This is a genomic window from Laribacter hongkongensis DSM 14985, assembly GCF_000423285.1.
Lineage (GTDB): Bacteria > Pseudomonadota > Gammaproteobacteria > Burkholderiales > Aquaspirillaceae > Laribacter > Laribacter hongkongensis.
This window is the reverse complement of sequence record NZ_AUHR01000006.1, coordinates 56,256-113,049: the sequence shown is the minus strand read 5'-3', so window position 1 is coordinate 113,049 and position 56,794 is coordinate 56,256. Positions and strand designations below refer to the sequence as shown.

The following is a 56,794-nucleotide window of genomic DNA, read 5'->3' as shown; positions in this document are numbered from 1 at the left end:
CCTGGGCAATGCCGTAGGTCTGGCCATCTGCACCCTTGAGCTGGGTCATCAGCAGCGTGCCGCCGCGCAGGCTCTTGGCGTCTCCCAGTGCGCTGACCACAACGTCGATCTGCTGGCCGGGTGAGGCAAAAGGCGGCAAGACCGCCGTGACCATTACCGCAGCCGCGTTCTTCGGATCGAGCTTCTGGTCCGGCGGCACCATGATGCCCATCTGGTTGAGCATGTTGATCATCGACTGGCGCATGAACGGCGACGAGTTGGCTTTGTCGCCGGTGCCGTCAAGCCCCACGACCAGACCGTAACCCACCAGCTGGTTGACGCGCACGCCACCGATATTGGCCAGGTCAGCAAGGCGTTCGGCCAAGACCGGCGCAGACAGTCCTCCGCAGAGCAGGGACAGGGCAAGAATGGCGGGACGCAATACGGTCATGGTCAGAACGGTGAAATGGTCATGAAGAAGCGGGTCAGCCAGCCGGGCTGGGCAAAGCGGTTGTTGTTGCCTTCGCCCTGCTGTTCGATGCGGGCGTCCGCGAGCCGGGTTGAAGAGACGTAATACCCTTGCTGAAGACCCTTGTCACGCGAATACGGCTTGATGTCGCGCGGATTGACGATGCCGGAGAGGCGGATGTATTCCAGCTCGCCATTGATGCGGACCTGCTTTTCACCACTGACCATCAGGTTGCCGTTGGGCAGGACGTCAATGACCGTTGTGGTCAGGGTGGCGAGGAAGCTGGACGAGGCTGCTGCCTTGCCGCTGCCGGAGGCCGAGGCACTGGCACTGGCTGTCCCAGTGAAGGGGCCGAGGTCCTTGTTGGTAAACGGCAGGTTGATGCCGGGCAGGCCGATGTCGGCCTTGGCATTCTTGCTGCCGTTGGTAGATTCTTGGGCGCTGGTGGTGGTTTTTTCCTCGATCACGACGGTCAGGGTGTCGCCGATCATGCGAGGCAGGGCCTCTTCGTACAGTGGCCGTACGCCGGCCGTCTGGAAGATGGCGCCGTTGCTCGGGCGGGACATGGCCTGCGGCTGCGGGCGGGCCGTCAGCGGCTGCTGCACGATGCTGGTGGGAGGCACCATGCTGCATGCGGCCAGCAGCAGGCTGGCCATGGCGACACAAAGACTGGACAGGATGCGCATCAGGTAACCATGAAAAGCTGCGCGGACAACTCCCGGTCAAGGAGAGTCATCCGCCTGGATGGGAAGATTACAGCTGCGACAGGCGGGCCAGCATGTCATCGCTGGTCTTGATGCCGCGCGAGTTGAGTTCGTAGGCACGCTGGGCCTGGATCATCTCGACCAGCTCTTCGGTCACGTTGACGTTCGAGGCCTCCAGAAAGGTTTGCTGGATGGCACCGGTGCCGTCATTGGTGGGGTTGGCGACGGTTGGCGCACCACTGGCTGCGGTTTCGAGGTACAGGTTGCCACCGATCGGTTCCAGCCCCTGCGGATTGATGAAATCAGCCAGCTGCATCTGGCCAATCTGTTGCGGCTGGGTTTGTCCGGGTAGTACGACGGACACGATGCCGTCCTTGGAGACGGAAATGCTTTTGGCGCCCTGCGGCACGGTGATCTGCGGATCAACCAGAAAACCCTGGCTGGTTACCAGCTGGCCCTGGTCGTCCAGCTTGAACGTGCCGTCGCGGGTATAGCCGATCGTGCCGTCAGGCATCTGGATGGTGAAAAAACCGCGGCCGTTGATGGCCATGTCCAGCGCATTGTTGGTCTGTTGCAGGTTGCCGGGCGAAAACTGCCGGTCAACGGCCACCGGAGCGGCGCCGGTGCCCACCAGCAAGCCGGTGGGCAGCATGGTGTTCTGTGAACTTTGCGCACCCGGCTGGCGGATGGTCTGGTACATCAGGTCTTCAAAGACCGCACGGCCTTTCTTGAAGCCGGTGGTGTTGACGTTGGCGAGGTTGTTGGTGATCACGTCCAGCCGGAACTGGCTGGAGTCCATGCCGGTTTTGGAGATGTAAAGCGAGCGGAGCATGGCAATGGGCCTCTCGAAGTCCGGGCATCAGACCCCGGTGGAATTAACTGGTGATGGACAGCAGCTGGTCTGCCCTTCGCGCGTTCTGGTCAGCATTCTGCATCAATTTGACGTTGAATTCGAACTGCCGGCCATGACTGATCATCTGGGTCAGGGCGTCGACCGGGTTGACGTTGCTGCCTTCCAGCATGCCGGTAGCCACCCGCACGCCGTCGTCTGCTTCGGCGATTTGCCCGTCGCGGCGCCGGAAGAGGCCGTCCTCACCCTTGAAGAGGTCGCGCGGTTCGCCGCCTACCAGCTTGATGCGGTCCACGACCTGGACGGTGCGCGGAATCTGGTCGGTCTGGACTGCCGACACTGTTCCGTCTTCGCCGATCATGACCTGGCTATTGGGCGGCACGGTGATCGGGCCGCCTTCTCCGACGATGACGCGGCCGTCACGGGTGCGCATGATGCCGTTTTCATCCAGCACAAAGCCGCCGGCACGGGTGTAGGCTTCGTTGCCCTGCGGATCCTGGACGGCAAACCAGCCCCGGCCCCGGACGGCGAAGTCCTGGTCGTTGCCGGTGGTGATCATCGGTCCTTGGCTTTCGTCGTGACCGGTGGTGTGGTCGACCGAATACGCCCGAGTGGGCGTACCGTCGCCGACCACAGGCAACGCGCGAAAGGCATTCAGTTCGGCCTTGAATCCCGGCGTATGCGCATTGGCAAGATTGTTGGCCGTGGTCTGCTGTTGCAGTTCCACGTGCTTGGCGCCATTCATGGCGATGTAGAGCATCTTGTCCATGCTGGCCTACCGGTTAGCGCATCTGCATCAGCGACTGCAGGACCTGGTCATGCACCTTGATGGTCTGGGCATTGGCCTGGTAGTAGCGCTGGGCAGTGATCATGTTGACGAGTTCACCGGTCAGGTCGACGTTGGAGTCTTCCAGTGCCTGCGACTGGATCAGGCCGACGTTGGTGCTGCCCGGGTCGTTCAGGGTCGGGTTGCCCGAATTGTAGGTTTCCATCCAGCGGTTGTTGCCGATGGGTTGCAGACCCTGCTGGTTGGCGAAGTTGGCCAGTACCACCTGGCCGATGACCTTGGTCTGGCCGTTGGAATAGCGGGCCGAGACGATGCCGGTCTTGTCGATCTGCAGGTTGCTGACGACTGCCGAAGCATAACCGGGCTGTACCAGTTCATTGACGGCAAAGCTGGTGCCGAACTGGGTCGAACCGGAGAAATCGAATTTCAGTGCCAGCGGAGCACCGCCACCGGCAGGGGTGTAAGTAGCGGCAGCAATCGGACCGCCATTGGTCAGCTTGCCATCCGGTCCGAAAGCCAGGCCGGTACCGAGAGCAGTGTAGGGCGATGCGGCCGTGGCCCCGGTGCCCAGGTCAACGACCGAGCCATCGGTGTGCTTGGCCGTGGCGTAGACATCCCACTGTCCGTCCGCGGTTTTCTTGAAGTAGACCGCCACCTGGATCGGGTTGCCCAGGCTGTCGTAGGCCGTCAGCGCGGTTTTGGAGTTGTAGGTGGCCGGGTCGGACGGATTGAAAGCGATGCTCACCGCCGCGATGGTGCCGGCGGTAGTGGTCGGATTGGCTGCGTTGGGCGTGTATTGCTGCACGGCACCGGCTGCATCAAGCCAGCCCAGTTTCTTGTCATAGAAAGTGGCTGTGGCTCCACCGACCGGAGTGCCGTCCGCATTAAAAAGCTGACCCATTTGGGTGGCGCCGGATGGGCCGGTAATGACATAGCGGCCATCCGGTAACTTGACCTTGGTCGAGGCATTGAAGTCAGCTGTAGCCGGCGGTACCGGCAGGGTGGTGACGCCGGTCAGGCTGGCACCTTCGGTCAGGGCGCTGTATTCGACCGGATTGTTGCGCGAATCCAGGTTGATGTTGAAGCGCATGGACTCGCCGCCATAGTCGGACGGGCGTGGCTCCAGCAGGCTGTTGTCGATCTTGAGCGGGCCGAGGTTGCCGTTCTGGACCGATGGCGGAGTCGTCCGGTCGTCCACCTGCCAGCCCATCAACTTGTCGCCGTTGTTGTTGATGAAGCCTTCGCGGTCGATCTGGAACTGGCCGTTGCGGGTGTAGGAGATACCGTTGGCGTTCTGCATGACGAAGAAGCCGTTACCGGAAATCGCCAGATCAAGCTGGTTGCCCGTGGTGGTGATGTTGCCTTGGCCGAACTGCTGGGCGATCAGCGTGGTGTTGACGCCGATGCCGTTCTGGGTGGCGGCCACGCCGTAGAAGTTGGCGGCGAACATGTCGGCAAACTCGGCGCGCGACCCCTTGAAACCGACCGTGGACGAGTTGGCGACGTTGTTGCCGATGGCGTCGAGCTGCTTGCTGGCGGCGTTGATGCCGGAAAGACCGTGTTGGAATGCCATGTTGGTTGCCTGTATGTCTGGTGTGCGGGTGCCGTGTGCTTACAGCAGTTCGCGGATGTCGGACGGCGAAATCTTCTGGCCGGTGGAGAGGATCAGCTTCGGGCTGCCGTTTTCCCAGGTCAGTGCGTCGATGCGGGCAAAACCCAGTGGTTTTGCCGTGACGGTATTGCCGCCCTTTTTGGCTTCGACGCTGAACGAATACATGCCTTCGGGCAGGGGCTCACCGTCGCTGCCCTTGCCGTCCCAGGAGAAGTGGCTGATACCGGGCTGCTGGGCACCCATGGTGACGCTGTCCATCAGTTCGCCGTCGCTGTTGTAGACCTTGATCGTAACTTCGTCGGCGCCGTCAGGCAGGCTGATGCCGCCCTGGGCGATCGGAACCTTGATCTTGTTGCCGTCAGCGTCGACCTCGGTGCCGTCGGCATAGGTCAGCAGCATGTGGCTGCCTTCGATCAGCGACACATGGCCGATCATGCCGGCAGCAGCAAATGCCTGGCTGGCGGCATACGCCTCGGTCAGGGCGCTGACGCTGGAGTTGAGCTTTTCGATGCCCTGGACACTGGAAATCTGCGCCATCTGGCTCGTCATCTGGTAGTTGTCGAGCGGGTTGAGCGGATCCTGTGTCTGCAGCTGGGTGATCAGGAGCTTGAGGAAGCGGTCCTGGATTTCGTCTGCTTCGGATTTGGTCTTGGTGTTGGTTCCGTTGATGCCGGCAAACGGATCATCGGTAGAGGAAGTCGGATTGACTGCTGTGGTCATGATTCAGGTCCTGCGGTTAGCTCTGGCCGATCGACAGCGTCTTTTGCAAGAGCTGCTTGGTGGTGTTCATCATTTCGACGTTGGTCTGGTAGGCCCGCGAGGCAGAGATCATGTCGGTCATTTCTTCGACCGGATTGATGTTCGGCATGGTGACATAGCCGTTGGCATCAGCCAGCGGGTGGGCCGGGTTGTAGTTCATGCGTGGCGGCGACTGGTCTTCGACGATGGCCGTGACAGCTACCTTGGCCACCTTGGGTTCGGCCGGGCTGACCGGAATCGGGGTGAAGACGATGCGGCGCGCCTTGTAGGGTTCGCCGTTGCTGGCGACAGCGCTGTCGACGTTGGCAATGTTGCTGGCGACCACGTTCAGGCGCTTGGACTGTGCGGTCAGGGCACTGCCGGCGATGTCGAGGACACGGTTGAGTGACATGGTTATTGTCCCTTGATGGCGTCAGACAGGCCGCTGATGCGCCGGTTGAGGAAGGTCAGCGTCGACTGGTAACGCAAGGAATTGTCCATGAAGGCCGAACGCTCCACATCCATGTCGACGGTATTGCCGTCGATGGAGGGCTGGACTGCCTGGCGATACTCCACCTCCACCCCGTCCGTGCCTTGCTGCGTCTGCTTGCCTGCCAGATGGCGGTTGTCGGTCTGGGACAGGGCAAGGCTGGAACGGCTGTCGCCGGCCAGGGCCGATTTCATGGCCTTGGCAAAGTCGAAATCGACGGCCTTGTAGTTGGGCGTATCGGCGTTGGCGATGTTCGAGGCGATGACCTCGTTGCGGCGCGCGTGCAGGCCCAGCGCCTTTTCCTGAAAGTTGAAGTGTCGAGCAATCTTGTCGAGCATGCGCATCCCCGCTTGATATGACCTGTGGCGGCTCATTCTAGCAGGTTCCATGCCAACATCCCCTGATCAGGAAAAGCGCCGCAAATACCGGAAAACACATGGAATTCTAAACCTGCATACAAATTATGCCTATCGTATTTGCGGTGGCATCCATTGTTCCGGCAACAATTGCCGCCGGGACGGCAGCCATGCCGGGAACGGTGTCCCGCTAGTGCTCGCCCTCGACATCGGCGAGGCTCAGCAGCCCGGAAGCATCGTTGTACGAGAAGATTTCGGCGTAGCGACCCCAGTCGATCACCGTATCAAGCGTGGTGTCGGCTTCATCCTGGCTCAACTGGTCCTCCAGCTCCTGCACGAAGCGCTCGCGTGGGGCGCGCTGGCCGGGACGGGTGTGCAGTACCTGCAAAATGCGGGCTGCCAGCGGAACATGCTGGGTCAGATGAATGGCAAACAGCTCCTTGCGGGCCTGCGAATCGGCATCGGCAAAACGCAGCCCCTGGGCTGTCAGCATGATGTCGCCGGTCTTGAGCTGGACCAGCCCCAGCTGCTCCAGCACGTCGGCCACCAGAAACAGCTGGTCGGTCGGCATCAGCAACTGGGCTGCCAGGTCAGGCAGGTCGGCGCGACCGGCATACGGCGGATTGGCCAGTGCCTCGACCAGGCCGGTCATCAGGCTGATCGGCACCGCCGGCAGATGGCTGTCGAGCCGCCACGGTGCCCGTGGCGAACCGCTCAGGGCCTGCGGGTGTGTCATCAGTGCGTAAATGTCGTCCACCATGCGCCGGAACACCGGGTCAAGCCGCTCGCGCCGGTGCGGCAGCGGCACGCTGATTTCCGCCACGATCCGCCCCGGATGCGACGACAGCACCAGGATGCGGTCGCACAGGAACACCGCCTCCTCGATGTTGTGGGTCACGATCAGCATCGAGCGGATGGGCAGCTGGCCCGAGTTCCACAGCTCGATCAGGTCGGTGCGCAGGGTTTCCGCCGTCAGCACGTCCAGTGCCGAAAACGGCTCGTCCATCAGCAACAGGGCCGGGTTCACCACCAGCGCCCGGGCAAAGCCGACCCGCTGGCGCATGCCGCCCGACATTTCGCGCGGATAGGCATTTTCAAACCCGTCCAGCCCGATCAGGTCGATGGCCGCGCGCGCCCGCTCGCGCCGTTCGGCTGCAGGCACGCCCTGGGCTTCCAGCCCGGCTTCGACGTTTTCCTGCACGGTCAGCCAAGGAAACAGGGCAAAACTCTGGAACACCATGGCCACCCCGTCGGCCGGACCGGCCAGCGGCTGTCCGCGGTAGAGCACGCTGCCACTGCTGGGCGGAATCAGCCCGGCAATCATGCGCAGCAGTGTCGACTTGCCCGAGCCGGAGCGCCCCAGCAGGCCGACAATCTCGCCTTCGTGCAGGTTCAGCGATACGCCGTCGAGGATTTCCCGGGCTTCGCCGGCACGGGCAAAGCGGCGGCTGACGTCTCTCAGTTCCATGATCAGCGGGTGTTCGCCATGCTTTTCCATCATCATCCTTTCAGGCCAGACTCAGGCGACGCTCGGCCAGTTCCTGCAACGGCCGCCACAGCAGGCGGTTGAACAGGACCACGTAGACCGCCATGACCAGAATGCCCAGCAGCACCTGCGGGTGCTGGCCGCTGGCGGTGTGCTCGGCGATGTACGACCCCAGTCCCCTGGCCACCAGCACGTCATTGCCCCAGCTGACGTATTCGCCGACGATGCTGGCGTTCCAGGCGCCCCCCGAAGCCGTCAGTGCCCCGGTCAGGAAATAGGGAAAAATGCCCGGCAGCATCACCTTGCGCCACCACAGCCCGCCACGGATCTGCAGGTTGCTGGCCACCTCGCGGTACTCGGCCGGAAACGCCTGTGCACCGGCCACGACATTGAAAAGGATGTACCACTGGGTGCCGAAGATCAGCAGCGGACTGAGCCAGACATTCGGGTCCAGCCGGAAATGGATGATCAGTACCACGCAGGCCGGAAACAGCAGGTTGGCCGGAAACGCCGCCAGAAACTGGGCCATGGCCTGCACCCGGCCTGCCAGCTGCGGCCGCAGGCCGATCCACACCCCCACCGGTACCCAGACCAGTGACGCCAGCACGATCAGCACCGCTACCCGCAGCAGGGTCAGGGCTCCGAGGCCGAACACGGCGAGGACATCATGAAAATCCACTGCCTGCGCCAGGTAGTGCCAGACCGACCACAACGCCCACAGTGCCAGTGCGGTCAGTCCGGCCAGCCACAGGCGGTCCGGCCAGCCCGGCTTACTGGCCGGCGCTTCTGCCTGCCAGCGCAGCCGGGGCCCGAGTGGCAGCTGCGCCACATGGGACAGCAGCCGCCCGGCCGGGCGGACCAGCAGCGTCTGGATCAGTCGCGCCCGCTCGCCCAGCGTCAGCAGCCATGAGCCCGACCCGGTCACGCCGGCCGTAACCTGCAGGTTGAATTTTTCGCTCCAGGCGACCAGTGGCCGGAACAAGACCTGGTCGTACAGGATGATGACCACCAGCATGGTCAGCACCACCCAGCCGACCGCGCCCAGGTTGCGCGCATCGATGGCCACGGCGAGATACGAACCGATGCCCGGCAGCATGACCTGTTGCTGGCCGACCACCAGCGCCTCGGAGGCCACCACGAAAAACCAGCTGCCGGACATGCTCATCATCATGTTCCACACGAGGCCCGGCATGGCGTAGGGCAGGTCGAGCTTCCAGAAACGCTGCCAGGCCGTCAGGCGCAGGCTGGCCGCGACTTCAACAAGGTCGCGCGGCAGCGTGGTCAGCGACTGGTAGAGGCTGAAGGCCATGTTCCAGGCCTGGCTGGTGAAAATGGCAAAAATGGCCGCGCATTCCGCACCCATCATCCGGCCGGGAAACAGCGCCAGGAAAAACGTCACGGTGAACGACAGGTAGCCCAGCACCGGGATGGATTGCAGGATGTCCAGCGCCGGAATCATGAGCTTGCCGGCGCGGGCCGAGCGTGCGGCCAGCGTGGCGTACCCGAGGGTGAACAGGAAGGACACCGCCAGCGCTGCAAGCATCCGCAGCGTGGTGTAGAGCGCGTAGGCGGGCAGGTTGGCCGGGTCCAGCGAAACCGGTTCGGCCTGCAGGATGGCCAGCGGCTGCCACGCTTCACGCACGCCGTGGCCGAACAGCAGCAGCAGGCCGAAGATCAGTGCAAAAGCCAGCCCGTCCCACGGTGTGGGACGGAAACCGGCCAGAAAACGGCGTGAGTGCAGTCGGACCTGCATTGGCAATTCCTCGGAAAACCCGCCTCCGGCGGAATGGTTGACTGTCGCTCCAGTCTAGCCGCTCATGTCCGGATTGCCGGCAGGGATTGCCAACATCATAAAAACGTCATGACTCAGGCGCGCAGCAGGCGCAGGCCGTTGGCGATCACCAAAAGGCTGGCGCCGACGTCGGCAAACACCGCCATCCACATGCTGCCCAGCCCCGCCACCGTCAGGGCCAGGAACGCCAGCTTGATGCCCAGCGCCAGCGCCAGGTTCTGCCGCAGCACCCGGCCGGCCTGACGCGCCAGCCGGACAAAGCGCGCCAGCTTGCGAGGATCGTCGTCCATCAGCGCCACGTCGGCGGTTTCGATGGCGGTATCGCTGCCGGCCGCGCCCATGGCAAAGCCCACCTGCGCCCGCGCCAGCGCCGGCGCATCGTTGATGCCGTCGCCCACCATGCCGGCATGGGCGCCAGCGGACTGCATCAGGCCTTCGATGGCGGCGAGCTTGTCTTCCGGCAGCAGGCCGGCGCGCACGTCATCAATGCCGAGGGTGGTGGCCACGCTGCGCGCTGCCTGCGGGTTGTCGCCAGTCAGCATGACGGTCCGGATGCCCAGTGCGTGCAGGTCGTCCACCGCCTGGCGGCTTTCCGGCCGCACCGGATCGGCTACGGCAAACAGGGCCAGCGCCTGGCGGCCGTCGCTGAGCGTCACCACCGTCTTGCCACCGGCTTCCAGCTCTTCGATGCGGGCAGCCGGGACGCTGACGCCCAGTTCGGCCAGCAGGCGCGGGTTGCCGAGCCAGTAGGCCTGTCCGTCAACTTCGCCGCGCACGCCGCGACCGGGCAGGGCCGTCAGCCCGGCGGCTTCCGTGGCCGTCAGGCCGTCCTGCCGGGCCGCCGCGGCGATGGCGCGCGACACCGGGTGGTCGGAGCGGGCGGCGAGGGCGACGGCAATGCTGCGCAGCTCCCCGGCGCCTGCGTCGGCCAGCGGCACGAAGTCGGTGGCGACCGGCCGGCCGGCGGTCAGCGTGCCGGTCTTGTCGAGCGCCATCACGGTCAGCCGGCGTCCGGCGTCGAGCACCGCACCGCCGCGCACCAGAATGCCGTGGCGGGCCGCGTTGGTCAGGGCGCTGACCATGGTCACCGGCGTGGCGATCACCAGCGCGCACGGGCAGGCGATCACCAGCAGCACCAGCGCCCGGTACAGCCAGTCGAGCCAGCCGCCGTCAAAGAGGGGCGGCACCAGCGCCAGCAGCACTGCCAGTCCGACCACGACCGGCGTATAGATGCGGGCAAAACGGTCCACCGTTTGCTGGATCGGTGCCCGCGCGGCCTGGGCGCCTTCCACTGCGCGGATCACCCGCGCCAGGGTCGAGTCTCCGGCCACGGCAGTCACCCGGCAGACCAGTTCGCCGCTCTGGTTGATGCTGCCGGCAAACACGCTGTCGCCCGGTTCCTTGTCGACCGGCAGGCTCTCGCCGGTCAGTGAGGACTGGTCCAGGGCGCTGTGGCCGGCCTCGATGCGGGCGTCCAGTGCCACCCGCTCACCCGGCGCCACGCGCAGGCGCTCGCCGGGGGTGACGCTGTCTGCCGGCACGCTGCACCACTGTCCCTCGCGTTCGACCGTGGCGGTAGCGGGCGTCAGGGTCAGCAGGCGGCCGATGGCATCGCGGGCGCGGCTGAGCGAGCGTGCCTCCAGCCGTTCGGCCAGTGCAAACAGGGTCATGACCATGGCGGCTTCCGGCCACTGGCCGATGGCAAAGGCACCGGTCACCGCCAGCGTCATCAGGGCGTGGATGTTGAGGTCGGCATGGCGCAGGGCAATCCAGCCCTTGCGGTAGGTTGAGGTGCCGGCGGCAGCAATGGCGGCCACGGCTGCCGCAGCCCCGAGCGCGTCCGGCGCGCCGAACCAGTGCAGCCCTTCGGCCAGCAGGGCCAGTGCGATGGCCAGTGCCAGCCAGCCCCAGTGCCGGGCCGTGTCCGGTGCGGCTGCGGGCTGATCCAGCGGCTGCGGTGTCATGCCGAGCGCGCGGATGGCGTCGATGATGGCGGCGTCCTGTCCGGGGACATGGGCGACGGCCAGTTCGCGCTTGAGCAGGTTGAAGGACAGGGAACCGACGCCGTCCAGCCGGGCCAGTGCCCGGCGGATCTGGCCTTCTTCGGTCGGGCAGTCCATTTCGTCGATGCGCCAGCGCGACAGGATCTGGCCGTCAGTGGCGGCGGGGGCAGGGTCAGGCCGGACAGGCGCGGCGCTGCTGCTGCACGCGCAGCCTCCCTGACAAGGGGTGCCGGAGGTCGCTGGGCGGAGCTTGAGCGGTGTGTCGTTGTGCATGAGTGTTCTCCCTTGCCTGCATTGCACACCCTGGAGCTACTATAGGGTCAAGCGATGCAAAGGAGGGACCACCATGAAAATCGGCGAACTGGCTCAGGCGGCGCAATGCACGCCGGAAACCGTGCGTTACTACGAAAAGGCCGGACTGCTGCCGCCACCGTCACGCAGCGACGGCAATTACCGGGTCTACGGCCCGGCGCACCTGGAACGGCTGGTGTTCGTGCGCCACTGCCGGGCGCTGGACATGACCCACGAGGAGATCCGCGAACTGCTGGAGCTGCGCGACGTGCCCGATGCCGACTGCGCGCAGGTCAACGTGCTGCTGGACGCCCATATCGAGCATGTCGAGCGGCGCATCCGTGACCTGAACACGTTGCGCGAGCAACTGGCCAGCCTGCGCCACCAGTGCCAGATCGCCAGTGCCACCCGCGACTGCGGCATCCTGCAGGCGCTGGCGCACGAGCCGCTGCCCGAGCCGCGCCCCGCGGCCTGCGACGGCCACGGACTGGGCGTGCACGACTGACTAGAACAGCCGGGAGATCAGCGCGCCGTCGACACCGGCGCCCAGGTCGGCCAGCACCCGGTGACCGTTGCCGGGCGCGACTTCGACCGGACGGCCTTCGGTATCGGCGAGGGCCGCGAGGGTCAGCGTACGGTTGCCGGCCGGCAGCAGCAGCTCCAGCCGGTCGCCGACGGCAAAGCGGTTTTTCACCTCGATGACGGCGCGCCCGTCGGCATGGATGCCGATGACGTCGCCGACGTACTGGCTCTGGGTGGCCTTGGAGTGGCCGTGCAGGTAATTCTGGTAATCCTGCGTCTGGTGCCGCTCCAGAAAGCCCGGCGTGTAGCCGCGGTTGGCGAGGCTGTCGAGCTGGGACAGCAGGCTCCAGTCAAACGGCCGGCCGGCCACGGCGTCGTCGATGGCCTGGCGGTAGGCCTGCGCCGTGCGGGCCACGTAGTACAGGCTCTTGGTCCGCCCTTCGATCTTCAGTGAATCCACCCCGATCCGCACCAGCTTTTCCACCAGCTCGATGGCGCGCAGGTCCTTGGAGTTCATGATGTAGGTGCCGTGCTCGTCTTCCATGACCGGCATCAGCTCTCCTGGACGGCTGGCTTCCTCGATCAGGTAGGTGCGGTCGGCCAGCGGGTGGCGCTCGGCGCCGCCGCAGGCGGCAAAGCGCTGGTTGGCGTCTTCCAGTGCGGCATTGAGGTCAAGGCGGATCGGCTGCGGCACCACGTCGCCGGCGTCGTCCGTACAGGTGTCCTGTACCTTGTAGTCCCAGCGGCAGGCGTTGGTGCAGGTGCCCTGGTTGGGATCACGGTGGTTGAAGTAGCCCGACAGCAGGCAGCGGCCGGAATAGGCGATGCACAGGGCGCCGTGCACGAATACTTCCAGCTCGATGTCCGGGCATTCCTGGCGGATTTCGGCGATTTCGTCGAGCGACAGCTCGCGCGACAGGATGATGCGGCTCACCCCCAGTTTCTGCCAGAACTTCACCCCCATATAGTTGACCGTATTGGCCTGTACCGACAGGTGCACCGGCACGTCCGGCCAGCGTTCGCGCACCATCATGATCAGGCCGGGGTCGGCCATGATCAGCGCGTCCGGCTTCATGGCGATCACCGGCTCCATGTCGGCCATGTAGGTTTTTACCTTGCTGTTGTGCGGCAGCAGGTTGCTGGCCACGTAAAACAGCTTGCCGCGCGCATGTGCTTCGTCGATGCCGGTTTTCAGCTCGTCGAGGCGGAAGTCGTTGTTGCGGGCGCGCAGCGAGTAGCGCGGCTGGCCGGCGTAAACGGCGTCGGCGCCAAAATCGTAGGCGGCGCGCATCTTGGCGAGCGTGCCGGCGGGAAGCAGAAGTTCGGGAGTGCGCATGCGGAAAAGTCTGGAGTCGGCCGGCTCCGTGGCGGAGCCTGGCGGGATGGAAGCGGCGCGGAGTATCCGGGCCGGACGTGCAAACGTCAAGCAGTGAAAACCCGCGTACAAACAGGGGTTTATTCGGACTGGCGGCGGCGTTTGGCCAGCATGGCCACCAGGGCCAGCGCTTGGCAGACAAAGGCCAGCACCATGACGCCGGTCCAGCCCAGGCGCAGGGCGGCGCTGGCACCGAGGGTCGGGTGTTCGAGCGCGGCACCGGAAAGGCCGAAGCAGCCGGTGGCGACAATGAACAGGGCCAGCATCAGCGGTTTGGGCAGGCGCGACAGCCAGTTGAGGAATTTCATGCGGGCACTCCACGGGTCAGCCAGTCGATTTCGGCCGGCGTGAAACCGGCCGCCTGACGCCCGGCCAGATTGAACGGCGGCCGGGGTGCCGGAATGGCGTATTCGGCCAGAAGGTCGACAAAGGTCGCGAGCGGTTCCAGTCCGCGCTGGCGGCACAGGACGCCGAACCAGTGGTTGCCGATGGCGACGTGGCCGACTTCTTCGGCGAGGATGACTTCCAGCGCCGCCACCGAGGCGGTATCGCCGGCGGCGGCAAATTTCTGCTGGATGCCCGGATTGACGTCAAGGCCACGGGCTTCCATCAGGCGTGGCACCAGCGCCATGCGCACCAGCGGGTCGTGAGCGGTTTTCACCGCCATTTCCCACAGGCCGGCATGGGCATCCAGGTCGCCGTAGGCGCAGCCGTAGTCGGCCAGGCGTGCCACCACCAGCTGGTAGTGGCGGGCTTCTTCTTCGGCGACCCGGATCCAGTCGGCGCGGAAGGCATCCGGCAGCCGGCGGAAGCGCCAGGCGGCATCCAGCGCCAGGTTGATGGCGTTGAATTCGATATGGGCAATGGCGTGCAGCAGGGCGATGCGGCCTTCGCGGGAGCTGGTGCGCCGGCGTGGCACGTCCCGCGGATCGATCAGTCGCGGGGACGAAGGGGCACCGGGCGCCGGCAGGGGCACGGCCGGCGGCGCATCGGTACGGACCCGCAGCCGGCCCGTGCGGCTGGCGGCGGCCAGCGCCTGTACCTGGCGGCATTTGGCTGCCGGATCGGTTTCCCGCAGCGCGGTTTCGAGTGCGGTATACAGACAGTCGTTCATGGCGAGCCATTCTACGGGATCGTCCGGCACGACGAAAACGCCGGCCAGCGCTGACGTTTTGTCGCCGGGCATGACAGAATGCTGAACCTGTCCAACCCACCCGGGAGAGTTTCCATGCACTTTGAATCAAGCCTGCTTGGCACCATCGAATTCGACGACCGCAGCGCCCTGACGTTTGTGGCCGATCTGGCCGGGCTTGAGGGCTGCCGGCGCTTCCAGCTGTGTCACGATGCCGGGGTGGAACCGAATGCGCCGCGCGTCTGGTGGCTGCAGTCGCTGGACCAGCCGGACCTGACTTTCAGCGTGACCGATCCGGCCAACCTGGGAGTGCGCTACGTGCTGGAGCTGTCGGACGAACAGGCCGCAGCCCTGCAACTGCAACGGGCCGAGGACGCCGTGGTGCTGGTGATGGTGTACAAGGACGTGCTGGCCGCCGCCCACCCGGCGCTGGCGCCGCTCAAGGCGAATCTGGTGGCTCCGCTGGTCATCAACCCGGTGGCGCGTACTGCCCTGCAACTGACCGGACTCAAGGCCGACGTCTGCTTCAGCAACCGCAGCTGAGCCGCCGGCTTGCAGGAAAAACAAAACCGCCCGGCACTGCCGGGCGGTTTTGCTTGGGTGCGTGAAGTGGCGCGACTCAGTGGAAGAACGCGAACTTGACGGCAAACAGGGCTGCGATGACCAGCACCATCGGCGACAGGTCGCGGAAGCGGCCGGCCAGTACCTTGATCACGGCGTAGCTGATGAAGCCGAAGGCGATGCCGTCGGCGATCGAGTAGGTGAAGGGCATGCCGACGGCGGTGATGACGGCCGGAGCGGATTCGGTCAGGTCGTCCCAGTCGATTTCGGCCAGGCCACGGGTCATCAGCACGGCGACGTAGCACAGGGCCGGTGCGGTGGCGTAGGCCGGGACGGTGCCGGCCAGCGGGCTGAGGAACAGGGCGGCAAGGAACAGCAGGGCCACCACCACGGCGGTGAGGCCGGTGCGGCCGCCGACCGAGGTGCCGGCTGCGGATTCGACATAGGCGGTGACGCTGGAGGTGCCCAGTACGCCGCCGGCCATGATGGCGGTGGAATCGGCAAACAGGGCGCGCTTCAGGCGCGGCAGCTTGCCGTCCTTGTCGAGCAGGCCGGCACGGTGCGATACGCCGATCAGGGTGCCGGTGGTGTCGAAGAGGTCGATGAAGAAGAAGATGAAGATGACGCCGATCAGGCCGGCATTGATGGCGCTGGCGATGTCCATCTTCATGAAGGTCGGCTCGATGGACGGCGGGGCGGCAAACACGCCCTTGAATTCGGTCATGCCCAGCAGGACCGACAGTAGGGTGACCAGCAGCACGCCGATGATGATGGCGCCGGTGACCTTGCGGTATTCGAGGGCCACGATGACGAAGAAGCCGAAGACGGCGAGCAGGGTGGTCGGGGCGGCGACATTGCCCAGCGTGACCATGGTGGCTTCGGAGCCGGTGATCACGCCGGCACCCTTGAGGCCGATGATGGCAAGGAAGAGGCCCACGCCGGCCGAGATGGCCAGCTTGAGCGAATGCGGGATGGCGTTGACGATCTGTTCGCGGATCTTGAGGCTGGTGATGATGACGAAGATCACGCCGGAGATGAACACGGCGCCCAGCGCGGTTTCCCACGGCACGCCCATGCCCTTGACCACGGCAAAGGTGAAGTAGGCGTTGAGCCCCATGCCCGGCGCCAGCGCGATCGGGTAGTTGGCGACCAGCCCCATCACCATGGTGCCGATGGCGGCTGCCACGCAGGTGGCGACGAACACGGCGTTGAAGTCCATGCCGGTCTGCGACAGGATCGCCGGGTTGACGAAGATGATGTAGGCCATGGTGAGGAAGGTGGTGAAGCCTGCCAGCACCTCGGTTTTCACGGACGTGCCGTGTTCCTTGAGCTTGAAGAACGATTCCAGAAAAGCCATGACGGCGTAACCTCTGCGTGGGATGCGGGGAGAGTCGTGTAAAAAGGCGCGTATTGTATGCGAAGAAACACGGACTTAGCTGCCCTTGGTGCGATATTCCTTAACAGAACCTTGTCCGGACCGGCAGATGCGGGGTGGCTTGTTTTCGTGATACCCTGAAATATTCATCTTCATCGCTCCGCGTTCCTCCCATGCAAGTGCAAGGCGGCAACATCTTCATCGTCACTGCGCCCTCCGGGGCCGGCAAAACCACGCTGGTGGCAGCCCTGCTGGCGGCTGACCGCCAGGTGCAGCTTTCCGTGTCCTACACCACGCGCCCGCCGCGCGAGGGTGAGGTGCACGGCCGGCATTACCATTTCATCGACCGTGCCACGTTTGAGGCCATGATCGGCCGCGGCGAGTTCCTCGAGCATGCCGACGTGTACGGCAACTACTACGGCACCAGCGAAACCTGGATCCGCGAGCAGTTGTCCACCGGACGCGACATCCTGCTGGAAATCGACTGGCAGGGTGCCGAACAGGTGCGCAAGACCTTCCCCGAGGCCATCGGCGTCTTTATCCTGCCGCCCTCGGTCGAAGTACTGGAACACCGCCTGCGCAGCCGCGGCAAGGATGATGAAGCCACCATCCAGAAACGCATGGCGTCAGCGCGCGGCGAGATCGACCATGTCAGTAATTTTGACTATGTTGTCATCAACGAGGTGCTCGACGAAGCGGTGCGGGACCTCGTCTCCATCGTCCGCGCCGAGCGCCTGCGTACACTGCGCCAGCAGACACGGCATGCCCGCCGGATCGCTGCCATGCAGTCGCAGGGCTGACCCGTTTTTCCCTTTTCAAGATCACCATTCAAGGATTTCCTGCCATGGCCCGCATTACCGTTGACGATTGCCTCAAGCGTATTCCCAACCGTTTCGACCTCACCCTGGCTGCCGCTTACCGTGCCCGCCAGATTGCCAATGGCGCCCAGCTGCTGATCGACAGCAATGCCGGCAGCAAGGACAAGCCGACTGTCGTGGCCCTGCGCGAAATCGCAGCGGGCCAGATTGGCCGCGAGGTACTCGAACGTGCTATCCGTAGCTGATATGCTCTGATCCGTCACGCAACCCGGACTGCCCACCATGGATCACGCCTCTGTTCCCCCTGCCGTCGATTACGATGCCATGGTGGAAGGGCAGGCCGAAGAGCTGCTGCGCACGGTTGCAACCTATCTCAAGCCGGATGACCTGCCGTTTGTCCGTGCCGCTTTCGAGTTTGCCCGTGACGCCCATGCCGGCCAGACCCGCAAGAGCGGCGAGCCCTACATCACCCACCCGCTGTCGGTCGCACAGATACTGACCGAGTGGAAGCTCGACGCCCATGGTCTGGCCGCTGCCCTGCTGCACGACACCATGGAAGACACCGGTGTCGCCAAGGCGACGCTGGCCGAAAAATTCGGCAAGCAGGTGGCGGAGCTGGTGGATGGGTTGTCAAAGCTCGAACGGCTGGAATATCAGAGCAAGGAAGCCCGGCAGGCGGAAAACTTCCGCAAGATGGTGCTGGCGATGGCGCGCGACATCCGCGTCATCATCATCAAGCTGGCCGACCGCCTGCACAACATGCGCACGCTCGACAGCATGCGCGAGGAAAAGCGACGACGGATCGCGCTGGAAACACTGGACGTCTACACGCCGCTGGCCAACCGCATCGGCCTGAACAAGGTCTACCGCGAACTCGAAGACCTGTGTTTCAAGTACCTGTATCCGAACCGCTATTCCGTTCTGGCCAAGGCTGTCCGGGCCGCACGCGGCAACCGCCGCGAGCTGGTCGGCAAGATCCTCACCGCCATTGCACGCAAGCTGGTCGAAGCCAATATCGAAGCCGGCATCCGCGGGCGGGAAAAGAACCTCTACAGCATCTACCGCAAGATGCAGGAAAAGCAGCTGAGCTTTTCCGAAGTGCTCGATATCTACGCCTTCCGCGTCATCGTCAACGACATTCCCAGCTGCTACCTCGCCCTGGGAGCGCTGCACAGCCTCTACAAGCCGATTCCCGGCAAGTTCAAGGACTACATCGCCATCCCCAAGTCCAATGGCTACCAGAGCCTGCACACCACCCTGTTCGGTCCTTACGGAACGCCGATCGAGGTGCAGATCCGTACCCGTGACATGCACCGGGTGGCGGAATCCGGCGTAGCCAGCCACTGGATGTACAAGTCCGGCGACGCCTCGCTCGACATGGCGCGCCAGCGCACCCACCAGTGGTTGCAGGACATCCTCGACATCCAGGCCGAAACCGGCGATGCGGTCGAGTTTTTCGAGCACATCAAGATCGACCTGTTCCCGGACGAAGTCTACGTCTTTACGCCCAAGGGCAAGATCATGGTGCTGCCGCAGGGTGCTACCCCGGTCGATTTTGCCTATGTCGTGCATACCGACATCGGCCATCGCTGCATTGCCGCCAAGGTCAACCATGCCCTGGCACCGCTGCGCACCCAGCTCAAGAACGGCGACACGGTCGAAATCATCACGGCGGCCCATGCCAGACCCAATCCGAGCTGGCTCAACTTTGTCGTCAGCGGCAGGGCGCGCTCGGCCATCCGCAGCAGTCTCAAGACCCTGCACCACGAAGAGGCGCGCTCGCTCGGCGACCGGCTGCTCAAGCAGTCGATCCACTCGTTGACCACCCAGCCGTTTGTCGTGTCTGACGGCGTCTGGATGGCTTACCTGAAGGAAACCGGAGACCGGCACGGCAGTGCCGGCGAAGTGCTGGCCAGCATCGGTGCCGGCAAGCAGCAGGCCATGGCCGTGGCTGCCCGCCTGCTGGAACTGTCCGGCACGGTGCTGGGCGAGCCGGCCCGCACCGGTCCGCTGGTGATCCGTGGCAACGAAGGCAGCTCGATCCAGTACGCTTCCTGCTGCACGCCGCTGCCCGGTGATCCGGTCGTGGCCGTGCTGACCAAGGGGCAGGGCATCGTGCTGCACCGCAAGGACTGCGCCAATGCCAAGAGGGCCGAGGCTGACCGGCAGCTGGAAGCCGAGTGGGACATCAAGTCGCCGCGTTCGTTCAGCGTACCGGTGGCGGTGATGACCCGCGACGAGCGCGGCGCCCTGGCCGGCATTGCCCTCGGCATCAGCGAAGCCGGAGCCAATATCGAAAGCGTGATGCAGGACGCCACCAACGGTGAAGGCTTCGTGCAGATCCGCTTCCGCCTGCAAGTGGAATCGGTTGCCCATCTTGAGCGCGTCCTTGCGCGCATCGAGGCCGAACCCTGTGTCGAGCGGGCCACCCGTGGCTGGCAGGTGGCCGGCGGGTAGCGTTTCTCGCCAGGGCTCTCTACACTCGCCCACTTTGCATCCCGTCCTGCAGGTGAATCCATGTCTGTCCTCACCCTGACCGTCAACGGCGAACCCCTGTCGCTGCCGGCACCCCAGACCGTGGCCAGCCTTCTGGCGCTGCGCTCGCTGGCCGGCCGCCGGCTGGCCGTCGAGGTGGATGGCGAACTGGTGCCCCGCAGCCGTCATGACGCGACTGTCCTGCGTGACGGCAGCCAGATCGAGATCGTGGTTGCCGTCGGCGGCGGCTGATTTCGCGGGTGCAATGCCGATTTCTGAAGTTGAGTGATTTGGAGTGGAAGATGGAACCCTTGGTCATCGCCGGGCGCGCCTACGCTTCGCGCCTGCTGGTCGGTACCGGCAAGTACCGTGATTTTCAGCAAACTGCCGAGGCGCTGGACGCTTCCGGCGCCGAAATCGTCACGGTCGCCATCCGGCGCGTCAATCTTGGCCAGAACCCGGACGAGCCCAGCCTGCTCGATGCCCTGCCGGCCAACCGTTATACCCTGCTGCCCAATACTGCCGGCTGCTTCAGCGCCGACGACGCCGTCCGCACCCTGAGGCTGGCGCGCGAGCTGCTGGATGACCACCGGCTGGTCAAGCTGGAAGTGCTGGGGGACCCGAAAACGCTGTTCCCCAACGTCCGTGAAACGCTGAAAGCCGCCGAGGTGCTGGTGGCCGAAGGTTTTGACGTGATGGTGTATACCTCGGACGACCCGATCGTGGCCCGCGAACTGGAGCAGATCGGCTGCTGCGCCATCATGCCGCTGGCCAGCCTGATCGGCTCCGGCATGGGCATCCTCAATCCGTGGAACCTGCAGATCATCCTCGACGAGTGCCGGGTGCCGGTGCTGGTCGATGCCGGTGTCGGTACCGCATCGGATGCCTGCATCGCCATGGAGCTGGGCTGCGACGGCGTGCTGATGAATACCGCGATTGCCGCCGCCCAGGACCCGGTGCGCATGGCACGGGCCATGAAGCTGGCCGTCGAGTCCGGCCGTGATGCCTGGCTTGCCGGCCGCATGCCGAAAAAGCCCTATCAGGCCAGCCCCAGCTCGCCGGTTGCCGGCCGCATTGCCTCGCGCAGCTGAGTTGCCCGCAAAAACAGGGGTTTGCAGCGCAGGCGTCTCGCGCTAGAATAGCCGACTCAACCGGCGTTTTGTCGGTTGATTTTTTATCCAACCTCACATTACCTAAGGTGGTGATTTTTCATGCCCAGTGTTCGCGTGAAAGAAAACGAGCCGTTCGAAGTGGCCATGCGCCGCTTCAAGCGCTCCATCGAAAAAACCGGCCTCTTGACCGAACTGCGCGCCCGCGAGTTCTACGAAAAGCCGACCACTGAGCGCAAGCGCAAAAAAGCTGCTGCCGTCAAGCGTCACTACAAGCGCCTGCGCAGCCAGATGCTGCCGCCGAAGCTCTACTGATTTTTTCGGTACCGCGATCCCAAGCAGGAACAAAACCGCAGGCCCAGGCTTGCGGTTTTGCCATTTGGGCCCAAGATAATGGTTCGCTAATTCAACCCCCGAGATTGCCATGACGCTCAAGACCCGCATCACCGACGACATGAAAACCGCCATGAAGGCCAAGGACAGCGTGCGTTTGGGTGCGCTGCGGCTGTTGCTGGCGGCCATCAAGCAAAAAGAAGTGGATGAACGGATCGAGCTTGACGACGCTGCCATCATTGCCGTGATCGACAAGCAGCTCAAGCAGCGGCGTGACAGCATCAGCCAGTACCAGGCCGCCCAGCGGGCCGATCTGGCCGACAAGGAGCAGGCCGAAATGGACGTGTTTGCCGTCTACCTGCCGCAGCCGCTGAATGAAGCGGAAATCGATGCCCTGATCGAATCGGCCATCAGCACCACCGGTGCTGCCGGCATGGGCGACATGGGCAAGGTGATGGGCGTGCTGCGCGGACAGCTGGCCGGGCGGGCCGACATGGGTGCCGTGTCCAGCCGCATCAAGACCCGCCTTGCCGGCCGGTAAGGCTGCGGAAGCCCGGACACCGTGATTCCCCAGGATTTCATCGACCAGCTCCTGTCCCGCGTCGACATCGTCGACGTGGTGGAGCGCTACGTGCCGCTCAAGAAGGCCGGGCGCGACTACATGGCCTGCTGCCCGTTCCACAAGGAAAAATCGCCCTCGTTTTCGGTGAGCCCGACCAAGCAGTTCTATCACTGCTTTGGCTGTGGCGCGCACGGCACGGCGATTTCGTTCCTGATCGAGCACGGCGGCTACGGCTTTGTCGATGCCGTCAGCGAGCTGGCGCAGCAGGTGGGGCTGACCGTGCCGCAAGTGGCCCAGGAGGCCGCCCGCGAAGAAGCGCAGCGACGCCAGACTGCAGAAACCCTGCACGATGTCATGCTGGAGGCCGCGCGTTTCTACAAGCGCGAACTCAAGCGTTCCACGCTCGCCATCGACTACCTGAAGCGCCGTGGCCTGACCGGCGAAATCGCCGCCCGTTTCGGCCTCGGCTGGGCTCCGGCCGGCCGCACCGCCTTGCAGGGTGTTTTTCCCGATTATCTGGACGATCGCCTGCTCGAGGCCGGACTGGTGATCCGTCGTGATGACGGCAGCCGCTACGACCGTTTCCGCGAGCGGGTGATGTTTCCCATCCGCGACGTGCGCGGCCGGGTGATTGCCTTTGGCGGGCGCATTCTCGACAAGGGCGAACCCAAATACCTCAATTCGCCGGAAACGCCGCTGTTTGAAAAAGGGCGTGAACTGTACGGCCTTTTCGAGGGGCGCGAGGCCATCCGCGAGCGCAACCGCGTGCTGGTGGTCGAAGGCTACATGGACGTGGTGGCACTGGCCCAGCACGGCGTGCCCTACGCGGTGGCCACGCTGGGTACCTCCACCACGTCGACGCACGTACACAAGCTGTTCCGCCACGCCGACCGCGTAGTGTTCTGCTTTGACGGCGACAAGGCCGGCCAGCGCGCCGCCTGGCGGGCGCTGGAAAACGTGCTGCCGGAACTGCGTGACGGCAAGCGGGTGGATTTCCTGTTCCTGCCGGTCGAGCATGATCCGGACAGCTTCGTGCGCGAATACGGTGCCGAAGCGCTGGAAGACTGGATCCAGCAACGCTCTCTGCCGTTGTCGGTGTACCTGACCCAGGAACTGGCCGCCCGTGTCGACCTTGACAGCGACGAAGGCCGGGCCGAACTGCTCAACCTGGCCAAGCCGCTGGTCATGCAGGTGAAAACACCGGCGCTGGCCGTGCTATTGCGTAAAAAACTGGCGGAGCTTGCCCGTCTGTCGCTTGATGACCTTGACCGTCTGTGGGGGCTGCGCAAGGGACTGGGGCGCAAGTCCGGTCCGCCACCGGTTCGTGGCGGGCACCGCAGCGAAATGTCACCGGTGCGCTGGCTGATCCGGGCCTTGCTGCTGGAACCTGTGCTGGCCGAAGCGGTCGAATGGCCTGCGGTGGAATCCCTGGCCGGCGAGGCGCGTACCCTGGCCGAGCTGGCCGAGCTGATCCAGAACGGCGGCGTCACCGGCAGTGTCACCTTGCAGGAACGGCTGCGTGAAACAGCCCTGGGCGAGCAGCTTGACCCGTTGTGGGCTACCCTCCTGGCTGACCCCGCTGCCACGGCCACGCCCTTGCGCGACGAGTTTGTCGCCATGGTCGAGCAGTTTTACGGACAGCTGAACCGTGAGCGCGTAGAACAACTGACCCGCCGCGCCGCCGAAGGCGTGCTGAGCGAAAGCGAAAAGCGCGAGTTGGGAGAACGCCTGCGCAGGCGGGCGTCAACACCCTGACCGGGTGTTTTTGTGTTATAATGTTATGTTTTTCCAGTTCAATTTTGCAGGATTGCACGATGGCGGACAATTCCAATAGCGACAAGGCTGCTGAGTCGAAAGCGCAGGCCGCTCCGCTCGACAACACCGAGGAGCGTCGCAAGCGGCTCAAGCAGCTGATCGTTCAGGGCAAGGAACGCGGCTTCCTGACCTATGCCGAGATCAACGACTCCCTGCCGGAAGACGTGCTGGATGCCGAGCAGATCGAGAGCATCATCGGCATGATCACCGACATGGGCATCCAGGTGTACGACGAGGCACCGGACGCCGAGCAGCTGCTGATGTCGGACGCCACGCCGGTGGTGGCAGATGAAGACGCGGTGGAAGAGGCCGAAAGCGCGCTTTCCAGCGTGGACTCCGAATTCGGTCGCACGACCGACCCGGTGCGCATGTACATGCGCGAAATGGGTACGGTCGAGCTGCTGACCCGCGAAGGCGAAATCGAAATCGCCAAGCGCATCGAGGACGGGCTGCGTCACATGGTGCAGGCGATTTCCGCCTGCCCGGGCATCGTCAAGGACGTGCTCGACCAGATCGAAAAGGTCGAGAACGACGAGCTGCGCATCGACGAAGTCATCGACGGCATCATCGACCCGAACGCCCCGGACGAAGCAGACGCCCGCGCCGAAGCCGAACTGGCTGCGGTCAACGAGCAGGATGCCGAGGCGGACGAAGCCGACGACGACGGTGAGGAAGAAGAAAACGCCGAGGAAGGCACGCCGGCAGCACCGGGCACCAACCTTGAGGAACTCAAGGCGCAGGCGCTCGAGCACTTTGCCAACGTGCGCAAGCTTTACGAGAAAATGGTCAAGGCGCTGGTCAAACACGGCCCGCAGTCCAAGCAGTATCTCGAAGTGCAGGCCGAAATCACCGAAACCTTCCTGCTGGTGCGCTTTTCGGCCCGTCAGGTCGAGGCCCTGAGTGATCGCTTGCGCTCGGTGGTGGACGACATCCGCCGCAATGAACGCGAAATTCAGGACATTTGCGTGCAGAAGTGCAAGATGCCGCGCGACGTGTTCCTGCACACTTTCGTCAACAACGAAACCAACCTTGAGTGGGTGGATGCGGCCATGTCGCTCGGCAAGGCCTTTGCCAGCGCCATCGAACGCTACCAGCACGCCATCCGCGAAAAGCAGAGCAACCTGATTGCCCTGCAGGATTCGTCCATGCTGCCGATCCGCGAGCTGAAGGAAATCAGCCGCCAGATGGCCACCGGCGAAGCCAAGGCCCGCAAGGCCAAGCGCGAGATGATCGAGGCCAACCTGCGTCTGGTGATCTCGATCGCCAAGAAGTACACCAACCGCGGCCTGCAGTTCCTTGACCTGATCCAGGAAGGCAACATCGGCCTGATGAAGGCGGTGGACAAGTTCGAATACCGCCGTGGCTACAAGTTCTCGACGTATGCCACTTGGTGGATCCGGCAGGCCATCACCCGTTCGATCGCCGACCAGGCGCGCACCATCCGCATCCCGGTGCACATGATCGAAACGATCAACAAGATGAACCGCATCAGCCGGCAGATCCTACAGGAAACTGGTGCCGAACCGGACCCGGCCGAACTGGCTCGCCGCATGGACATGCCGGAAGACAAGATCCGCAAGATCATGAAGATCAGCAAAGAGCCGATCTCCATGGAAACGCCGATCGGCGACGATGACGATTCGCACCTGGGCGACTTCATCGAGGATCTGGCCACCATGGCGCCGTCGGATGCGGCCATGTACGCCAGCCTCAAGGAAGCCACCAAGGAAGTGCTCGACAGCCTCACGCCGCGCGAAGCCAAGGTGTTGCGCATGCGTTTCGGCATCGAAATGAACACCGACCACACGCTGGAAGAAGTCGGCAAGCAGTTCGACGTCACCCGCGAGCGTATCCGCCAGATCGAGGCCAAGGCCCTGCGCAAGCTGCGTCACCCGACCCGTTCGGAGCGCCTGCGCAGCTTCCTGGATGCCGATCCGGGCAATCCGTAAACCGGTCATGCCCATGAAAACGGCTCCTCTTCGTGAGGGGCCGTTTTGCCATTGCGATAGGGGCACGCATTTCTGCTAGAATCGCAACCCTTCGCCACGCAAAGGCTGACGACCGGATCCGCATCCGGTACCGTCTTCTCCGGGGCGAGGTGCCGGGTGTCAAAGCCTGGCGTCCTGACGGGCAGCTGCCCGGACGGATGCGGTACCCTGCCGGTGCGGGTACCGGATGCAGCAACACCACCGGTTTCAGGGCCTCTAGCTCATGCCTGGTTAGAGCAGCGGACTTAAGTCTGTGCCGTCCTAAGGCCCGTCAGGGTACGGATGGCGCAAAAACGGGTTGCCTTGGAGCAAGTTGACTCTGCTTCCTGGTAGAACTGCTCAAATTCGGGGAAACCTCTGCCGCCTTGGCGGCGTGGCAATCCCGAGCGAAGCTCTCGCAAGAGAGAACGTGTAGAGACTGTACGGGCAGGTCGTAAAGACAAGAGACAGTCCAGACCACAAACCCGAAAGGGGTGGCGAAAGCCATAGCTGGTAAGCATAATCCGTTGGTGCCGGGTTCGACTCCCGGGGGGCCCACCATTTTCAGGCAAAAGCCGGTAACGACGCAGCAGGCTGCGGGTTGCCGGCTTTTTTCTTGCCGCTGGTTTGTCATCGCAAGTCCGCCCGGCTGCAAACCGTCCGGTCCTGCTACCCGAGGGCCGGGTCATCACCCGGGGCCGGCATGCTGCGGATGCGTGCTGCAAGACCTGTACCCTGCCTGTCGGGCTTCCTTGCGGCACGGGCAGGGAACAGCATTTTCATGCCGGTGTCGGTACCGGTTGGCCTGATCCTGCCCTGCGTGATGCTGCCGCATGGCCGTTGCATGGCGCAGGCGGTTCCGGTCTGCCGGCCGGCAGGCTGCAAGCCCTGGCCGGTACCCATGCCGCCTTGTGCCGCTTCAACCCGCGACACCGACTCGGTAGCGGTACTGCAAGGGCAGGCTCACCAGCAAGGTCGCCAGTTCCGTCAGCAGCAGGGTCAGCCAGATCGCCATGCCGCCCAGCCAGCTCATGCCCCACAGGAAACCCAGCAACAGGATCCAGCTTCTCAGCAGAGCAATCACCAGTGACGGCCCCGGCCGTTCCATGGCCGTCAGGTAGCCGGCAATCACCAGATTGACGCCAGCGGGCAGAAAGGCCAGCGCATACCACGGCACGGCCGCCGAAATCAGCACCTGAGCCCCTCCGCCCTGTGGCAGGAACAGCAGGGTCAGCTGGTCGGCGAACCCCGTCAGGCCGGCCGCCACCAGCATGGCGCAGCCCTCCACCGCCAGCGTGCCGATCACCAGTGTCTGCCGGATGGAGCGCGCTGCCTGCGCGCCGCGGTAATAACTCAGCATCGGCTGCATGCTCTGCACCAGCCCGACCATGGTGACGGTGGCTGCCAGCGTCATGTACTCGATCACCGCATACGCCGCAAGGCCGCTGGTACCGAACTGGGTCAGCACCGCCTGGTTGAAGGCGTAGATGGTCACCACCGGCGCCAGGGCTGCCATGAATTCGGACAGGCCGTTGTAGCAGATCATGCCGGCGTGGGACTGGCGCCAGCGGAACCGCGGACGCAGCACGCTCCGTGGCCGGTAGACCCAGGCCAGCATGATCAGGCTGACGGCCAGCAGGCTCAGCCCTGCCGCCAGCGCCGCCCCCTGCATCTGCCAGCCCAGCCGGGCAATCAGCAGGTAATCCAGTCCCACGTTCAGGAAGGCCCCGACCGTCATGGCCAGCAGGCCCACCCGGGCCGCCCGGGCGCTTTCCACCCGCAGCACCAGCTCCAGCGCCGGCACGGCACTGGCGCACAGTACGAACGGGGCAAACTGGCGCAGGTACGCCTCGCCCAGTTCCGCCAGCGTGCCGGATGCACCCAGCACTGCCACGATCTGCGTGGACCACAGCAGCAGTGCGCCACTGAGCAGCATGCTGCCGGCCAGCAGCAGCACCAGCGTCTGCCCGCAGACCCGGCGGACCTCGCTGCGCTTTCCTTCGCCACGCAGGCGTGCCATCAGTGTGGCCGCCCCGATGCCGATCATCAGGCTGATGGCGTAGGGTACGTACAGGACCGGCAGGATCAGGTTCAGCGCTGCCAGCGCCTGACTGCCGACAAAGCGGCCGATGAAAACACCACTGGTGATGGTGTAAACGATGTAGACCCAGCCCGCCAGCACGGTCGGCAGGGCCAGGTGCATGAATTCCCGCACGATCGGTTTTTCAAACTGCCACAGCATACAAATACATGTCCGGAATCCTGCCAAAAGCGGCAGACCGGTCCGTATTATCCTGATTCATTCCCTTGGCCGGACTGCCGGCTCTGTTTAGAAAAACCAAACAATCGTGGCGACAATACACAGGAAACATAAGCAATGGACCAGCTTGGCCAGATCCGCATTGCCCTGAAAGTGGCCGAACTGGGCAGCTTCGCCGCCGCCGCCCGGGCGCTGAAACTCAGCACCGGCGCCGTCAGCCAGTCGGTTGCCCGGCTGGAAGGCCAGCTGGGCCTGCGGGTGTTCGAGCGCAATACCCGGCAGGTCCGGCAGACCGTGCAGGGCGAGCAGCTGCTTGACCGGCTGCGGCCGCTGGTGCGGGCCATGGACGGCGTGCTGGAGCCCGGCCTGTCACGGCAGCCGGTGCGTGGCGTGCTGACCGTCGAGCTGTCCGAGAGCTTTGCCAACGCCGTGGTCATTCCGCGGCTGCCGCAGTTCATGGCCCGTCATCCGGCCCTGTCGCTCATCATTCACCTGAGCGAGCGCGCCACCAACCTCAGCCGCGAGCCGATCGACGTGGCCCTGCGCACCGTCGAGCCGATCGAACCCGCCGCGCGCTATCGCCAGCTGCGCGCCTTTGCCCTGGTGCCGGTGGCGGCGCCGGACTATCTGGCCCGTGCCGGCACGCCGCAGCATCCGCTTGACCTCCTTCAGCACCAGCGCATCGACTTCCTGACGCCTTACGACCGCAAGGCTTGGCCGGCGTATTTCTACCGGGATGGCGAAGAAATCGAGATTCCGCCGCAGGGCCGTATCGCGCTGGACAATTCGCAGGCCTGCCTTGCACTGGCCAGACAGGGCATGGGCATCTACGCCGACTACGCGCTCCAGCTCAAGGACGACCTTACCAGTGGCCGTTTGCAGCGCATCCTGCCGGACTGGGACATGCTGAGCTGGCCGCTGTTTGCCGTTTACAAAAACGAAGGCCCGCCGTCGGCCGCCGTGCGCGCCTTTCTGGATTTCCTGGAGGACAGCTGCAACCAGGTGCATGAGGACGTACCAGCCGCCGGCAAGCCGGGCTAAGCGTCGCTGCCCCTTTTCCCTGCGGGCTGGCCTGATCAGGACCTTGCCAGTGTTCGCCTGCGGCCTTGCCGGCTGCTTCGGGCCCGGTGTTGCAGCATCCGGCGGTGGCGGGATGGCGGGTGGACGGTCAGGGCTTCGCGGACACGCTGACGACATCAGGCTGTGTCACCGGATGGCCCATGCCGCCGGGCGGCGTGTCTGGTTGCTCGCCGGACTGCATCAGGCCGGACAGGTCAGGATGCGGGAAAGCGTCTGGCTGGGCTGCCTCATGTCGCGGGCAAGGGCTGGCGGGCCAGCGCCATGAAGGCTTGCAGGTAGGTCAGGCCGGCATCGGTTTCGCGGATGCCGAGGAAAATCTGTTTGGGAATGCCGTGCCGGCCCAGTTTGACCACGGCGAGGTCCAGTTTGCGGGCGTATTCCTCCGCCAGCCAGCGCGGCAGGGCGGCCACGCCGCGGCCGCTGGCGACCATTTGCAGCATGATGTCGGTGGTTTCGATCGGTTTGTGCCGTCTGGGCGCGATGCCGGCCGGTGTCAGGAAGCGGGTGTAGATGTCGAGCCGGTCCAGCGGCACCGGGTAGGTGATCAGCGTTTCGTCGGCCAGCTGCCCGGGCTCCACCCAGTCGGCGCGACCCAGGGGATGGGCCGGACCGGTGACCAGCACCTGTTCGTAGTCAAAGACCGGCTCGAAGAGCAGTCCCTGGCGGTACAGCGGGTCGGGTGTCACCAGCATGTCGATCTCGTAGCCGTACAGGGCGCCGATCCCGCCGAACTGGAATTTCTGCTTGACGTCGACATCCACGTCCGGCCACGCCGCCAGGTACGGCGACACGATCTTCAGCAGCCACTGGTAACACGGGTGGCATTCCATGCCGATGCGCAGCGTGCCCCGTTCGCCCTGGGCCAGTTGCCGCAGCCGCGTTTCCGCCAGTTCCAGCTGCGGCAGCAGGCGGCCGGCCACGGCCAGCAGGTATTCGCCCGCCTGGGTCGGACGCAGGCTGCGGCCTTCGCGCAGCCAGATGGCCACGCCCAGTTGTTCTTCCAGCTTGCGCATGGCGTGGCTCAGGGCCGACTGGGTCAGGTGCAGCTGGTCAGCGGCGGCAGTCAGCGAGCCGTGCTGTTCCACCGCGTGGATGATTGCCAGATGGCTGCGTTCCAGAATGGCCATGGCGGTTCCTGTTGATGAATAAAATTCATTGAATAATGAAATAAAACCATTTTTATTCATGAATCAACGATTTTAGGATCGTGCCATCTCCCACCTTGCATGGCAACGATCATGACCACTGTTCATACCCTGGGTTTTCCGCGCATCGGCGCGAAGCGCGAGCTGAAGTTTGCTCTGGAATCTTACTGGCAGGGCCGCTCCTCGCTCGCAGAGCTTGAAAACGTTGGTGCCGGGCTGCGGCAGCGCCACTGGCAGGCCCAGTCGGCACTGGACTGGGTGCCGGTCGGCGACTTTTCCTTTTATGACCAGGTTCTGGACATGACCTTTACCCTCGGCAACCTGCCCAAGCGGGTGCAGGGATTCCATGGCGCCGAGCTGGACAACTATTTCCGGCTGGCGCGTGGGCGCTCCGCCAGTGCGTCCGGTGATGCCCACGCCGGCTGCTGCGCCGGCGTGGCGGCGGGCGAGATGACCAAATGGTTCGACACCAACTACCACTACATCGTCCCCGAATTCACGGCCGGCACCACTTTCAGCCTGAATGCCGGCCGTCTGCTGGCCCAGCTGGACGAGGCGCGCCGTCTGGGCGTCAAGGCCAAACCGGTGATCATCGGCCCGGTGACCTATCTGGCCATCGGCAAGAGCAAGGACGGTTCCGCCCGGCTGGACCTGCTGGAGCGCCTGCTGCCGGTTTACGCCGAACTGCTGGACCTGCTGGCTGCACACGGTGCCGAATGGGTGCAGATTGACGAGCCGCTGCTGGTAACCGAGCTGGAGGCCGACTGGCAGCAGGCGTTCAACACGGCCTACCACCACCTGAAAAGCTGCCGGGTGAAACTGCTGCTGGCGACCTACTTTGGCGCCTTGCACGAAAACAAGTATCTGGCAGCCAACCTGCCGGTGGCCGGCCTGCACGTGGATGCGGTGTCCGGGCGTGATGATGTCCTGCCGCTCCTGAACCTGCTGCCGCTGCACAAGGTGGTGTCGCTGGGCGTGGTCAACGGCCGCAATGTCTGGAAAACCGACCTGAACGCCACGCTCGACTGGCTGGAACCGCTGGCCCGCAATCTGGGGCCGCGGCTGTGGATTGCCCCGTCATGCTCGCTGCTGCACGTGCCGGTCGACCTCGACAGCGAAGAAAAGCTGGATGCCGAAGTCCGGTCCTGGCTGGCGTTTGCCGTGCAGAAGCTGGACGAACTGGCCGTACTGGCCGGCGCCCTGCGGCATGGCCGGGCCAGCGTGCAGGCCGAACTGGATGCCAACCGGGCCGCCATCGAGGCGCGGCGGCAATCCCCGCGCGTGCATGCCCCGGCGGTCAAGGCCGCACTGGCAGCCATTTCGCCTGAACTGGGCCAGCGGCACAGCCCGTATGCCGAGCGTGCCGCCCGGCAGGCCGGGCACTTGCAGCTGCCGTTGTTCCCGACCACGACCATCGGCTCCTTTCCGCAGACCGCCGCCATCCGGCAGGCCCGCAGCGACTACAAGGCCGGCCGGCTGGATGAATCCGGCTACAAGGCAGCGATGCAGGCAGAAATCGCCCATGCCGTCCGCGAGCAGGAAGCGCTGCAACTGGACGTGCTGGTGCATGGCGAGGCCGAGCGCAACGACATGGTGGAATACTTCGGCGAGCAACTGGAGGGGTATGTTTTCAGCCAGGCTGGCTGGGTCCAGTCCTACGGCTCGCGCTGCGTCAAGCCGCCGATCCTGTTCGGTGACATCCGGCGGCCGCAGGCCATGACCGTGGAGTGGATCACCTACGCCCAGTCGCTGACGGACAAGCCGGTGAAGGGCATGCTGACCGGCCCGGTCACCATCCTGAACTGGTCGTTTGTCCGCGACGACCAGCCCCGCGCCGTGACCTGCCGGCAGCTGGCGCTGGCGATCCGCGAGGAAGTGCTGGACCTGGAGCGGGCCGGTGTCCGCATCATCCAGATCGACGAGGCGGCATTGCGCGAAGGCTTGCCGCTGCGCCGCTCGCAGTGGCAGGGCTATCTGGCGTGGGCGGTGGAATGCTTCCGCATCACTGCCAATGGCGTGGCCGATACCACCCAGATCCACACGCACATGTGCTACTCGGAGTTCAACGACATCATTGCTGCGATCGCCGCCATGGATGCCGACGTGATCACCATCGAAACCTCGCGTTCGGACATGGAGCTGCTGGACGTGTTCGAGCATTTCCGTTATCCGAACCAGATCGGCCCCGGGGTGTACGACATCCATTCCCCCAACATTCCGACGGTCGGGCATATGGTCGGGCTGATGAACAAGGCCGCCGAGCATGTGCCGGCCGAGCGGCTGTGGGTCAATCCGGATTGCGGCCTGAAAACCCGCCAGTGGAATGAAGTGTTGCCGGCGCTGGCCAACATGGTGGAAACCGCCCGGGTATTGCGCCGGCAACGGGGCGTGTGATGCCGTGCACAGGATACCGGCGGGCCGCCGGCATCCTGCGCTGGGTGAGCGGGCGGAAACCGCCCGCCAGCCTGTCTGCTGGCGGTACAGGTTCCGGTCCGGCCGGCACTGGTCCCGGGCTAGTCGGCCCTGCTGCCGGGTTCCGGAATGTCTTCGAGATCCCAGTTGCCGTGTTCGTACCAGTCGTCGCCGAGGATTTCGGCCGGATGCTGGGTCCGGCCGGAGCCGTTGCCGCATTGCAGGTCGGTGGCGGGGCAGTATTTGTCGCAGCCCCAGCAGATCCGTTCCGGATGTCTGGGGTGCAAGGGGAATTTCTTGATCATCTGCACAAGGCAAGGAATGGCTGGCCCGGTACTGCGGGAAATCCGTCTTTACCGGAGTACCGGGCCGGGGTTCAGCGGGCCGGCTGCTCTGTCAGCCGGTTGATCATGGCCTTGATGGCGTTCATCTGCGGGCTTTGCCTGTCGGCATAGTGCATGCCGGTGTATCCCCACCAGTCCCAGCAGCCTTTGGGGTTGTAGGGCAGGCTGGATTTGTTGACTTGGGGATAGAGTACCAGGATCCGGTTGCTGTCGGCCCAGTTGTTGTAGCCGGTTTTGGTGTAGAACCGGTCGCCGACCGATTCGGCAGACTGCATGCAGCCATGCAGGGCAACGTGCACCTTGCAGCGGGATCCGCTGGCATTGCAGGCTTCGGGAATGTACAGGAAACCCGTGTCGGCCATGGCGGTATCGGCTGCGGCGTAAGCCCGCTGGTTGAAGCTGACGGTTTTTCCCGTTGGTGTGCTGACCGGCGGATTCAGCGGGCCGTAGATGTGGCTCAGGATGGCTCCTGCCTGGTCGTACCCCTTGCCGTTGACCGTGCAGTGGCTGATGTACGGCTCGGCATTGGCCGGGCAGTCATTTCCGTTCTTGGCCGTGATGACGGCGTGACCGGCCGGTACGTCTTTCACGTATTGCAGGTTTTCCTTGCCGATGCCGACCTGCTGGAAAAAATCGGCCGTAGCGTCAACGGCCTGCTGCCGGACAATGGTGTCGCTGGTGCCGCCAAAGACGTAAACCCGCCGGTTTTTCAGGTTGTCGACGGGATCAATCAGCCCGGTGGCTGAAAAGTTCCGGGCGGCACTGGCCATGAGGGCCGGATTGGGCGGGACGAACGGTACCTGTCCCATGCAAATGCCGGTAAACAGGATATTGTTGGCCGCACAGTAATAAGGGCCGCCGGCAATGATGCCCGATCCGGTAATTGATCCTGAATAGGCTACCTGCAACTGCACGGCCATGAATGCGCCTGACGACAGGCCCGAGACCGAGGTCTGTCCCGGATCGGCCCCATAGGCCGGCAGGCTGGCTGGGCCTGCCGCTGCGCTGCCCGCATGAAACGCCAGTGTGGTCAGGGTGGCGAGGAGTCCTGCTTTTGCGAGGTGTTTCATGCTTGCTCCGTTGAGTGGTCAATGTGGATACAGGTAGCGGCGATATTCTGAATGCATGACTTGTTGATTGTATTGCATGTTGTGTTGTCCGGGCGCTGGCGCAGGAGCCCTGCCAGGACCGCCAGCGGGAATCCGCACAATCTTCGTTGCCGTACCATCGGCCGGACGGAATGCAGCCGCAGTCCGCAGAACGCTGAAAGCATGGCTGGGCAAAGGGCAGCCTTGTCCTTCAAGGGTCAGCAAGAATGCCCGGGATACGCCGGAAATCTTCCCGACCCTGGGGCTCCGGCTGCTTCTCCGGCAATCCTGATGGTGTGGGTGACACAGGGCTGCTCTGTTGGTGGCTTTTTGTCGCGTTTTCGGCACTGACGGTGGCGCCAGGAATTACGCAGGGGAGGGCGCTTGAGGCAATCACCTGTATTTGCTTGTCCGGAGGCAAGCCCGGATCGGGAAAAACAGGCCGGCGGAAATGTTCTTGGGGACAATTTCCCCGTCAGGTGCCAGACAGGGTTCCCGGTCAGCCAAGGACGGCTGATCCGGAATGGCATGTTCAAAGAGCCACAAAAGAAAAAGCCCTGAAAAAATCAGGGCTTTGACTGGATGTTCTGGCGGAAGCGGTGAGATTCGAACTCACGATGCCTTGCGGCACGCCGGTTTTCAAGACCGGTGCATTCAACCACTCTGCCACGCTTCCGCAAACATGATGCCGTATCCATGAGCTTGCAACCGGGGAGGAAAAAACCGGTCCACTGGCTGCGCCGGATAACGGGAGCAAGACTATACCCTTGCTGCCGGTCTTTGGGCAAATGCCGTGCGTGTGACACTGCGCCAGCGAGCGCTGTTGCCATGATGCCGGCGATGGCAACTGCACGATCGGCAGGATAAAAAGCTTCAATGACATGACATGCCGGGGCTCCGGCACAATGCCTGATCCAATGGCACACGAAAGACTGCAATGGCGCTGAGCATCGAACGGCTGGATCACCTGGTGCTGACCGTGAAAGACATCGGGAAGACATGCGATTTCTACTCGCGTGTACTGGGCATGGCCGTGGTGATATTCGGGGACAACCGCAAGGCACTCGCTTTTGGCCAGCAGAAAATCAACCTGCACCTGTACGGACACGAATTCGAGCCCAAAGCCCATCGCCCGGTACCCGGTTCTGCAGACCTCTGCCTGATCACGACAACACCACTGTCCGGCGTGCTGGCGCATCTTGCCGCCGAACAGGTCGAAGTCCTGGAAGGACCCGTGGCGCGCACCGGTGCGCAGGGACGGATCATGTCGGTCTATTTCCGTGACCCGGACCTTAACCTGATCGAGGTCTCCACGTACGCCGTTCCGGCCTCATGAAGCACGCTTGAGCTGCTGCAACAGGGCCGGCGGATACCGGCGCCGGCTTGCCGGTTTCAGCTCCAGTTACCGGCCGAAAGCAGCAGATAGCCTGCCAGCACGGCTCCCAGGGCCGCCATCAGCAAGGCCAGCCAGGTTGCCATGCGGACCGGCCAGGCCGGGGGCAGTTCTGCCGGACCGAGCGTGGCGGTGAAGCGGGCATGGTGCACGGCCGCGATGGCGATCAGGACCGCGCCCAGGGCCGCAAAGGCAAAGCCGAGCATGCCGGAGACCGGATGGCTGACGCTGGTGTGCAAATGCATTTCAAACGCCTGCAACGCCAGAAACAGCCCGAAGCGCGAAATCACGAACCCCATCGCCATGATGGCAATGCCGGTCCGCACCCACGCCAGCAGCGTGCGTTCGGCAGCAAAGTACACCCGTGGATCGTTGCTCATGAGCAAGGCCCTTCACGCAGACAGAAGCCCTGTCTATAGCGCTGCTTGCGGACCGGGGCAAGCCACCCGGATGCAGGCCATGCCGCAAAAGGCCCGGAAGCCCCGCGTTGTCCGGCCTGCACGCCAGCGAGCGGAAGAACCGAAAGTGCCGGGAACATGACCGCCAGCTGCCGAAAGATCGGCAACAGTGCAGGCTGTTACCAGCAGCCATGCCGGGCGTCTGCCGGTGATTGCGGACCAGCGGCCGCCAGCCGGTTCCGGCAGGCCGCACATGGCGACCGGGAAGCCCCGGGCCGGGGCCCGGCGCCGCGGCTTGTGTCCACGACGCCCGCTGGCGACCCCGGTGCGGAGCGTACCGGTTGCCCTCCCGGTTACAGGTTCTTCAGCAGGATGATGGCAATGGCCGTCGGTGCCAGTACCCGGCAGCTCCACTTCAGGCCCGACAGGGCCAGCGGCGGCAAGGCACTCTGCGAAGCGATCACCGGCCATACGCGCCAGCCGGCAAACAGCGTCACGCCGATGCCGCCCAGCGGCATCATCACGTTCGATACGCTGTAGTCCATCACGTCGAAAATCGACTTGCCGAACCACTGCACGTCCGCCAGCGGGCCGAACGACAGCGCTGCCGGAATGCCGCAAACGAACACGGCCAGCGACAGGCCCAGGATCACCGGCTGGCGTTTCCAGCCGAATTCGTCGAGGAACAGGGTGGCGATCAGCTCCAGGATCGACACCGATGACGTCAGGGCGGCAACGGCCAGCAGGGCAAAGAACAGCACGGCAAACACCTGGCCGAACGGCAGGCTGGCAAACACCACCGGCATGGTCATGAACGTCAGTCCCGGGCCGGCGGCCGGATCGAGCCCGAAGGCAAACAGTGCCGGAAAGATCATCAGGCCGGACAGGATGGCCACGAGGCACGACAGCCCCACCACCCAGGCGGCCGAGCGCAGGACCGGGGTTTCGCGCTTGACGTACGAGCCGTAGGCAATCATGCCGCCGGTGCCCAGCGACAGCGAAAACAGCGCCAGCCCCAGGGCATCCACCACCATCGCCGGTGTCAGCTTGCTGAAGTCCGGTTGCAGGAAGGCCACGACGCCGGCCCAGGCGCCGGGCAGGGTCAGCGAGCGGGCGATCAGGATCAGCATCATCGCCAGCAGGCAGGGCATCAGCAGCTTGCTGGCGCGTTCGATGCCGGCTTCGACACCGGCAATCACGATGGCGAGCGTGGCGAGGATGAAGGCTCCGTGACTGGCGACCGGCCACAACGGATGCGAGACATAGTTGGCGAAGCCGGCCTGCAAGGCTGCGGCATCGGTGGTCAGGATCTCGCCTTCCAGCGCCAGCAGCAGGTAGCCGAAAGTCCAGCCGCCCACCACGCTGTAAAAGCTGTAGAGCACGAAGCCCGCCACGATGCCCATGAGGCCGATCAGGGGCCAGGCGCCGCCGGCGAGCCGGCGGAACACGCCGACCGGGCCGGTCTGGGCGGTCCGCCCCAGCGTGAATTCGACCATCATCTGCGCCAGGCCCAGGGTGAAGCTGAACAGCAGGAACAGCAGCAGGAACACGCCGCCGCCGTTCATGGCCGTGACGTAGGGAAACTTCCAGATGGCGCCAAGGCCGATGGCCGAGCCGGCGGCGGCAAAGATGAAGCCGAAACGGGAGCCCCAGCTGGAGCGGGTGGTCGTCATGAATGGTCCTTTCTGGCAAATCAAAAACGCATCCGCCGTCCGGGCTGGCGTTCCTGAAATGCATCAGGCCGCCAGTCTGGCGGCCTGAGAGCGGGAAGTGCCGGTGGGTTGAACCTAGCTGCACGTCATCGCCGCGACCGCCTCGGGGCAGTCACGGTAATAGCGGGTGGCGTAGGCAAACGGTCGACAAGTCAACATAGTTTCAGCACTTTGCATGGCGTATTGCATGAAGTCAACGATCTCATGCTGTTTTGATGATTTTGTGCAGAATGTTGTCCGTTATCGATGGTTTGGTCTCGCCGGCAGGTCAAAGCCGGAAAAATGCCACCTGTTCGTCCAGCTGGTTGGCAATCCGGGTCAGGTCGTTTGTCTGCTCGCGTACCGACTGCATGGCCTGGGCGGTTTCCTCGCTCATCTGCACCGTATGCTCCATGTTGCGGGCGATGTCGGTGCTGGCCGTGCGCTGCTCGGAAATCGAATGGGACAGGCCGTCGATCTCCTCGCCGGCCCGCACGGCACCGTCGTGGATTTCCTGGAAAATCCGGGCCACTTCGCCGGCATGCTGATGGTTGACGTCCAGTGCTTCGATGCCCTTTTGCACCATGCTGTCGAGTGCGGCCGACTTGCTGCCCAGCTCGCGGTTGACGGTGTCGATTTCGGCGGCGGAGCTGGCGGATTTTTCGGCCAGCTTGCGCACCTCGTCGGCCACCACGGCAAAACCGCGGCCGGCTTCGCCCGCCCGTGCCGCCTCGATGGCGGCATTCAGTGCCAGCAGGTTGGTCTGGTCGGCGATGTCACGCACCACGCTGGTCAGCTCGGTAATGGCCTGCGAGCTTTTCACGAAGTCCTGCACCTGGTCGGCCAGATCGTGCACCAGCGATTGCAGCGTGTTCATGCCGCCCTCCAGGTCCGCGACCCGCTGGCCGCCCTGGGTGACGCCGCGGACGCTGTCGCGGGCGTGGTCCCGCACGTGCTCCATGGCATCGGTGACGGCACTGATGCTGACGGTCAGCTGCTCGATGGCAGCGGCCGATCCACTGGCTGCGTCGGCCTGCGTCTGGCTGGCCCGGTGCACCTGGGCGGTGGTCGAGCTCAAGGACTCGGCCAGCTGGCGCGAGCTGGCCACGCCGTCGCGCATGACGCTGACCGTTTCGCGCAGTTTCTGCACCATGTGTCCCAGTGTATTGAGCAACTGGGCGGTTTCGTCCTGCCGCTGCGGCGGATTGATGGTGATGCCGAGGTTGCCGCCGGCAACGGTGTCAGCGGTGCTGACGGCTTCGGACAGCGGCTGCACGATCGAGCGGGTCAGGCGCCAGGCAAAGAGGGAGCCGAAAACAATGCTCAGCAGCGTGGCGACGCCCAGGACCATCAATGCCTGCTGGTAGGCCGCGGCGGACTGCTGGCTGTCTTCCTTGTTGGAGTCGATCTGGATGGTCATCAGCGCATCCAGGGCATTGACCAGTTCGGTCTGGCGCGCGTCCAGTTCGGTATGCAGGAGTTCGGCCGCTGCGGCCTGATTGCCGGCTTCGGTCTGGCTGAAGATGCGGTCGCGGGTTTCCAGATAGCCTTTGCCGGCCGCTTCAAGCCGGCTCAGGCCCTGGCGTTCGCTTTCCAGTCCGTCGGGGCCGAAAAAACGTTCGCGCAGTGCGGTCTGGTTCTCAAAGTATGTCTGGCGTGCGGCAAGGATGGTTTGCCGGATGCGCGAACGCTCTGCCGGCGGGGCGTTCACGAACAGGTTGAGTGCGAGGAAGGCGTGGCTGTTGGCGCTCTGCATCCTGGTCAGCACCTCCATGTTGGGAGCACTGACATCGGTGATGGTGCGCATTTCCTCGCCCATGCTGTACATGCCGCGCCAGCCGCTGAAGGCGATCATGACGATCAGCAACAACAGCAAGGCAAAGCCTGCGGACAGACGTGCCCCGATGCGCCACTGGGTGGGTTGTAAAGCGGTCATGGAGACAGACTCCCTTGGTAAGGGTGGGGTTGAGACGGTTATTTAAGAAGATTATCGTGAAATATTAATATATTGTTTGATAAGGCGCATTCGTCATTAACATTGTTGATATCAGTGCTGACTGGCGGTCATTCGGCGGCAGCGGGAGATTGAAACCTGGAAAAACCGCCCCATTTCGGAGTACATCGTGAACCACTCTCTTTTGTGTTGCCATGAGCCAGAAAGAAACCCTTGGTTTTCAGACCGAAGTCAAACAGCTCCTGCACCTGATGATCCATTCCTTGTATTCCAACAAGGAAATCTTCCTGCGCGAACTGGTGTCGAACGCCTCCGATGCCGCTGACAAGTTGCGTTTCGAAGCCATTGCCGACCCGGCACTCTTCGAGCAGGACAGCGATCTCCGGATCCGCCTGAACTTCGACAAGGACGCCCGCACCCTCACCATCGCCGACAACGGCATCGGCATGAGCCGGGAAGAGGTGATCGAGCACATCGGCACCATCGCCAAGTCCGGCACCCGCGCCTTCTTCGAAAAACTGACCGGTGACGCCCAGAAGGACGCCAACCTGATCGGCCAGTTCGGCGTCGGTTTTTATTCCGCCTTCATCGTGGCCGACAAGGTCACGCTGGAAACCCGCCGCGCCGGCCTGCCCGCCGACGCCGGCGTGCGCTGGGAATCGGCCGGCGAAGGTGACTACACCCTCGAAGCCATCGACAAGTCCGCGCGCGGCACCGTCATCACCCTGCACCTGCGCGAAGGCGAGGACGATTTCCTCAACGACTGGCGCCTGCGTTCCATCCTGCGCAAGTACTCCGACCACATCGCCATCCCGATCGAAATGCCCAAGGCTGCGGGCTACGACGAAGACGGCAACGTGAAGCAGGAAGAAGGCTTCGAGGTGGTCAACCAGGCGTCCGCCCTGTGGGCCCGCTCGAAGAACGACATTAGCGACGAGCAGTACCGCGAGTTCTACAAGCACGTCGCCCACGACTTCGAAGACCCGCTGGCATGGAGCCACGCCCGCGTCGAAGGCCGCCAGGAATACACCGAGCTGCTGTACATCCCGGCCAAGGCACCGTTCGACCTGTGGGACCGCGAGCGCAAGCACGGCATCAAGCTCTACGTGCGCCGCGTGTTCATCATGGACGACGCCGACAAGCTGATGCCGCTCTACCTGCGCTTCGTGAAGGGTGTCATCGACTCGGCCGACCTGCCGCTCAATGTCAGCCGCGAACTCCTGCAAGGCAGCAAGGACATCGACGCCATCCGCGCCGGCTGCGTCAAGAAGGTGCTGGGCGTACTGGAAGACCTCGCCGAAAACCAGCCGGAAAAATACGCCACCTTCTGGAGCGAGTTCGGTAACGTGCTCAAGGAAGGCGTTGGCGAAGACTTTGCCAACAAGGAACGCATCGCCAAGCTGCTGCGCTTTGCCTCCACCCATGCCGACACCACCGAGCAGGGCGTCAGCCTCGCCGACTACGTCAGCCGCATGAAGGACGGTCAGGACAAGATCTACTTCATCACTGCCGACAGCTTTGCCGCGGCCAAAAACAGCCCGCACCTCGAAATCTTCCGCAAGAAGGGCGTGGAAGTGCTGCTGCTGACCGACCGCGTGGACGAATGGGTGACCGGCAACCTGACCGAATTCGACGGCAAGCCGCTGATGTCGGTCGCCAAGGGCGCGCTGGATCTGGGCAAGCTGGAAGACGAAGCCGAAAAGGCCGAGCAGAAAGCGGTCGAGGAAACCCTCAAGCCGCTGGTCGACAAGGTGCAGGGCGCGCTGACCGGACAGGTGCGCGAAGTGCGCGTCACCCATCGCCTGACCGATTCGCCGGCATGTCTGGTGGCTGACGAGCATGACATCAGTGGCCACCTCGAGCGCCTGTTGAAATCGGCCGGCCAGAAGGTCGAGCACAAGAAGCCGATCCTTGAGCTTAACCCGACCCACCCGCTGGTGAAGAAGCTGGATGCCGAATCCGACATGAGCCGCTTTGACGAACTGTCGCGCGTGCTGTTCGACCAGGCCTTGCTGGCCGAAGGCGGCCAGCTCGACGACCCGGCGAGCTTCGTGCGCCGCATCAACCACCTGATGCTGGAAATGGCCGCCTGATCCGGCTCTTTTCCCGTCAGTTCACCACGCCGGCACGCTCTGCCGGCGTGGTGTTTTTTTGGGCCGCCGGTGCGTCCCCGCTCCCGGACGACCGGCATGCGTCCTGTCCGGGTCTCGTTCCTGCCGGCAGGACGGAAACGCAGCCATTGCAGAACCAGATGTCACGGGCCGCCCTTCAGGCCGGGCCGGTGTGGCAGTAACCGCGACCGGATGTGGCAAGGTCCGGAGCTTCCGGCAGAAGCCGGTGCCGACGTACCGGAACCGATGACCACCCAGGAGGGGGTGCGCTGCGGCCTTAGCCGCGCCGGCGGCACCAGGCCTTGTCGGCCTCGACGATCAGGAAGGTCAGCACGGCCGACAGTCCCACCATCAGCCAGTCGCCACCATCCAGCGCCTGCGTGGTGAACAGCCGTTGCAGGGGCTGCCAGTAGGTAAAGGCCAGCTGCAACAGCAGCAGCACGCCGATCGCCACCCAGGTTGGCCGGGTGGCCCGCAGGGCGGTCAGGCCGAGTGCGGAGCGGATGCCGGTACGGGTGTTGAACAGATAGGCGATTTCCACCGCCACCATGCAGTTGACTGCCAGCGTACTGGCGTGCGCGACCGGCAGGCCGCGCCACAGTGCCCACAGATAGAGCAGGAACGGGAACACCACCATCAGCAGGCCGACCAGCAGCAGCCGGCGCACGAACACCGTATCGATCAGTCCGGCGCCGGGCGCCCGCGGCGGCCGCTGCATCACGCCGTCCTCGGGCGGCTCGAAAGCCAGCGTCAGCGCCAGCGTGACGGCGGTGACCATGTTGATCCACAGGATCTGTACCGGCGTGATCGGCAGCGGTACACCGGCCAGGATGGCGGCGATGATGATGGCTGCCTCGCCGACATTGGTCGGCAGGATGAACAGGATGGCTTTTTTCAGGTTGTCGTAGACCGTGCGCCCCTCGCGCACCGCACGGGCGATCGAGGCAAAGTTGTCGTCGGTGACCACCATTTCCGCCGCTTCCTTGGCCGCTTCGGTGCCCTTGCCGCCCATGGCCACGCCGACGTCGGCGCGCTTGAGCGCCGGTGCGTCGTTGACACCGTCGCCGGTCATCGCCACCACGGCGCCGGTGTGTTGCAGCGCGCCGACGAGGCGCAGCTTGTGTTCCGGGCTCATGCGGGCAAACACGTCCACCTCGCACACGGTCCGTTGCAGCGCCGCGTCGTCCAGCCGGTCGATGTCCTGGCCGGTGAGCGCCTGGCGGCCGTCACCGATGCCCAGCCTGAGGCCGATGGCGCGCGCGGTGGCGGCGTGGTCACCGGTAATCATCTTGACCCGGATGCCGGCGCTGTGACATTCGCTGACGGCATCGGCAGCTTCCTGGCGCGGCGGGTCGATCAGCCCGACCAGACCCAGCAGCACCAGCCCGTCGCGGGTATCGGCAAAATCCAGCTGGTCGTGGCCGCCGCTCTGGTAACGCATGGCGATGGCCAGAACCCGGAAGCCGTCATCGGCCAGCGCCTCGGCCCGTGCCTGCCACGCCGCCCGGTCGAACGGCCGGCTGCCGGCGCTGCTCCACTCGGTCCCGGCGCGCTCCAGGATCACCTCGGGTGCGCCCTTGACCAGGATCAGCCGCCGGCCGCTGGCGTCACGGTGCAGCGTGGCCATGAAGCGGTGTTCGGATTCAAACGGGATGGCATCGAGGCGCGGCAGGGTCTGCATCACGTCGGCCCACGGCAGGCCGGCCTTGTGCGCCAGGGTCAGCAGCGCGCCCTCGGTCGGATCGCCGAGCATTTCCCAGCCGGCCTCGTTCTGCCGCAGGGTGGCGTCGTTGCACAGTGCAATGGCGGTCAGGAACCGGTCGAGGGCGGCATTGTCGCCGTGGCACACCGGCTGGCCGGCGTGCAGCAGCTGGCCGTCCGGTGCATAGCCCTGGCCGGTGACGCTGATGTCGCAGTCGGCGGTCAGGATGCGGCCGGCCGCCATTTCGTTGCGGGTCAGCGTGCCGGTCTTGTCGGTGCAGATCACCGTCACTGCACCCAGGGTTTCCACGGCCGGCAGCCGGCGCATGATGGCGCGCTGGCGGGCCATGCGCTCGACGCCGATGGCCAGCGTGATGGTGACGATGGCCGGCAGCCCTTCGGGAATGGCGGCCACCGCCAGTCCGACGCCGATCATCAGCACCTCGCCCCAGCCGTAGCCGCGCCACAGCACGCCGGCAAGCATGGTGGCCAGCGCGGTCAGGCCGATGGCCAGCGTCAGCCAGCGGGCAAACTGGTCCAGCTGGCGCGTCAGTGGTGTGCTGCCGGTTTCCACCGTGTTCAGCAGCGTGTTGATGTGGCCGATTTCGGTGGCCGAGCCGGTGGCGACCACCACGCCGCGGGCCTGGCCGTACGTGACCAGCGTGCCGGAGTAGGCGAGGCAGGCGCGCTCGGCCAGCGGCGCGTCGGCGGCACAGGCGGCTGCCTGCTTGTCCACCGGCACCGATTCGCCGGTCAGCGTGGCCTCGTCGATGCGCAGGGCGCGCACGGCCAGCAGACGCAGGTCGGCCGGCACCTTGTCGCCGGCTTGCAGCAGCACGATGTCGCCGGGAACCAGTCCGGCGGCGTCGATTTCCTGGCGCTGGCCGGAACGGATGACCGTGGCGTGCAGCGCCAGCATGTCGCGGATGGCAGCCAGCGCCTGTTCGGCCCGGCCCTCCTGCAAGAAGCCGATGACGGCGTTGATGACCACTACGCCGGCAATCACTGCGCTGTCGACCCAGTCCTGCAACAGCAGCGTGACCAGCAGCGAGCCCAGCAGGACGTAGATCAGCAGGTTGTGGAACTGGAGCAGGAAGCGTTGCCAGGCGGGGCGGCCTGCGGCCTGCGGCAGCAGGTTGGGGCCGTGGCGCTGCTGGCGGCGGCCGGCTTCGGCAGCGTCCAGCCCTTCGTCGCGGCTGTCGAGCGCATTCAGGGTGGCTTCGGGGTCAAGCGCGTGCCAGACCGGCTGGCTGGAAGGGGGATTCGACATGCCGCAACCTCCGGGGATGATGGCCATGCCTGCATTAAAAACCGTGACCGCAGGTCTGTCCTTGATACGTGGCAGACGCCCGGCCGATCCGGCATGACCCTCGGGATTGTTTTGTTTTTAGTCAATCTCAAGGTCATTTATGGCGCCGGGGCATGGATTGGCGGCGGGTTTATGGAATAGTCTCAAAACAGGACGGTTCATTTTGGAGGCACACCATGCTCAAACGCATTCTGGTCGCTTTGGATACCACGCATCCCACTCCGGCTCCCCAGGCCACGGCTTTCTGGCTGGCGCACCGCATGCAGGCAGAGGTCAACGCCGTGGTACTGGTCGATGCTTCCCCGCTCAGCAGCGGTGAAGCCGTGCCGGCCGGCGGACTGGGATTCCGGCAGGCCCGCGACCGGCAGCGCGAGGCGCACTGGCACGAAGAGGCCGACGCCGACCTGCTGGCGATCCGGTGCAGCGCCCTGAACGAAGGGCTGACGCTGACCGGTGACTGCCTGTTCAGCCAGAATCCGGCGCAGGACCTGTCCCGCCGCGCCCTCGGGCACGACCTGGTGGTGGTGGCGCAGAATGCCACGCTGGGTAGCGACGACATGCGCTGGATCGAAAGCTATCTCGACAACGCTCCGCGTCCGCTGCTGGTGGTGCCGCCAGCCATGCCGCTGGTCAGCGAAGGCACCATCCTGCTGGCCTACGACGGCAGTGCCAACAGTGCGCGCGCCCTGCAACAGCTGGTGCATCTGGGGCTGGGCGCCGGGCAGGCGCTGCGGGTGGTGTCGATCAGCCAGACGCAGGCCGAAGCCGACCGGCTGGCGCAGGAAGGTGCGGCCTATCTGGCCGCCCACGGGCTGAACGTCCGGCCGCAAGGGCTGGTGGTCGGCCAGAAGCAGCCGGCCGAACTCATCAACACGCTGGCGGTCAGCCTGGACGCCAGCCTGCTGGTGCTGGGGGCATTCGGCCACCGCAGCTGGAAAACCCGCCTCTTTGGCTCTACCACCCGCATCCTGATCCGCCAGAGCACCGTACCGGTTATGCTGTGCCATTGAGGCCGGCGGCCGGGGCGTCATGATGGCGGGCAGGCTGCCGTTGCGGGGCTCCGGACCGGGCAGGCCTGCGGCAGTATCCGCCGGAAAGCCGGTGGGCCGCTGTGGCCGTCAGCCGGCCGTGGTCCGCGTAGACTGGCTGCCCGGCTGCCTGTGCTCCGGTGGGCGATCGCTGCCGGTTCAGGGTGATCCGCTGGCTGCGGAATGACGAAAACCCCGCCTGTTGGCGGGGTTTTTTGCGGGTGACTGCTTCTGTCAGCGGCTCATCCGGTCCTGCGACAGGATGAACGTGCCCGGCAGCCGGTCGTTGATCAGGTTGTGGATGAAGTTGTAGATCATCAGCAGGCAGATGAACGAGAACGGCAGTGCACCGAGGATGGCGCCGGTCTGGATGGTAGCCAGGGCTGCGGTGCCGCCCAGGCTCAGCAGGACCAGCGTGATGCTGCCGATGGCGGCAACCAGCATGACCTTGAACCAGGCCGACGGATGGTCGCTGGGCGACACGAAGTGCGCCAGCGCATGGATGCCGGAATCCAGTGAAGTGATGTAGTAGGTGGCAACCAGCACGGTGGCAATCACCAGCAGCGCCAGCCGGACCACGGACCAAGACACGTTGCCGAACAGGGCAAACAGGCCGCTGGCGATGTCGCTGTTGACCGCTGCACTGATGGTGCCGCCCTGGTTGAGGTCGAAATAGATGGCGCTGCCGCCCATGATGGCAATCCAGATGATCACGATCAGCGACGGAATCACCACCACGCCGAGGATGAAGTCACGGATGGTGCGGCCGTGCGAGATGCGGGCGATGAAGGCCCCGACAAACGGCGAGAACGACAGGCTCCATGACCAGATGAACACCGTCCACCAGCCGTTCCAGCTCTCCTTCCAGTGGCCAAAGCCGGTGACCTGCAACTGGGCGTCGGTCCACAGGCCCATGGCAAACAGGTTGCTCAGGTAGGTGCCGATCGATTCCGGAATCAGTGACAGCAGGTACAGGGTCGGGCCGAACACGAACATGCCGGCCATCAGCACCAGACTCAGGCTGGTGTTGAGTTCGCTGATGATCTTCATGCCCTTGTTGACGCCGATGAACACCGACATGGCAGTAAAGCAGGTCAGCGTGACCACGATCACCGACTTGACGATGGCAGTAGAGCCGATGCCACTGATGAAATCGAGGCCGCTGTTGAATTGCAGCGCAGCAAAGCCGAAAGAGGTCGACAGGCCCAGCACGGTGGCGAGGATGGCCAGGGTTTCGATTAGCAGGCCGCTGGAGCGGCGGCAGCACGCCGGCAGGCAGTCGATGCAGGCGTCACGGAAAGTCAGGGGCTTGTTGCGGTTGTAAAAAGAGTACGCCAGACACAGGGCGACAATGCAGTAGATGGCCCAGGCGTGGATGGCCCAGTGGAAATAGCCCCAGCTCATGGCGGTGTTGACGCCGCGCGCACCGCCGTCAGGAGCCAGCGGATTGCTCTGGTACAGCATGATCGGCTCGGCCACGCTCCAGAAAATCAGGCCGATGCCCTGACCACAGGCAAACAGCATGGAATACCAGGCAAAGCGGCCATAGGTCGGGCGGGCCATGTCGCCACCGATGCGGATCTGGCCAAAGCGGCCGAAAGCCAGCCAGATGCACAGGCCCAGCGCCGAGGTGGCAAACAGGGCGTAATACCAAGTGAAGTGGATGGTAACGAAGCTGCGCAGCGAATCAATGATGGCGCCGGCGGTATCCGGAAACCCCAGGGCGCTTCCGATAATGGCCACAACGGCGATCAGGCAGACCGTCTTGATGACGAGCGAGTCGGTTTCCCGGGCCCGGGTTTCGATTTCCTGGTCGTCGGCAAAAGCCGACTCCGGAAACTGCGTTTTGCTTGACATGATGTCCTCCGCGTCTGGCGCTAAGACAAAAAAGGCCAGGGTCAAACCTGGCCTTGGATACGGGGCTTAGTGGACAAACTCCCGTTTGATGGCGCTGACAATTCCGGCGGTACATGTATCCAGCAGAATCTTGCCTTTCTCAGGCGTTGATTTTGCCGCTGAAGACAGGCAACCGGAAGGCGGAGTCAGCTCGGGTTTGATCGGGAACACATCGTAGTTGGGCAAAACGGCCGGATCGCCGTGGTCCACCCGCTCCATGTCCACGTATTCGGGGAACAGGTGCAGCATCAGCGAGGTTTCCATCACGCCGCCGTGCTCCAGGTCCCAGCCGGTAAAGCCTTCCGGATACAGCTTCTCGATGGTGGACTCGTCCACGAAGTCCCAGTACGACAGCATCATCACCTTGACGTCCGGGATGCCTTCCCAGCGCAGCTCGCGCAGGGCGAGGTCAATGCCCTCGATCAGGAAGTAGTTGTTTTCGTAGTGGCCGTTGACGAAAGCAAAGCGGCGGAAACCGTGGCGGACGAACTCGCGGATCAGCGTGTGCGAAATGTCGGTCAGTGTCTGGCCGTCAAGGCTGGTGGTGCCGCACAGGTGGTGGCCGCCACCCGAGCGCTGCTGCGACTTGTAGCCGTACATGATCGGCGGGGCCACGAGGCCGTTGATCTGGCCGGCCACGATTTCCGACACCTTGGTCGGCAGCAGTACGTCAACGTTCATCGACATGTGCGGACCGTGCTGTTCGATGGCTCCCACCGGGATCAGCAGCACCCGGCCTTCATCGTGCGCAGCGGCGCGGTAGGTGAAGCTGTCGAGTTCATACATGTGGACGCTGGATTTCATGGTTTTTCTCCTGAATTCGGGTCGTATGTCGAGGACTGGTCCAGCCTCAGATCGGTTTGATTTCTTCGAGCTTGGTCTTGTGGCCCATCTCGCTTTCCGGCAACGGTTCGATGTGCACCGTGCGGGTACTGAAGAAGATCTGGCTCACACCGCCGATGACGATCAGCGATCCGCCGAGGGCCTGCATCATCGACAGGCTTTCGGAGAAGAACGCCATGCCGAGGATGGTGGCCATGATGGTTTCCTGGTACGAGATGCAGGCAAGCTCGCCGGCCAGCAGCCACTTGGACGCCACGGTCAGGAAGAAGAAGGCACCAAAACCGGTAATCAGGGCAGCGGTGATCAGCATGAACCACGAGAAGCCGTCCATGCGCGACAGGTCCGGAGTCCAGTACAGCAGGAACAGGCCGATGGTCAGGGAGGCGAACACGAAGTTGTAGAACGAGCGCACGTCGCTGGGAACATCAGTGCGATAGCGGCTGAAGAACAGGAACAGGCCGTAGGCGACACCCGACAGCAGGGCAACCAGGTTGCCGGCCGTGTATTTCGGATCCAGGTCAAGGCCGATGGTCAGGCCGTTGCCGGACGAGTAGTTGATGATGCCGACGATCATCAGGCAGCCAAAGAACACGGCAGCCAGCGAGGCGGCAGTAGCCTTGGTGAAAGGTTCCTTGAGGAAGAACGTGGCCAGGATGGTCGAGTACACCGGTCCGGTGTAGATCAGGAAGGCCGCGTTGGAGAGCGTGGTCATCTGGGTCGACATCACGTACAGCATCGACAGCAGGCCGAGGAAGATGCCCGACAGCAGCACGCCCCAGGAAAAGCGGGTTTCCCTGACGGCGCCGAAGCGGCGCATGGCCAGCAGGATGAAGAACATGCAGATCAGCCCGGAGAAATTGCGGGCAAAAGAAATGACGTCACCTGATGTATTGATGTAGCGCGCAAAAGCGCCGATACCGCCCATCAGGCTGGAAGACAAGAACATGAAGGCAAAGCCTTTGATCTTGAGTGATTTTGCTGAATCCATGATGCACCTCTGGGAAAACTGAATAAAGCCCGTGAATGTTGTTTCAAAGGGGATGGGCTATATTCGAAAGCCGTTCGGGATGCCGATATTTTGCTTGCTGGAATAGCGGGGCCAAAAATGGTCGGCAACTCGTTTGAGATAATCCATACAGGATCCTTTGGCTGCGTGACGGCCCTAATTACAAACATTTCCGGTTGTTCGGGAAATGCAGGTTAATGTCAAAGACTGACATTTTTGTATCAACACAACCGGGGCAGATGCTGGGAATGGCGGATTTGGTGCAGGAAATGACAGAATTGTTTCAGCATTGTTTTATCGGGTCAGATGCTGGCATATTCGTGTCATTGTGTGGTGATTCTTGAGAATTGTTGTTTTGTTTCAGTTGGTGATACAAATGAATCAAGTGCTTTTTGCCGGGTTTTGAATGAAAAAAATGCCTGCTAGTATGGCAGGCATGCAGTTGGCTGGCGGGATTGGTCGGCCAGGTTCTTTGACAATAAAGTGATGGTTTTTTGCTTTCCGGATTTTGCTGGCAGTAATGCCGGTTTTAAATCCGGCAGGCTGGTTCAGTACTAGCGGTATAAAGGCATGTCGTGATCGTCCGAATACAGCGCGTCATTTTCCGTACGGGGGAAATCCAGCGGATTGTCGCGGAATTCCTTCGGAGTTGTTCCGGTCAGCTGTTTGAATACTTTTGTAAAATGGGACGGGGAAGAAAATCCGAGCTGGTAGGAAATGGCCTGGATTGACATGTCCGGTTCCTGCAAATAACAGCAGGCCGATTTTACCTTTTTCTCCAGCAGCCAGGTGTGGAAAGAAACACCGAAATGCTTTTTGAAGAAACGGCAGAAGGTGGATTTGGACATGTTGAACTGCTGTGCCAGTTCATCCAGGTTGATGTCGATGCCCGGATTGTTGTCCACCATGTCATTGAGGGTGGCGCACAGGTTCATTTCCCGCGTGGTTTTCTTGTTGGGCACCATCCATTCATCACTGGGCCGCTCCTGGCACAGGATGTCGATGACGTGGACGATGTCGCTGAAATTGCGCAGGGTGTATTCGTTGCCGATCCGGTCGATGATTTCCGCAAGCTGGGTGGCGGTTTCGTTCAGGTACACGCGGCCGTTGGAGCCGATCTGGTAAAAATGCTCGATCTGCGGAGCGTATGGCGTGTTGGCCAGCATCAGGTAGAGTTTTTGCAGATTGATTTTCAGCGTGGTGCGCCGGTCGTCAGTGTTTTCTGCTTCGATGTGGTGGGCAATGAAAGGCGGGATCAGCAGGATTTCCCCGGGCCAGACATGGATGGGGTCGGCAGTGTCGATGGTGACGCTTATGGGATTGTCCTGAGGCAGGATCAGTTCGATGAAGTTGTGATAGTGCGGAGGCGTGTTCTGTTCGCTTTCCTTCAGGAACAAGACGATTTCCTGCCGCTGGTACAGCTCGAACTTCATGGCAACACCCGGAGAACGCTTGCCGGTGCGGGCTGACAGCGCCAGTCGCGGCAAAAACACGGGCAGATTGTAATGGATAACCAGCATGCCGGATTTGGCCGGCAAAAAAATTTGTAGCAACAGGCAAAAAACCGTCACACGGGCGCCATGGCATCTTAAGCCCGGCGCAACGCAAAGGGCGTATCACGTTTTTGACTCCGGGAGCCGGGAGGGGGATCGGCTCACGCCACAGGGAACCCGGGCCTCGGCAACGAGGCCCGGGGTGGCGTTTTTCCTGTCGGCGACGCGCTAGCCGCGCCGCTGGGCCTCCGCCAGCCAGCGGCTGAAATCGGTTTCGGCCACCTGTCCGAAACCGGTGGCCGCCTCGCGCAGGGTCAGCCCGTTTTCGTGGGCATGGCGGGCAATCGCCGCCGCCCGTTCGTAGCCGATGTGCGGCGTGAGCGCGGTGACCCGCATCAGTGAAGCCTCCAGCCACTGTGCCAGCCGGGCTGGATCAGGCCGGCAACCTTCCACCAGATAACGTCCGAAGCTCGTCATGCCGTCGGCCAGAAGACGCAGCGACTGCAACAGGTTGTGGATGATCAGCGGCTTGTAGACGTTCATTTCCAGCCAGCCCGAGGCATTGCCCAGCGTCACGGCCATGTCGTTGCCCATCACTTGCAGCGCCAGCATGGTCAGGGCCTCGCACTGGGTCGGGTTGACCTTGCCGGGCATGATCGATGATCCCGGCTCGTTGGCCGGCAGCTGCAATTCGGCCAGACCGCAGCGCGGCCCGCTGGCCAGCAGGCGGATGTCGTTGGCAATCTTGAACAGGGAACCTGCCAGCGTACGCAGCGCGGCCGACAGTCGCACCAGCGCATCGTGCGCGCCCTGGGCGGCAAAACGGTTGGCCACCGGCCGCAGGGGCAGGCCGGTTTCCGCCGCCAGGCGGGCAATCACTTCGTCGGCAAAGCCGGGCGGTGCGTTGATGCCGCTGCCAACCGCCGTGCCGCCCAGCGTCAGCTCGTGCAGGACCGGCTGCACATGCGCCAGATCGGCCATGGCCGCTGCCAGCATGGCGGCGTAGCCTGACCATTCCTGCCCCAGCGTCAGCGGTGTGGCATCCATCAGGTGCGTGCGGCCGGTTTTCCACAGATCGTTCCATTCCGCCGCCCTGGTGGCCACGACATCGTGCAGCCGGGCCAGCGCCGGCAGCAACTGCCCGGCCAGCAGCGTGGCGGCAGCCAGATGCATGGCGGTGGGAAAGGTGTCGTTGGTGGACTGGGCCAGATTGACGTGGTCGTTCGGATGCAGCGGCCGGTGGCTGCCAGGGAGCTGGCCGGCCAGCTGGCTGGCGCGGTTGGCGATCACCTCGTTGACGTTCATGTTGAACGGCGTGCCGCTGCCGCTGTTCCAGACCGAGAGGGGAAACTCGTCGTCCCAGCGGCCGGCCAGCAGTTCGTCGCAGACGGTGACGATGGCGGCTGCCTGTTCGGCGTCCAGCCGGCCGGCTTCACCGTGGACGATGGCGCAGGCGCGCTTGATGCGGGCGTAGGCCCGGATCATGTCTGCCGGCAGGCGCTCCGTGCCGATGTCAAAGTGCAGCAGCGCCCGCTGGGTCTGTGAGCCCCAGAGCCGGCCGGAGTCGATTTCCACCGGGCCGAGGCTGTCGTGTTCGATACGGGTTGGCATGGCTGGTCCTCCCGGAAACAGGCCGTGCGCGGGCCGGTCTAGACCTCGGCCCACAGCCGCAGGAGGTTGTGGTAGGCCGAAGTCAGCCCCACCAGTTCTTCGGTGTCGCCGTGGCGCTCGCGCAGGCGCTGGATGTTCATGTCCATGTCGAAGAGTAGCGTGCGCCGTGCGTCTTCGCGCACCAGGCTCTGGATCCACATGAACGATGCCACGCGCGCGCCGCGGCTGACCGGCTCGACCCGGTGCAGGCTGGTCGAGGGATAGACCACGATGTCGCCCGCCGGCAGCTTGACGCTGTGCACTCCGTAGGTGTCCTCGACGACCAGTTCGCCACCGTCGTATTCGTCCGGATCGGACAGGAACAGGGTGGCCGACACGTCAGTACGCACGGCATCGGTCGTGCCGGGCAGGTAGCGCAGGGCGTTGTCGACATGGTTGCCGAAGTTCATGCCGCCTTCGTAGCGGTTAAAGAGCGGCGGAAAAAACCGTTTGGGCAGGGCGGCGGAAAAGAACAGCGGGTGCTGGCGCAGGGTCTGCTCCACCTGCGCCGACAGTTCCTGCGCTACCGGGCTTGATTGCGGCAGTTGCAGGTTGCGCTTGACCTGTGCCGACTGGCTGCCGGCGGTGATGCGGCCGTCGGCCCAGTCGGCAGCATCAAGTCGGGCGCGGCAGGCGCGAACCTGTTCACGGGTCAGGACATGGGGAATGTGCAGCAGCATGGCGGTTCCTTGCAGCCGGGGCCGGCCGTCAGCGCAGGGCGACGGCCGGCCGGGGCCTTACAGTTTGAAATTGACGGTCAGGCGGGCCGAGCGGGCCGTGCCGGGTACGGCGTGACCGCGGTACAGACCTTCATACCAGGTGGTGTCGGTCAGGTTGTAGACATTGAGCTGTGCTTCCCAGCTGCGGGTTTCGTAGCCGATCATGCCGTCCCAGCGGATGTAGCCCGGCAGCGAATTGGCACCACTCAGCGTCGGCTGGGCCCAGCGCCGGCCGACGGCATTCAGGCCGCCGCCGATTTTCCAGCCCTCGGCAAACTTGTAGGTGGTCCACAGGTTGTAAGTGTGTTTGGGAGCATTTTCCGGCCGCTGGCCGACCTTGAAGGCATCGTTGCCGACGGCCCTGGTGATTTTCGGGTCCATGATGGCGGCACCGGCAAACACCTGCCAGTTGGCAGTCAGCCGGCCGGCGATTTCGAATTCCACCCCGTCGGTGCGGCGGGCACCGGACAGCAGGTATTCGTCCGGGCTGGCATCGGTATCGGTGTTGCGCTCGTTGGTCTTTTCGGTACGGAACACGGCCGTACGCAGCAGCAGGTCACCGTCCAGCAGGTCCCATTTGGCGCCGATCTCGATGTTGCGGTTCTTTTCCGGTGGCGTGTTACTGCCCTTCGGGTCCAGCGAATAGGCCTCGCCCGACGGGTTGAACGACGTGCCGAAGGCTGCGTAGTACGACTGTGATTCGCTCGGCTGCCACAAGGGGCCGATGCGGTAGCTCAGCACGCTGTCCTTGCGCGTGTAGTGCTCGGTGACGGGCGTGGTGCCGGATACGGTCATGCGCGTGTAGTCACCGTCAAAGCGGTCCCAGCGGGCGCCGAGCAGCAGCTTCCATTCGGGCGTGAATTCGATCATGTCCTGCAGGTAGACCGCCAGCGTGTCGACGGTGAACTCGGTCTGGCCGGTGATCACCGGCGTCGGGTCGGACGGCCGCAGGTTGTGGTCGGGATTGCCGACCGTGCCGCCGGTCAGGTTGGCGCCGCTCTTGTGCCGCCAGCTGGTGACGTCCGAGGTTTCACGGCCGATTTCGGCGCCGGTGAGGATGTTGTGGGTCAGCGGGCCGGTAAAGAGCTTGAAGTTGAAGTCGGTCTGGTTGCTCCAGATGTCCAGCTCGCCCAGCCGGGTCTTGTGTTCCAGCTTCATCGGCGTGTTGTCGGTCGGGGCACCGGCCGCATTCAGCCGTGGTGCACTGGGCATCAGGTCGCGCTCGTACTGGCCGTAGCGCAGGGTGTTCTTGATGCTGGCCGTCGGGCTGAAGCGGTGCTTGACCGTGGCCGTGGCGATCTGGGTGGTGGTGTCTTCGTAGTCGTAGTCCGGCAGGCCGTAGAAGGTGCCGGGCTTGTCGATCGGTTCCTTGGTGACCGGGTTGTACGGCACGCCGTAGTCGGGGACGTTGTTTTCCTTCAGGTAAAAGTACGACAGCTCGACTTCGGTCGGTGTGCCGATGCCCCAGCGGAAGGTCGGCGCCACGCCAAAGCGGTTGAATTCCGGGCCGTCGCGCCAGCTGTCGGATTTTTGTCCCATCAGGTTCAGGCGTACGGCGCTGTTGTCGCCGGTCTGGCGGTTGAGGTCGACAGTGGAGCGGTAATAGTCGTCGGTGCCGACGCTCAGCTCCAGGTCGCTGCGGTCGCCAAGGTGGGCCGACTTGCTCACCTGGTTGATGACGCCGCCGGTCGAGCCGCGGCCGTACAGCATCGACGTGGCGCCGCGCAGGATGTCGACGCGCTCGTAGTTGAAGGTATCGCGGCTGTACTGGCCGGCATCGCGCACGCCGTCTAGGAACAGGTCGGTGGCGACCGAGTAGCCGCGCAGGGTGAAGCTGTCGCCACTGGCACCGCCCTCACCGGCATTGATGGTGAGCCCGCTGACGTTGCGCAGGGCTTCACGCAGGGTGGTGTCCTGCTGGTCGTCCATCAGCTGGCGGGTGATGACGGTGGTGGACTGCGGGATGTCGCGCTGGGCCATCGGCATCTTGCCGACGCTGGTCAGACTGCTGCCGTAGTCGGGATTGTCGGTGCGCTGGCCGGTGACCTTGACCGGTGCCAGCACGGTGTCGCCGGCCGGGGTCTCGGCCAGCGACAGTAATGGTGTACCGGCCAGTGCGCAGGCGACCGTGGCGTGGGCAGGCAGGCGGGCCATGGAGCGGATGGCCGGGGATTCCTTGAGGAATTTCATTGTTTTAAAGACTCGCTAGGGCGGGTTTGCAGACGGGAACCGGAAACGGGCATCAAACGGGCATCCTGCCCGTGGGCTTCAACAGGACATGGGAACTCCTGCCTTGGCGGCATGGCAAAAAAGGGCCGCCCGGTAACAGGCGGCCGACGGGGGCACCGGAGCGGGGCTAGCGGGCTTCGGTGATGAAGCCCAGGCGTTCGACACCGGCGCTGCGGGCCGCCGCCATGACCTGCGCCACGGTGTCGTAGCGGGTGTCGCGGTCGGCGCGCAGCTGGACGGATACGTCCGGCGTGACGGCTACACTGGCGCGCAGGCGTTCGGGCAGGGCGTCCAGCTCCAGCGGGGCGTCGTTCCAGAACAGCTGGCCGGTGGTGTCGAGGGTCAGGCGGATGGCTTCCGGCCGGTCGACATGCTGTTCGGCACTGGCGCGGGGCAGGGCCACGGCCACCGAGTGGGTCAGCAGGGGGGCGGTGACGATGAACACCACCAGCAGCACCAGCATGACGTCCACCAGCGGCGTGGTATTGATCTCGGCCATCGGCGCGTGGCTGTCGCGGCTGAAACTACCGAAGGCCATGTTCGCCTCCGGCAACGGTCAGCAACTGGGCGTGCAGGTCGTGGGCAAAGCTGTCCATGTCCTGTGACAGCACGCGGTTGACGCGGGTGAAGGCGTTGTAGGCCACGACGGCCGGAATGGCGGCAAAAAGGCCGGCGGCAGTGGCTACCAGGGCTTCGCCGATCGGGCCGGATACCGTGCCGATCGAGACCTGTCCTTCGGCCGCAATGCCGACCAGTGCATGGTAAATCCCCCAGACCGTGCCGAAGAGGCCGACAAACGGGGCGATAGAGCCGACGGTGGCCAGCCAGGTCAGGCCGGATTCCAGCCGTCCGGTTTCGCGCGACAGGGCCATGCGGATGGTGCGTACCAGGAATTCGTCCAGTCCGCAGGCGGCACCCAGCGAACGCTGGGCGTGCTGGCGGTAATGGTCGAGTCCTTCGAGGCCGGCGGTGGCGATGCGGGCATGCGGCAGCGGGGAGCCGAGCTGGCCGCGGGCGCTGTCGAGGCTGTCGGCGGCCCAGAACTGCCGGCTCCACTGGCGTGCCTGCCGGCTCAGGCAGGCCAGTACGAGGCTGCGCTGGAGGATCAGCCACCAGCTGCCCAGCGACATGGCCAGTAGCAGGGCAAACACCCCGATCAGGACCGCATCGCCCTGTTGCATAACCAGACTGACATCCATGAAAACTTACCCTTGTAGTGTCTTGAGATTGAAGTGAATGGGGACGATGACGCGGCCGGCGACGGCTTCGCTGCCCCGGCGGGCCGGAACAAAGCGCCAGCGCTTGACGGCCGACAGGGCGGCGCGGTCCAGCCGGGTGAAGCCGCTGGATTCGGCAATTTCGACCTGGCTGGGGGCACCGCTGGCATCTACGGCTACCCGCAGGCGGACTTGGCCGCTTTCGCCCAGTTCCTGTGACAGCGGC

The 56,794-nt window shown here is 64.0% G+C and carries 49 protein-coding genes and 1 tRNA gene (2 of these 50 only partly in view); 16 read left to right on the top strand and 34 right to left on the bottom strand.

Annotated elements, in window-relative coordinates; all coding sequences use genetic code 11:
• From G542_RS0107530 to G542_RS0107480, 11 genes are all read right to left on the bottom strand, one after another.
• Positions 1–430: the start of a flagellar basal body P-ring protein FlgI gene (locus G542_RS0107530; protein ID WP_034985279.1), read on the bottom strand. 677 nt of this gene lie to the left of the window's left edge; 430 of the gene's 1,107 nt are visible here — the first part of the coding sequence; the start codon lies at positions 428–430; its stop codon lies beyond the left edge, outside the window.
• Between the two features lie 2 nt (positions 431–432).
• Complete coding sequence (locus G542_RS0107525; RefSeq protein WP_012695927.1) at positions 433–1,134, bottom strand: flagellar basal body L-ring protein FlgH; 702 nt, start codon at positions 1,132–1,134, stop codon at positions 433–435.
• A 67-nt stretch (positions 1,135–1,201) separates the two neighbouring features.
• Positions 1,202–1,984 carry a flagellar basal-body rod protein FlgG gene (flgG, locus tag G542_RS0107520; RefSeq protein WP_012695928.1) on the bottom strand — a complete coding sequence of 261 codons (783 nt, stop codon included), beginning with the start codon at positions 1,982–1,984 and terminating at the stop codon, positions 1,202–1,204.
• 43 nt (positions 1,985–2,027) lie between these two features.
• Positions 2,028–2,771 (bottom strand): flagellar basal-body rod protein FlgF, encoded by a 744-nt coding sequence (gene flgF, locus G542_RS0107515; RefSeq protein ID WP_012695929.1) that lies wholly within the window; start codon positions 2,769–2,771, stop codon positions 2,028–2,030.
• Between the two features lie 13 nt (positions 2,772–2,784).
• Positions 2,785–4,362: a flagellar hook protein FlgE gene (locus tag G542_RS0107510; RefSeq protein WP_027823799.1), complete on the bottom strand. Its 1,578-nt coding sequence runs from the start codon at positions 4,360–4,362 to the stop codon at positions 2,785–2,787.
• 39 nt (positions 4,363–4,401) lie between these two features.
• Positions 4,402–5,121, bottom strand: coding sequence for a flagellar hook assembly protein FlgD (locus G542_RS16275; RefSeq protein ID WP_051189967.1), 720 nt, complete (start codon positions 5,119–5,121; stop codon positions 4,402–4,404).
• 16 nt (positions 5,122–5,137) lie between these two features.
• Positions 5,138–5,551: a flagellar basal body rod protein FlgC gene (flgC, locus tag G542_RS0107500; RefSeq protein WP_012695932.1), complete on the bottom strand. Its 414-nt coding sequence runs from the start codon at positions 5,549–5,551 to the stop codon at positions 5,138–5,140.
• Between the two features lie 2 nt (positions 5,552–5,553).
• The gene (gene flgB, locus G542_RS0107495; protein ID WP_027823798.1) at positions 5,554–5,967 is read right to left on the bottom strand and encodes a flagellar basal body rod protein FlgB; all 414 of its coding nucleotides are present in this window, start codon (positions 5,965–5,967) and stop codon (positions 5,554–5,556) included.
• A gap of 208 nt (positions 5,968–6,175) precedes the next feature.
• The gene (locus G542_RS0107490; protein WP_211218802.1) at positions 6,176–7,489 is read right to left on the bottom strand and encodes an ABC transporter ATP-binding protein; all 1,314 of its coding nucleotides are present in this window, start codon (positions 7,487–7,489) and stop codon (positions 6,176–6,178) included.
• Between the two features lie 4 nt (positions 7,490–7,493).
• A complete protein-coding gene (locus G542_RS0107485) occupies positions 7,494–9,224 on the bottom strand; it encodes an ABC transporter permease (RefSeq protein ID WP_027823797.1) in 1,731 nt (576 codons plus the stop codon).
• A 113-nt stretch (positions 9,225–9,337) separates the two neighbouring features.
• Positions 9,338–11,539 (bottom strand): heavy metal translocating P-type ATPase, encoded by a 2,202-nt coding sequence (locus G542_RS0107480; protein WP_081666787.1) that lies wholly within the window; start codon positions 11,537–11,539, stop codon positions 9,338–9,340.
• 73 nt (positions 11,540–11,612) lie between these two features.
• Between G542_RS0107480 and cadR the strand changes: the two genes are divergently transcribed.
• Positions 11,613–12,062 (top strand): Cd(II)/Pb(II)-responsive transcriptional regulator, encoded by a 450-nt coding sequence (gene cadR, locus G542_RS0107475; protein WP_012695937.1) that lies wholly within the window; start codon positions 11,613–11,615, stop codon positions 12,060–12,062.
• Here the strand turns inward: cadR and trhP are convergent, their stop codons facing one another.
• The 3 genes from trhP to G542_RS0107460 all read right to left on the bottom strand — a co-directional run bounded on the left by trhP (position 12,063) and on the right by G542_RS0107460 (position 14,568).
• Complete coding sequence (gene trhP / locus G542_RS0107470) at positions 12,063–13,415, bottom strand: prephenate-dependent tRNA uridine(34) hydroxylase TrhP (protein WP_027823795.1); 1,353 nt, start codon at positions 13,413–13,415, stop codon at positions 12,063–12,065.
• Between the two features lie 119 nt (positions 13,416–13,534).
• Positions 13,535–13,762, bottom strand: coding sequence for a hypothetical protein (locus G542_RS0107465; RefSeq protein WP_027823794.1), 228 nt, complete (start codon positions 13,760–13,762; stop codon positions 13,535–13,537).
• Positions 13,759–14,568 (bottom strand): ferritin-like domain-containing protein, encoded by an 810-nt coding sequence (locus tag G542_RS0107460; protein ID WP_027823793.1) that lies wholly within the window; start codon positions 14,566–14,568, stop codon positions 13,759–13,761. Before G542_RS0107460 ends, G542_RS0107465 begins: the two co-directional genes overlap by 4 nt.
• A gap of 114 nt (positions 14,569–14,682) precedes the next feature.
• On the opposite strand from G542_RS0107460, the gene fliW reads away from it, so the two are divergent.
• The gene (fliW, locus tag G542_RS0107455) at positions 14,683–15,129 is read left to right on the top strand and encodes a flagellar assembly protein FliW (protein WP_012695941.1); all 447 of its coding nucleotides are present in this window, start codon (positions 14,683–14,685) and stop codon (positions 15,127–15,129) included.
• Positions 15,130–15,205: 76 nt separating this feature from the next.
• On the opposite strand, the gene G542_RS0107450 is transcribed toward fliW, so the two are convergent.
• Positions 15,206–16,504 (bottom strand): NCS2 family permease, encoded by a 1,299-nt coding sequence (locus G542_RS0107450; RefSeq protein WP_012695942.1) that lies wholly within the window; start codon positions 16,502–16,504, stop codon positions 15,206–15,208.
• 191 nt (positions 16,505–16,695) lie between these two features.
• On the opposite strand from G542_RS0107450, the gene gmk reads away from it, so the two are divergent.
• The 9 genes from gmk (at position 16,696) to rpoD (ending at position 25,583) form a co-directional block, all read left to right on the top strand.
• Complete coding sequence (gmk, locus tag G542_RS0107445; RefSeq protein ID WP_012695943.1) at positions 16,696–17,322, top strand: guanylate kinase; 627 nt, start codon at positions 16,696–16,698, stop codon at positions 17,320–17,322.
• A gap of 44 nt (positions 17,323–17,366) precedes the next feature.
• Positions 17,367–17,585 (top strand): DNA-directed RNA polymerase subunit omega, encoded by a 219-nt coding sequence (gene rpoZ, locus G542_RS0107440; RefSeq protein ID WP_012695944.1) that lies wholly within the window; start codon positions 17,367–17,369, stop codon positions 17,583–17,585.
• A 37-nt stretch (positions 17,586–17,622) separates the two neighbouring features.
• On the top strand, positions 17,623–19,797 hold the full coding sequence (locus tag G542_RS0107435) for a RelA/SpoT family protein (protein ID WP_027823792.1): 2,175 nt from the start codon (positions 17,623–17,625) through the stop codon (positions 19,795–19,797).
• Between the two features lie 60 nt (positions 19,798–19,857).
• On the top strand, positions 19,858–20,067 hold the full coding sequence (thiS, locus tag G542_RS0107430; RefSeq protein ID WP_012695946.1) for a sulfur carrier protein ThiS: 210 nt from the start codon (positions 19,858–19,860) through the stop codon (positions 20,065–20,067).
• A 50-nt stretch (positions 20,068–20,117) separates the two neighbouring features.
• Complete coding sequence (locus tag G542_RS0107425) at positions 20,118–20,906, top strand: thiazole synthase (RefSeq protein WP_012695947.1); 789 nt, start codon at positions 20,118–20,120, stop codon at positions 20,904–20,906.
• Positions 20,907–21,026: 120 nt separating this feature from the next.
• The gene (gene rpsU / locus G542_RS0107420; RefSeq protein ID WP_012695948.1) at positions 21,027–21,239 is read left to right on the top strand and encodes a 30S ribosomal protein S21; all 213 of its coding nucleotides are present in this window, start codon (positions 21,027–21,029) and stop codon (positions 21,237–21,239) included.
• Between the two features lie 109 nt (positions 21,240–21,348).
• On the top strand, positions 21,349–21,798 hold the full coding sequence (locus G542_RS0107415) for a GatB/YqeY domain-containing protein (protein ID WP_012695949.1): 450 nt from the start codon (positions 21,349–21,351) through the stop codon (positions 21,796–21,798).
• A gap of 21 nt (positions 21,799–21,819) precedes the next feature.
• Positions 21,820–23,574 carry a DNA primase gene (dnaG, locus tag G542_RS0107410; RefSeq protein ID WP_012695950.1) on the top strand — a complete coding sequence of 585 codons (1,755 nt, stop codon included), beginning with the start codon at positions 21,820–21,822 and terminating at the stop codon, positions 23,572–23,574.
• Between the two features lie 59 nt (positions 23,575–23,633).
• The gene (gene rpoD, locus G542_RS0107405) at positions 23,634–25,583 is read left to right on the top strand and encodes an RNA polymerase sigma factor RpoD (protein WP_012695951.1); all 1,950 of its coding nucleotides are present in this window, start codon (positions 23,634–23,636) and stop codon (positions 25,581–25,583) included.
• A gap of 937 nt (positions 25,584–26,520) precedes the next feature.
• Here rpoD and G542_RS0107395 read toward each other — a convergent pair.
• The gene (locus G542_RS0107395; RefSeq protein ID WP_012695953.1) at positions 26,521–27,843 is read right to left on the bottom strand and encodes an MATE family efflux transporter; all 1,323 of its coding nucleotides are present in this window, start codon (positions 27,841–27,843) and stop codon (positions 26,521–26,523) included.
• A 135-nt stretch (positions 27,844–27,978) separates the two neighbouring features.
• Here G542_RS0107395 and G542_RS0107390 point away from each other — a divergent pair, with 135 nt between their 5' ends.
• Positions 27,979–28,902 carry a LysR family transcriptional regulator gene (locus G542_RS0107390; protein ID WP_027823790.1) on the top strand — a complete coding sequence of 308 codons (924 nt, stop codon included), beginning with the start codon at positions 27,979–27,981 and terminating at the stop codon, positions 28,900–28,902.
• Positions 28,903–29,168: 266 nt separating this feature from the next.
• Here G542_RS0107390 and G542_RS0107385 read toward each other — a convergent pair whose 3' ends face one another.
• Positions 29,169–30,068 carry a LysR family transcriptional regulator gene (locus G542_RS0107385; protein WP_027823789.1) on the bottom strand — a complete coding sequence of 300 codons (900 nt, stop codon included), beginning with the start codon at positions 30,066–30,068 and terminating at the stop codon, positions 29,169–29,171.
• A 111-nt stretch (positions 30,069–30,179) separates the two neighbouring features.
• Here G542_RS0107385 and metE point away from each other — a divergent pair, with 111 nt between their 5' ends.
• Complete coding sequence (metE, locus tag G542_RS0107380; protein ID WP_012695956.1) at positions 30,180–32,480, top strand: 5-methyltetrahydropteroyltriglutamate--homocysteine S-methyltransferase; 2,301 nt, start codon at positions 30,180–30,182, stop codon at positions 32,478–32,480.
• 119 nt (positions 32,481–32,599) lie between these two features.
• Here metE and G542_RS0107375 read toward each other — a convergent pair whose 3' ends face one another.
• The 3 genes from G542_RS0107375 to G542_RS0107365 form a co-directional block, all read right to left on the bottom strand.
• On the bottom strand, positions 32,600–32,803 hold the full coding sequence (locus G542_RS0107375; protein ID WP_027823788.1) for a DUF3079 domain-containing protein: 204 nt from the start codon (positions 32,801–32,803) through the stop codon (positions 32,600–32,602).
• 71 nt (positions 32,804–32,874) lie between these two features.
• Positions 32,875–33,912, bottom strand: a complete 1,038-nt coding sequence (locus G542_RS0107370; RefSeq protein ID WP_012695958.1) for an extracellular catalytic domain type 2 short-chain-length polyhydroxyalkanoate depolymerase — start codon at positions 33,910–33,912, stop codon at positions 32,875–32,877.
• Between the two features lie 606 nt (positions 33,913–34,518).
• Positions 34,519–34,606 (bottom strand) — tRNA-Ser (locus G542_RS0107365).
• Between the two features lie 261 nt (positions 34,607–34,867).
• Between G542_RS0107365 and G542_RS0107360 the strand changes: the two genes are divergently transcribed.
• A complete protein-coding gene (locus tag G542_RS0107360; RefSeq protein ID WP_034985275.1) occupies positions 34,868–35,266 on the top strand; it encodes a VOC family protein in 399 nt (132 codons plus the stop codon).
• Between the two features lie 56 nt (positions 35,267–35,322).
• Here G542_RS0107360 and G542_RS0107355 read toward each other — a convergent pair whose 3' ends face one another.
• The 3 genes from G542_RS0107355 to G542_RS17480 all read right to left on the bottom strand — a co-directional run bounded on the left by G542_RS0107355 (position 35,323) and on the right by G542_RS17480 (position 39,348).
• The gene (locus G542_RS0107355; RefSeq protein WP_012695962.1) at positions 35,323–35,703 is read right to left on the bottom strand and encodes a YidH family protein; all 381 of its coding nucleotides are present in this window, start codon (positions 35,701–35,703) and stop codon (positions 35,323–35,325) included.
• 371 nt (positions 35,704–36,074) lie between these two features.
• Positions 36,075–37,394, bottom strand: a complete 1,320-nt coding sequence (locus G542_RS0107350; RefSeq protein ID WP_027823786.1) for a sodium-dependent transporter — start codon at positions 37,392–37,394, stop codon at positions 36,075–36,077.
• Positions 37,395–37,701: 307 nt separating this feature from the next.
• The gene (locus G542_RS17480) at positions 37,702–39,348 is read right to left on the bottom strand and encodes a methyl-accepting chemotaxis protein (protein ID WP_027823785.1); all 1,647 of its coding nucleotides are present in this window, start codon (positions 39,346–39,348) and stop codon (positions 37,702–37,704) included.
• Positions 39,349–39,560: 212 nt separating this feature from the next.
• On the opposite strand from G542_RS17480, the gene htpG reads away from it, so the two are divergent.
• A complete protein-coding gene (htpG, locus tag G542_RS0107340; RefSeq protein ID WP_012695968.1) occupies positions 39,561–41,459 on the top strand; it encodes a molecular chaperone HtpG in 1,899 nt (632 codons plus the stop codon).
• 295 nt (positions 41,460–41,754) lie between these two features.
• Here the strand turns inward: htpG and G542_RS0107335 are convergent, their stop codons facing one another.
• Positions 41,755–44,448 carry a cation-translocating P-type ATPase gene (locus tag G542_RS0107335; RefSeq protein ID WP_027823784.1) on the bottom strand — a complete coding sequence of 898 codons (2,694 nt, stop codon included), beginning with the start codon at positions 44,446–44,448 and terminating at the stop codon, positions 41,755–41,757.
• Positions 44,449–44,663: 215 nt separating this feature from the next.
• On the opposite strand from G542_RS0107335, the gene G542_RS0107330 reads away from it, so the two are divergent.
• Positions 44,664–45,497: a universal stress protein gene (locus G542_RS0107330; RefSeq protein ID WP_027823783.1), complete on the top strand. Its 834-nt coding sequence runs from the start codon at positions 44,664–44,666 to the stop codon at positions 45,495–45,497.
• A gap of 252 nt (positions 45,498–45,749) precedes the next feature.
• On the opposite strand, the gene G542_RS0107325 is transcribed toward G542_RS0107330, so the two are convergent.
• From G542_RS0107325 to G542_RS0107280, 10 genes are all read right to left on the bottom strand, one after another.
• On the bottom strand, positions 45,750–47,372 hold the full coding sequence (locus tag G542_RS0107325; protein WP_027823782.1) for a BCCT family transporter: 1,623 nt from the start codon (positions 47,370–47,372) through the stop codon (positions 45,750–45,752).
• A gap of 66 nt (positions 47,373–47,438) precedes the next feature.
• Positions 47,439–48,215 carry a creatininase gene (locus G542_RS0107320; protein WP_012695975.1) on the bottom strand — a complete coding sequence of 259 codons (777 nt, stop codon included), beginning with the start codon at positions 48,213–48,215 and terminating at the stop codon, positions 47,439–47,441.
• A gap of 46 nt (positions 48,216–48,261) precedes the next feature.
• A complete protein-coding gene (locus G542_RS0107315) occupies positions 48,262–49,242 on the bottom strand; it encodes a DMT family transporter (RefSeq protein ID WP_012695976.1) in 981 nt (326 codons plus the stop codon).
• Between the two features lie 572 nt (positions 49,243–49,814).
• Positions 49,815–50,780 (bottom strand): helix-turn-helix domain-containing protein, encoded by a 966-nt coding sequence (locus G542_RS17475; RefSeq protein ID WP_012695979.1) that lies wholly within the window; start codon positions 50,778–50,780, stop codon positions 49,815–49,817.
• A gap of 201 nt (positions 50,781–50,981) precedes the next feature.
• On the bottom strand, positions 50,982–52,364 hold the full coding sequence (locus G542_RS0107305; RefSeq protein ID WP_027823780.1) for a class II fumarate hydratase: 1,383 nt from the start codon (positions 52,362–52,364) through the stop codon (positions 50,982–50,984).
• A 38-nt stretch (positions 52,365–52,402) separates the two neighbouring features.
• Positions 52,403–53,083, bottom strand: coding sequence for a Fe2+-dependent dioxygenase (locus tag G542_RS0107300; RefSeq protein ID WP_012695981.1), 681 nt, complete (start codon positions 53,081–53,083; stop codon positions 52,403–52,405).
• 57 nt (positions 53,084–53,140) lie between these two features.
• Entirely contained in the window at positions 53,141–55,312 is a 2,172-nt protein-coding gene (locus G542_RS16260) for a TonB-dependent receptor (protein WP_034985273.1), read from the bottom strand.
• Positions 55,313–55,478: 166 nt separating this feature from the next.
• Complete coding sequence (locus G542_RS0107290) at positions 55,479–55,889, bottom strand: ExbD/TolR family protein (RefSeq protein WP_027823779.1); 411 nt, start codon at positions 55,887–55,889, stop codon at positions 55,479–55,481.
• On the bottom strand, positions 55,876–56,550 hold the full coding sequence (locus tag G542_RS0107285; RefSeq protein WP_027823778.1) for a MotA/TolQ/ExbB proton channel family protein: 675 nt from the start codon (positions 56,548–56,550) through the stop codon (positions 55,876–55,878). The genes G542_RS0107290 and G542_RS0107285 overlap by 14 nt, the downstream gene beginning before the upstream one ends.
• 6 nt (positions 56,551–56,556) lie before the next feature.
• Positions 56,557–56,794: the end of an energy transducer TonB gene (locus tag G542_RS0107280; RefSeq protein WP_027823777.1), read on the bottom strand. It continues 464 nt past the right edge of the window; only the last 238 of its 702 coding nucleotides appear in the window; its start codon lies off the right edge, out of view; its stop codon occupies positions 56,557–56,559.

What these genes read in the sequence shown, in the direction of transcription:
- G542_RS0107525 (WP_012695927.1), bottom strand. Translation starts at nt 1,134, where the DNA reads ATGCGCATCCTGTCCAGTCTTTGTGTCGCCATGGCCAGCCTGCTGCTG.
- flgG (WP_012695928.1), bottom strand. Translation starts at nt 1,984, where the DNA reads ATGCTCCGCTCGCTTTACATCTCCAAAACCGGCATGGACTCCAGCCAG.
- flgF (WP_012695929.1), bottom strand. Translation starts at nt 2,771, where the DNA reads ATGGACAAGATGCTCTACATCGCCATGAATGGCGCCAAGCACGTGGAA.
- G542_RS0107510 (WP_027823799.1), bottom strand. Translation starts at nt 4,362, where the DNA reads ATGGCATTCCAACACGGTCTTTCCGGCATCAACGCCGCCAGCAAGCAG.
- G542_RS16275 (WP_051189967.1), bottom strand. Translation starts at nt 5,121, where the DNA reads ATGACCACAGCAGTCAATCCGACTTCCTCTACCGATGATCCGTTTGCC.
- flgC (WP_012695932.1), bottom strand. Translation starts at nt 5,551, where the DNA reads ATGTCACTCAACCGTGTCCTCGACATCGCCGGCAGTGCCCTGACCGCA.
- flgB (WP_027823798.1), bottom strand. Translation starts at nt 5,967, where the DNA reads ATGCTCGACAAGATTGCTCGACACTTCAACTTTCAGGAAAAGGCGCTG.
- G542_RS0107490 (WP_211218802.1), bottom strand. Translation starts at nt 7,489, where the DNA reads ATGATGATGGAAAAGCATGGCGAACACCCGCTGATCATGGAACTGAGA.
- G542_RS0107485 (WP_027823797.1), bottom strand. Translation starts at nt 9,224, where the DNA reads ATGCAGGTCCGACTGCACTCACGCCGTTTTCTGGCCGGTTTCCGTCCC.
- G542_RS0107480 (WP_081666787.1), bottom strand. Translation starts at nt 11,539, where the DNA reads ATGCACAACGACACACCGCTCAAGCTCCGCCCAGCGACCTCCGGCACC.
- cadR (WP_012695937.1), top strand. Translation starts at nt 11,613, where the DNA reads ATGAAAATCGGCGAACTGGCTCAGGCGGCGCAATGCACGCCGGAAACC.
- trhP (WP_027823795.1), bottom strand. Translation starts at nt 13,415, where the DNA reads ATGCGCACTCCCGAACTTCTGCTTCCCGCCGGCACGCTCGCCAAGATG.
- G542_RS0107465 (WP_027823794.1), bottom strand. Translation starts at nt 13,762, where the DNA reads ATGAAATTCCTCAACTGGCTGTCGCGCCTGCCCAAACCGCTGATGCTG.
- G542_RS0107460 (WP_027823793.1), bottom strand. Translation starts at nt 14,568, where the DNA reads ATGAACGACTGTCTGTATACCGCACTCGAAACCGCGCTGCGGGAAACC.
- fliW (WP_012695941.1), top strand. Translation starts at nt 14,683, where the DNA reads ATGCACTTTGAATCAAGCCTGCTTGGCACCATCGAATTCGACGACCGC.
- G542_RS0107450 (WP_012695942.1), bottom strand. Translation starts at nt 16,504, where the DNA reads ATGGCTTTTCTGGAATCGTTCTTCAAGCTCAAGGAACACGGCACGTCC.
- gmk (WP_012695943.1), top strand. Translation starts at nt 16,696, where the DNA reads ATGCAAGTGCAAGGCGGCAACATCTTCATCGTCACTGCGCCCTCCGGG.
- rpoZ (WP_012695944.1), top strand. Translation starts at nt 17,367, where the DNA reads ATGGCCCGCATTACCGTTGACGATTGCCTCAAGCGTATTCCCAACCGT.
- G542_RS0107435 (WP_027823792.1), top strand. Translation starts at nt 17,623, where the DNA reads ATGGATCACGCCTCTGTTCCCCCTGCCGTCGATTACGATGCCATGGTG.
- thiS (WP_012695946.1), top strand. Translation starts at nt 19,858, where the DNA reads ATGTCTGTCCTCACCCTGACCGTCAACGGCGAACCCCTGTCGCTGCCG.
- G542_RS0107425 (WP_012695947.1), top strand. Translation starts at nt 20,118, where the DNA reads ATGGAACCCTTGGTCATCGCCGGGCGCGCCTACGCTTCGCGCCTGCTG.
- rpsU (WP_012695948.1), top strand. Translation starts at nt 21,027, where the DNA reads ATGCCCAGTGTTCGCGTGAAAGAAAACGAGCCGTTCGAAGTGGCCATG.
- G542_RS0107415 (WP_012695949.1), top strand. Translation starts at nt 21,349, where the DNA reads ATGACGCTCAAGACCCGCATCACCGACGACATGAAAACCGCCATGAAG.
- rpoD (WP_012695951.1), top strand. Translation starts at nt 23,634, where the DNA reads ATGGCGGACAATTCCAATAGCGACAAGGCTGCTGAGTCGAAAGCGCAG.
- G542_RS0107395 (WP_012695953.1), bottom strand. Translation starts at nt 27,843, where the DNA reads ATGCTGTGGCAGTTTGAAAAACCGATCGTGCGGGAATTCATGCACCTG.
- G542_RS0107390 (WP_027823790.1), top strand. Translation starts at nt 27,979, where the DNA reads ATGGACCAGCTTGGCCAGATCCGCATTGCCCTGAAAGTGGCCGAACTG.
- G542_RS0107385 (WP_027823789.1), bottom strand. Translation starts at nt 30,068, where the DNA reads ATGGCCATTCTGGAACGCAGCCATCTGGCAATCATCCACGCGGTGGAA.
- metE (WP_012695956.1), top strand. Translation starts at nt 30,180, where the DNA reads ATGACCACTGTTCATACCCTGGGTTTTCCGCGCATCGGCGCGAAGCGC.
- G542_RS0107375 (WP_027823788.1), bottom strand. Translation starts at nt 32,803, where the DNA reads ATGATCAAGAAATTCCCCTTGCACCCCAGACATCCGGAACGGATCTGC.
- G542_RS0107370 (WP_012695958.1), bottom strand. Translation starts at nt 33,912, where the DNA reads ATGAAACACCTCGCAAAAGCAGGACTCCTCGCCACCCTGACCACACTG.
- G542_RS0107360 (WP_034985275.1), top strand. Translation starts at nt 34,868, where the DNA reads ATGGCGCTGAGCATCGAACGGCTGGATCACCTGGTGCTGACCGTGAAA.
- G542_RS0107355 (WP_012695962.1), bottom strand. Translation starts at nt 35,703, where the DNA reads ATGAGCAACGATCCACGGGTGTACTTTGCTGCCGAACGCACGCTGCTG.
- G542_RS0107350 (WP_027823786.1), bottom strand. Translation starts at nt 37,394, where the DNA reads ATGACGACCACCCGCTCCAGCTGGGGCTCCCGTTTCGGCTTCATCTTT.
- G542_RS17480 (WP_027823785.1), bottom strand. Translation starts at nt 39,348, where the DNA reads ATGACCGCTTTACAACCCACCCAGTGGCGCATCGGGGCACGTCTGTCC.
- htpG (WP_012695968.1), top strand. Translation starts at nt 39,561, where the DNA reads ATGAGCCAGAAAGAAACCCTTGGTTTTCAGACCGAAGTCAAACAGCTC.
- G542_RS0107335 (WP_027823784.1), bottom strand. Translation starts at nt 44,448, where the DNA reads ATGTCGAATCCCCCTTCCAGCCAGCCGGTCTGGCACGCGCTTGACCCC.
- G542_RS0107330 (WP_027823783.1), top strand. Translation starts at nt 44,664, where the DNA reads ATGCTCAAACGCATTCTGGTCGCTTTGGATACCACGCATCCCACTCCG.
- G542_RS0107325 (WP_027823782.1), bottom strand. Translation starts at nt 47,372, where the DNA reads ATGTCAAGCAAAACGCAGTTTCCGGAGTCGGCTTTTGCCGACGACCAG.
- G542_RS0107320 (WP_012695975.1), bottom strand. Translation starts at nt 48,215, where the DNA reads ATGAAATCCAGCGTCCACATGTATGAACTCGACAGCTTCACCTACCGC.
- G542_RS0107315 (WP_012695976.1), bottom strand. Translation starts at nt 49,242, where the DNA reads ATGGATTCAGCAAAATCACTCAAGATCAAAGGCTTTGCCTTCATGTTC.
- G542_RS17475 (WP_012695979.1), bottom strand. Translation starts at nt 50,780, where the DNA reads ATGCTGGTTATCCATTACAATCTGCCCGTGTTTTTGCCGCGACTGGCG.
- G542_RS0107305 (WP_027823780.1), bottom strand. Translation starts at nt 52,364, where the DNA reads ATGCCAACCCGTATCGAACACGACAGCCTCGGCCCGGTGGAAATCGAC.
- G542_RS0107300 (WP_012695981.1), bottom strand. Translation starts at nt 53,083, where the DNA reads ATGCTGCTGCACATTCCCCATGTCCTGACCCGTGAACAGGTTCGCGCC.
- G542_RS16260 (WP_034985273.1), bottom strand. Translation starts at nt 55,312, where the DNA reads ATGAAATTCCTCAAGGAATCCCCGGCCATCCGCTCCATGGCCCGCCTG.
- G542_RS0107290 (WP_027823779.1), bottom strand. Translation starts at nt 55,889, where the DNA reads ATGGCCTTCGGTAGTTTCAGCCGCGACAGCCACGCGCCGATGGCCGAG.
- G542_RS0107285 (WP_027823778.1), bottom strand. Translation starts at nt 56,550, where the DNA reads ATGGATGTCAGTCTGGTTATGCAACAGGGCGATGCGGTCCTGATCGGG.